Source organism: Flavobacterium sp. W22_SRS_FK3 (assembly GCF_052113665.1).
Classification (GTDB): Bacteria; Bacteroidota; Bacteroidia; order Flavobacteriales; family Flavobacteriaceae; genus Flavobacterium.
Genome location: NZ_JBGQOF010000005.1, coordinates 1 through 57,671, shown reverse-complemented (window position 1 = coordinate 57,671; position 57,671 = coordinate 1). Strand labels below are relative to the sequence as shown.

Genomic DNA, 57,671 nt, shown 5'->3' with positions numbered 1-57,671 from the left:
CAGTTTTTCCTGTAATTCTTCTGTGGTTTTCAGAATACTTAATTCTTCCTGAGCCGATTCGAATTCATTTCTAAGTGCTTCTATGTTAGCTTCCAGTACTTTTCGTTTTCTCTCAATTTCCCTGTCTTTTCGGTTAATTTCGTTCTGAAGCTTAATATCAGACATTGTTTTGCTGAATTTGTGTGATTGTCTTGCAGCACCAGTAAGGATTCCCTGAGGACCTAATTCTACATCCAGTAATTCAATTCCGTTTTTCGTAATGATGAATTCCCTTACCTGATTTGAATGTCCCATCCCTCTCGATTTTATAATAAAAATTCCGCGGTTTCTTTCACCAATTCCTTCCATATCACGAACCGTAATCCAGGTGTCCACCAATGAAGAAACAGATTCTTCGGCAAGATCAGGCCTGAAATTATCGTTTTGCTTATTTAAAGACGTAAAAAGAGCCGTAATATTGTGTGCTTTCACCATATCGATAAGCCTTACCAGCATAGAACGTACTTCATGTTCGTTTCCTACCGTTATCAAATTACTTATAGGGTCGATAATTATGGTAGTGGGCTCAAATTCCTTAATTAATTTTCTAAGCGTAAGCAAATGCAATTCCAGTCCGTTTAGCGTAGGGCGGGACGAATGAATTTGCAAAATTCCTTTTTTGATATGCTTTTCGAGATCAATACCAATCGACTTCATGTTGCGAACCAATTGTTGCGGCGATTCTTCGAATGCAAAATAAATGGTCTTTTCATTTTTTTTGCATTGTTGATTGGCAAAATAACAAGCCACGGTTGTTTTTGCAGTTCCGGCAGTTCCGGATACCAATATGTTACTGCCCCTATAAAAGCCGCCACCGTAAAACATATCGTTTAAGCCCGGAACTCCTGTCGAAACAACGTCAGAACTGACTTCATTATCCAGTTTTAAAGACGTAATTGGAAGTACCGAAATACCTTCTTCATCAATTAGAAATGGATATTCGTTTGTTCCATGTGTTGAGCCTCTGTATTTCACTATTCGGAGTCTTCTGGTAGAGACTTGTTCGATAACACGATGATCCAGCACAATAACACAGTCAGACACGTATTCTTCCAGACCTTGACGGGTAAGGGTTGCCTCACCGCGTTCTCCGGTAATGATGGCGGTTACCCCTTTTGTTTTAAGCCAATGAAACAAGCGTCTCAGTTCGGCACGAAGAATTGCCTGATTATCCAATCCTGCAAATAAGGATTCTATGGTGTCCAGAACAACACGGGTTGCTTTTACGGAATCAATAGCGTAACCTAATCTGATGAATAAACCATCAAGATCATATTCACCAGCTTCTTCGATTTCAGATCTTTCGACACGTACATGATCAACTACAAGTTTTTTGTCTGCTTTAAGTTTTTCAATGTCAAAACCTAATGATTTGACATTTAAAGTAAGGTCATCCGAAGGCTCTTCAAAAGACATGAAAACCCCGTTTTCTTTATAATCTGTAATTCCTCTAATCAGGAATTGCATGGACATTAATGTTTTTCCACATCCGGCACCGCCGCAGATTAATGTTGGACGCCCTTTCGGTAAACCTCCGTTCGTAATCTCATCCAGTCCGTCGACTCCTGTTGGAGTTTTGGGAAATATAAAACTATGTGATTTTGAATTTTTCTGCACTTTATTTAAATATACTGTTGACTCAAATATACGTTTTCTTACAGAATTGACAATAGATATTTATTAAAGATTTAACAGCTGTTGAAATTAATTATAAAGAATTCGGGTAAATTTCACACAATAGTAAGTGAATGTGTAAAAAAGCAATTAAAAATTACTAAATTTCGATTTTGCTAATACCTTGTTGTAATTATCAGGTTCAATGGACTGAGCCACTTTTTACAATTTAAGGAATTGTATTCACTTGTTCGAATGATTCTATACTTTAAAAAGATTGGGTTGAAAGAGGGTAACAGCATCTCATAAAAAGAACGAGATCATTTCTAAAAAGAAATAGTCCCGTTTTCATCAACTTAAAAAAATCAGAATATAAATTATCCGTGTGCTGCTACAGAAACGTCAGCCCATTCTTCCCACGTTGCTAATTTTTGGTCGTAGCTTTGTTTGACGAATGGCAGTGCTACTTTTCCTAAAAATAAGCGTAGGGGAGGGTTTTTAGCTTCAATCAATTTAATGATAGCCGGAACTGTAGCACTTGTTTTTCCGAAAGTATCAGGATCATGTCCTTCTGCAATAGCTTTTTTAATTCCGTTATAGGCGTCAATGCTTTCGCTGTTGAATCCACTACCCCAAATGTCGGTCGCATAGCCGTTTGGTTCTAACAAAGTCACGTTGATTCCGAATTGTTTTACCTCTGAAGCCAGTGTTTCAGTAAGGCCTTCAACGGCAAATTTTGAAGCGTTATATAAGCCAATCATTGGTAAAGTTGCGATTCCTAAAACAGATGAAACCTGAATAATATGACCGCTTTGTTGATTTCTCATAATTGGTAAAACGGCCTGAGTTAACCATAAAGTTCCGAAGAAATTGGTTTCGAATTGTGCTCTTGCTTCGCTTTCGCTGGCTTCTTCAACAGCGCCGTTTAAAGCATAACCTGCATTGTTGATTAAAATATCAATTTTTCCAAAATGCTGTTTTACTTTTTCTACTACAGCAAAAGAATATGCACGATTGTTTACGTCCAGTTTTAGAGGTAAAATTGCATCTCCGTATTGTGCTTTTAAGTTGGCTAAGGTGTCGGTATTTCTTGCTGTTGCAGCTACCTGATATCCTTTTGCTAAAAATGCTTCTGCCCAGGCTCTTCCGAATCCTTTTGATGCTCCAGAAATTAAAATTGTTTTTGACATGTGTTTAAATTATGAATTAATGTTTTACAAATTAAATTGATTTTCTTTTAAATATGACTGATCGGTCATTTTTTAAACAAAAAAAATTAAAGGCTGTTTTGCTCTATAGTGTTTTTAAGGTTTTTGACAATAATTTGCATCTTTTCATTATTGCCCGACATTCTTGAAATTAAGTGACCGCCCTCCATCATGGCGAAAATTATGGTTCCGAAATCTGCGGCGTTCCAATCGGGTTTAAATTCTCCATTGGCAATTCCCTTTTTTATAATGTTCCCTAATAACTGCTGATTGAATTTAATTCCCTGGTTTATTTTTTCTTTTACAACAGGGTTGGTGTCATCAGCCTCGGCTCCAAAATTTAATAACGGACAACCGCCTGTAAGGGGAGGGTTTGCAGCATTACTAAAAAAGTCGATATACGTAAACAATTCTTCTTTTGCTGTTTTGCTTTTGGTTAGTTTTGACATTAATTGGTCTCCCAATATTTTTATATTGTAATCTACGGCAGCGCAGGCTAAAACTTCTTTATTTTCAAAATGAACGTACATGCTTCCTTTCGACAACTTAGTGGCTTCCATAATATCACTCATAGCTGTTGCTGCAATCCCTTTTGTGTTAAAAATGGGTGCCGCTTTTTCTATAATGAATTGCCTGGTTTCTTCGCCTTTTGCCATTATAATTTTTTCTTTATTTTTTATATTCCGAAGAATTACAATGCAAATATATGACCAATCGGTCATATGTTTGCATTTTTTATGATTTTTTTATGATTGATATTATTTTAACTCAAATGAATATTTTTATTTAATGCTGTTTCTTCATGAGAAACGACAATTAGTGCTGATCATTGCGATTGTTATTATCAGAATCATTTTCTATCTGTCTGATCGTGGTACTTGGTTTTTTGCTGCCTGTCCGTAGAACCTAAACTATTTTCATGATGCTTAATTGCAGGATTTTTATCTTCCATGGTCTCCCACATATTCGCTGTTTTTCCGAATGAAAATTGCGATTATCCCCACCTAAATGTTCGTTGGTTTATTCTTTCATAGAATAAAATTTAAATTATTTTTTCATCAATACTGATTTTCGTGTTTCAATATTTGATTTCTCATTGGCTCGTGAAGAAGTTGGCCTGATACCCATTTTTTTCGAAGATGTTCTCGAACTTTCTTCAACATTCGTTTTATGATTTGAAATATTCATAGTCATTTTTAAAGTTTGATACTCACAAATCTAAAAATGATAATAAACAAAAACTTATATTTTTAGGATATTTAATTGTATAATTATCAGTTGTTTATGTGTTTAAAAATCTGTCTGTTAATACGTGAAAAAGTTTTTAAAATGCTTTTTAGAATCAAACCAAATAGCAACACTTATTCAGTCGTTTTTATTTTTTTTGTAAATTTAGAAAACTAAAATTAACCGCTTAAAAACGGTATGATTGTTAATTTTAAAAATCAGACTTTATTATGATACAACTAACTGTAAACGGCAAATCTGAAAACCTTGATGTAAGTCCGGACATGCCATTGCTTTGGGCAATTCGTGATACACTGGGACTTACAGGAACAAAATTTGGCTGTGGTGTTGCTCAATGTGGAGCCTGCGTGGTACATCTGGATGGTGAAGCAGTTCGCTCATGCGTTACCAAAATGAGTCGTGCCAAAGGTAAAAATGTAGTTACGATAGAAGGATTATCTGATAATAACGATCATCCGGCACAAAAAGCCTGGCAGGAAATCGATGTACCCCAATGTGGTTATTGCCATTCAGGGCAAATCATGTCTGCAGCGGTATTACTTAGAGAAAATTCAAATCCCAGTGATCAGGACATTGATGATGCCATGGCCGGAAATATCTGCAGATGTGGTACGTATCCCCGAATTCGTAAAGCGATACACCTTGCTTCACAAATGCAGCAGAAGAATAAAATCTGATAAGGAAGCCGTAAAAAAAAAACTATGTCAACAAAAATTAAATTTATAGGGATTACCATATTACTTGTCTCAGGTATTGGGCTGGCATTTACCGTTTCGAAACATCAGACAGTAGAAAAAGAATATACAACTATTATTCCCACAAAAAAAGACAGTGTCGCATCTGTTGCTGCATTTAAGCAAGTATATAAAGTGTTAATGAGTCCGCGTTGTGTAAATTGTCATCCCAAAGGTGATATTCCGCTTCAGGGAGATAACAGTTTAGTTCATAGTATGCAGCCTAAACGAGGTAAAGACGGAAAAGGTGTGTATGCAATGAAATGTGCCAATTGTCATCAGCCATCAAACAGTCCGGGACTGCATACACCACCGGGAAATCCTGAGTGGCATTTACCGCCTGCAGATATGAAAATGGTATTTGAAGGAAAAACACCTCACGAATTAGCCAAGCAATTAGTGAATCCGGAACTTAATGGGCATAAAGATCTGCAAAAACTTATAGCACATGCAGATGACGGTTTGGTAAAAGCAGGCTGGAACCCGGGAAAAGGAAGAATTTTACCGCCTTTAACGCATGCCCAGTTTAAAAAAGCCTGGATTACATGGCTGCAAACAGGAGCTTATGCTCCTGCAAAATAGTATTGCCTTAATTTTAATGCTCATCCGATGATAAAAAATAATAACATAGAAAATACAAGAAGAAACTTTCTAAAACTTACCGGATTGGGAGGTGCAGCGCTGTGTCTTGGTTTTTACTTTCCTGCAAATGGCATGCCTTTGCTTGTAAGGCCTTCGGAACTCAGTGAATCACAAATCGAATTGTGTCCCTGGGTCATTATCAATCCATCAGGAAAAGTAACTATTGTGAATCACAGGGCAGAGATGGGTCAAGGTTCGTATCAGTCGGTACCGCAAATTGTAGCTGAAGAATTGGAAGTGGATATGAACGATATCAATGTCATATTTGCAATTGGCAACGAAAAAAAATATGGCGGACAAATTACCGGAGGAAGCTCAACGATTCGTTCTTCATATAAAAAATTGCTCAAATTAAGTGCTGCAGCGCGTGAAATGCTAATTGCTGCAGCTGCGGAAAAATGGAATGTTTTGGTTTCTGAATGTTATGCAGCATCAGGACATGTTATTCATAAGCCTTCAGGAAAAAAAGCACATTATGGAGAACTTGCCGAAGCAGCGTCAAAACTGGAAGCCCCGAAAGAACCAAAACTTAAGAAAATATCAGAATATAAATTAATTAGAAAACCTCTAAAAAGAATTGATACCCCGTTTAAAACCAATGGAGAACTAATTTTTGGACTTGACAAAAGAATTCCGGGAATGTTATTTGCTTCTGTAGAGCGTGATCCTCGTTATTTTGGGAAAATCAAAAGTTTTGATGCGACTGCTGCATTAAAAGTCCCTGGAGTTAAGAAAGTATTTAAAGTCGAAATGGGCTATTACGAATACATCCGTGAAGGAGTTGCCGTAGTTGCCGATTCAACCTGGGCCGCTCTTGAGGGCCGAAAACAATTAAAAGTAGAATGGGATAGTAGTGGTTTTAAGCATTGGAGCACACCAGAAATATTTGAAACTCAAAACAAATTATTAAGTACTCAGGAAGGAATGTCACTTAAAACACAAGGCATTCCTACTGAAATATTATCTAAAGCGGCTAAAAAAATAGATGTAGTGTATCAAACACCATATCAATCGCACGTTGCTATGGAACCGATAAATTGCATTGCACATCATAAAGGAGACTCAATTGAAATTTGGGGACCAATTCAGGCACCTGGATGGGTTCAGGACTATGTAAGCAAAAAATTTGGAATTGAGAAAGAGAAAGTGATTGTTAATATGACTTTTCTTGGAGGTGGTTTTGGACGTAAAGCTATGAATGATTATCCGTATGAAGCAGTTGCGGTCTCAAAAGAGTTAGGCGGTCCCGTTCAGGTAATCTGGACACGTGAGGATGATGCCACTCTGGGACCATTTCGCCCGGGAATTTCATATCGTTGTGAAGGAGCTATTACAAACGGAAAAATTGACGCATTGAAGTTCAGGATGGCAGGTCAAAATAATGGTCACTGGAGTGGAGGATCAAAGACTAAACCGAATGGAAGTACAAGTGAAGGATTTTTAAAACCTTATTATGAAAGCATCAAAAATTTAAGCATTTCAGATGTATTATTTGAAACTACTATTCCCACGAGCTTTTGGCGATCTGTATATGCTTCTACAAACGGATTTGCCTATGAAAGTTTTATTGATGAAATGGCTCACGAAGCAGGAAAAGATCCTTTGGATTTTCGTCGGGAACATTTGCAGGAAGAACGTTGCCAAAAAGTTATTGATAAAATGGAAGAAGTTTCTGGCTGGAAAAAACGAAAAAAAAATGAGGGATATGGTCTAGCGATTACAGAATGTTTCAACTCAACAGTAGGGCAGGTTGTAAAGGTTTCCAAAAATCCTGACGGAGGTGTTACAATTGATAAAGTCTGGGCTGTTATGGATTGTGGCTGGTATGTAAATCCGGATATTATTGAAGCTCAGGTTGAAGGATCCATTGTCATGGGATTAGGTGCTGCAACTACTCATCAGATTACATTTAAAGATAATGTTGTCGAACAACATAATTTTTATGATTATCCTATGCCACGAATTAATGAAATTCCATCCATAGAGGTTCATATTATCGATAATCAAGAAGATGCTGGAGGAGTTGGTGAACCGGGACTTCCACCTTTTGCTCCGGCTTTAACCAATGCTATCTTTGATTTGACAGGCAAACGAATCAGAACTTTACCTTTTAGTCTTGGAACCGTTTAATCAATTAGTAAATTGTCATCTGTTGCAGGTATACTTATTTTAAAAAGGATTGAAATATGATGCACGAATTATTAAAATTAAAAGAATCGTACATTTTAGCCCAAAAAATGGGCCTTAAAAGCATTATGGCAACGGTTGTTGCTATTGAAGGTTCGTCATACAGAAGACCGGGTGTTCGTATGCTGATATTTGAAAATAATACAATGACGGGGGCGGTTAGCGGTGGCTGTGTTGAAAATGCAATTCTCAAACAATCTCAGTCTGTATTTTTGGATAATAAAGCAAAGATGATGGTTTATGACGGCAGATATCGATTAGGATGTGAAGGGATTTTGTATATTCTTTTGGAACCTTTTTGTCCTGATGATGCTGTTTGGCAGACTTTAGATACTATTGTACAGAAAAGGCAATCATTAGAAATAGAATCCTTTTACACAAAAACAGAGGAAAGTCAGCCAGGATTAGGATCTGAGTTTCATTTTGAAGATAAAAATTTTACCTTTTACAATGTCGAATTAGACAAATCTCTTTCAGGTTATACGCAAGTATTAAAACCACGTTTTCACCTAATTATCGTTGGATCTGAACATGATGCCGTGCAATTATGTCATTTCGCTTCTTTAATTGGTTGGGAAATCACTATTGTGGCATCCGTCAAAGATCCCAAAACAATAGGTAATTTTCCTGGTGCAGAATGTGTTGTTCATTTATTGCCTGAAGAAATAGGTTCTCTTTCCATAGATAATGAAACGGCTGTTATTTTGATGACACACAGTTATACCTCCGATTTAAAGTTTCTTCTCGAATTGAAAAATACACAACCTGCTTATCTTGGTCTTCTTGGTCCGTTCAAGAGACGAAATCAGTTATTAAACGATTTTTTTGAACACACTGATTCTTATAATGAAGGTTTACTAGATGTGGCTTATGGACCATCAGGAATTAGTATTGGAGCAGAAACGCCTCAGGAAATAGCAATCAGTATTATTGCTGAGATACTTTCAGTAATACGAAAAGAGGAGCCAATATCCTTAAAATATAAAAACAGCGCTATTCACTCCAAAATTATAATTGAATAGTAATGACTCAAGTTGCTATAGTAGTATTAGCTGCAGGAAGTGCTAAAAGAATGGGGCAGCCAAAGCAGTTGCTGCATTGGGGAAATTCTACTTTATTGGGTAGTGTAATTAAAAATACTTTGTCAACTGATGCCGATATTTTTTTTGTAGTTCTGGGTGCATACAGAAATGAAATTGAGCAACAAATAAATTTGTCAAAAAACATTGTGCTGATTAATGAAAACTGGCAGCATGGACTGGGTAGTTCTATAGCAGCGGCAACTACAGAAATAGAGAAAAAATATCCAAATATCCACGCTATACTGTTTGTATTGGCAGATCAGCCTTTTATTAGCAGTATTCACTTAAATACAATGATAAAACTTCATAATAAAGAAAAAGAAGCAATTATTATAACCAAAAAAGATGATTACAGGGGAGTACCTGTTTTATTTCCAAGAAATTTTTTCTCAGAACTGATTTTATTATCCAATGATGAAGGGGCGAAACAAATCATCAACAGAAATAAAAAACTAATTAAGGAAGTTGTAACAGATAACGACACAGTTGATATTGATACGTTCAAATCCTATATTGCATTGCATAAAACTGAATAATATAGCAATTAAAAAAAACTAAAATAATTCTAAATATATCGCAGTTTCTCTTCTTCAATGTCCAAATAATGCATCTGTCTTCTAATGATTGATTCGTCTAAAGTCTGATCCTCTTTATTTCTGTTTACCAGCCATTGTCTTTGAATATGTAATAAATCGAGATAAATGACTTTAAGATCGGTTCCAATGGATTCATTATCAACTCCGTTACTATGCTGTTCCCATTTGTGAATAAGATGCTGTAATGGAGCATGATTATCTACCTGATCGTTATAATTAGTTTTTAAATAATGTATGGTATATTGCGCTAATTCTTGTCTTAACAGATTATAAGCTTCATCACGTGGTATTGGATCATATATATCAGTAAGTTTAATTTTTTTAATAAAATAAGGTAATGTTAATCCCTGAATTAACAAAGTCAAAAGAATCACAATAAAGGTAATAAACAAGATTAGGTTTCGTTGTGGAAAACCATTTCCGTTATTCAAATATACAGGTATAGATAGTGCGGCTGCCAATGAGACAACACCTCTCATTCCGGTCCAGCCCAGTATAAAAGGTGTTTTCAGACCTGGATTTCTCCTATCAGCTACTGTGATAAAATTACGAGCAATTAAGGTTACAACAACAGCCCCATAAGAAGAAAGTATCCGACTGATGATCAAAACAAGTGTTATTACTACCCCATAACCAATTGCTGATGGAAGACTAACTTCTTCAAGTCCTTTGGTGATTTGCGGTAAATCTAATCCGATCAGCATAAAAACAAATCCGTTTAGTATAAAACAGAAGCTTTCCCAGACATTTCCACCACGAAGTCGGGATTTGCTGCTAAGAAAACGATGCCTGTTATTCGACAAAAGCAAACCTCCGGTTACTACTGCCAAAACCCCTGAACAATGGACTTCTTCAGCCGCCAAATAGATGATGTAAGGTGTAAGTAAAGATAAAACGATATCGACATTAGCATCTGTTGGCAAATATTTATGGGCTTTCATAAAAAGCCATCCGATTAATAGCCCAATTGACACTCCACCAACAATCATCCAGCCAAAAGTTGTGGCAGCTTTAGAAAAGATAAATTGTTCTGTTGCAACAGCAATCATTGCAAATCTGAAAATTATTAAGGAAGATGCATCATTCAATAAACTTTCGCCTTCTAAAATAGATGAAATGGTTTTTGGTACTTTAACAAATTTTAAAATAGCACCAGCGCTGACGGCGTCTGGGGGAGAAACAATTCCACCCAATACAAATCCTAATGCCAATGAAAATCCGGGTATAATATAATTGGCAACCAATGCGACCGAAAGTGCCGACAGAAAAACAACTACAAAAGCAAAACTTGTAATAATTCTTCTCCAGCGCCACATTTCTTTCCATGAAACAGCCCATGCGGCTTCATATAATAAGGGTGGCAAAAAAATAAAAAATATAAGTTCCGGTTCTATGTTTATGGCTGGTACACCCGGAACAAAACTAATCACCAAACCAGCGAGTACCAACAAGACAGGATAGGCTACTTTTATTTTATTTGCCAGCATAATCAGCAATAAAATAACGACTAATATGCCTAGATAAAAAGGGAAATTTTCAAGCATTTTTTTTAGTTTATGATGGCAAATTTATTGGATTCTTCATATAAGTCTTTTCCGAAAAATTTTGTAGCTAAATTAATCAATTTTGATAAAAGGTGTTATTTAGAAATTTGCTCTTTTCTTTTGATGAAATAATTTGAAGAAAGATATAACAAAAAGTATAATATTACTATAAGAAAAACTTCTTTCATAATTGGAGTCAGTAAATCAAAAGCAGGTTAAAATTTATTTGATTAAATTATTATAAATGCGTTAGGCAGTTTGTTTATGATTGCAACCGGTTTTTGTTTCTTGTATTTTAAATCTGGAGCACTTCTTCTAGTATTTTAAGGAATAGGGATATAGATTTACATTACCGTCGGCAATTATAATTCGTTTATGGTTATGTTTGTACTTAAATTTCATTTCTTTACGTATTTCAAAAAGAAATAGGATTTCTAAGATTCTGCTTCATTGCTGAATTTTTAAATTGTTTATAATAAAAAAACGATATTCTAAAATAAAGCGTTATAATAATCATAAAAAAATATGTTTGCAAAATTTGTAAATTCTATGATTGTATTTATAAGAACGATTGTTTAAATTTGTAGCTCTTATGAAAAAAGGATTCACTAAATTTTTGCTTTTACTTGTCATTCTGTTTAGCGGATATGGTAATTTTTATGGGCACTTTAATGACTTAAGTGACATGAAAATTAGTTCTGCAATTCTTATAAAAAGAAGCGCGTACGGAGAAAAATATTTAGATAAAAGACACTCATTTGAAACTTTTAAAAGAAAAGCTTGTTTTCTTGACAACGAAGACACAGAAGAGAATTTTTCTACTATTCAAAAGCAGCTTGTAAAAAACAATTATTTTTTAAATTTCTTATCTCATAATAAATTAGCAGTTTATTCAGTAGCCTTCACTAAAAAGGTAAATGACTGTAAAATTTTTAATTTACTTTCTAATAAAGTATATCTTCTCTTTCAGGTTTTTAGAATTTGATTTTTAATCAGTAGTATTTTCCAATTACTTATTATTTATTGTTTTTTATCCTTTGTTTTTCTATTAAAACAAATGGGTAAGGACTTCTATGGTCTTGCTTTAAGACTACTTTAAAATTAAAAAAATCATTTCGTTTAAACGTTTAAATTATTATGAAGAGAATCCTCATGCTCCTAAGCTTATGTATTTTACTATTGCATACCAGCTGCAACTCCAAAAAAGAAGAAGCAAAAGAAGAAAAAACCAAGTTTTTGGTTACCAATCCAATTGAAAAGGACACTACTATTACAAAAGAATATGTATCTCAAATACACTCTATTCAGCATATTGAATTACGGGCACAGGAACGTGGGTATCTGCAGAAAATCTATGTTGATGAAGGTCAGATGGTAAAAAAAGGACAATTATTGTTTAAAATAATGCCAACACTTTATGAAGCCGAATTAAAAAAATCTAAAGCAGAAGCCAGTTTCGCAGAAATAGAATATAAAAACACAAAAAAACTGGCTGATGGAAATGTGGTGGCTCCAGGAGAATTGGCAATGGCAAAAGCAAAATTAGAAAAAGCGAATGCAGAAATGTCTTTAAGTCAGGTTCATTTGCAGTTTACTGAAATTAGAGCGCCATTTGACGGAATTATTGACAAATTTCATGTTCGACAAGGAAGCTTGGTCGACGAAGGAGAGCTGCTTACAGAATTAGCAGATAATAGTTCAATGTGGGTATATTATAATGTTCCGGAATCAGAATATTTAGATTACCAGCAAAATGCAGATAAAGGAGGCAAAATAAAAGTGAATCTTTTAATGGCTAACAATCAGAGATTTGCTTATCCTGGAGTTGTAGAAACTATCGAAGCTGATTTTGATAATGAAACAGGTAATATTTCCTTTAGAGCGACTTTTCCAAATCCCAAGAGATTATTACGACACGGAGAAACCGGGAGTATTGAAATGCCAATTGAGTTGAAAAAAGCCATGCTTATTCCGCAAAAAGCCACTTTTGAGGTTTTGGATAAAAAGTACGTTTATGTAATTGATAAAGATAACGTTATAAAATCTAGAGAAGTTGTTATTGCTGCAGAAATGCCGCATTTATTTGCGATAAAAGAAGGTTTGTCAGTAAATGATAAGATTCTTTTAGAAGGGTTACGTCTTGTGAAAGAAAACGATAAAATTGACTACAAAGTCGTAAAACCTGAATCAGTACTGTCTCATTTAGAACTGTATGCAGAGTAACGAATCTTTAAAAAAATAAAAAATGTTTAATAAATTTATACATAGACCTGTTTTTGCAATTATAATTTCGATTGTAATTGTTTTTATAGGTACGCTTGCCATCAAGCAGCTTCCTATATCACAATTTCCTCAGATTGCACCAACAACAGTAAATATTTTCATTGCTTACCCCGGAGCGAGTGCCGATGTATTGGTAAAATCAACCTTGGTAACGTTAGAAAACTCTCTAAACGGAGTGCAGGGTGTTCGTTATATGGCAACTGATGCAACCAGTGCAGGAGAGGCAACACTTAGAATAATTTTTGAACCAGGAACCGATCCCAATCAGGCCGTTATTAGGGTCAAGACCAGGGTAGATCAGGTAATGCCATTATTACCTGAACTGGTTCAGCGTGAGGGGGTGGTAATTACACCAATTCAGCCGAGTATGTTGATGTATGTCAACCTTTATTCAAAGAGCAAAAGTATGGATGAAAAATTTCTATACAATTATGCTAATGTGAAAATGATTCCTGAAATCAGCAGGGTAAAAGGGGTTGCAAGATCACAAATATTAGGTAGCCGTAAATATGCTATGCGTGTTTGGTTAAATCCGGACAGAATGAGAGCATACAAAATTTCTGTTGAAGAAGTTATGGAAGCCTTGCAAGAACAAAGTATTATTGGCCGACCTGGTCGTTTAGGACAAAGTTCTGGTATTGCTGCTCAATCTTTAGAATATGTTTTAACGTATAAAGGAAGATACAACGAGCCAAAGCAATACGAAAATATCATTATCCGTGCCAATGGAGAAGGAGAAAGTATCCACTTAAAAGATATTGCGACAGTTGAATTAGGAAGTGAATTTTTCGATATCTACTCTAATTTAGATGGACATCCGTCTGCGGCTATCGTACTAAAACAAAACTACGGAAGTAATGCGAGTGATGTAATTAATGATGTGAAAGCCAAACTGGAAGAAATGAAAGCTAGTTTTCCTCCAGGAATGGATTATAAAATTAGTTATGATGTATCGAATTTCTTAGATGCCTCTATTGACCAAGTAATGCACACTTTACGTGATGCTTTCATATTAGTTGCTTTAGTAGTATTTGTGTTTTTAGGAGATTGGCGTTCGACTTTGATTCCTATCATTGCGGTACCAGTATCGTTAATTGGGGCATTTTTTGTGATTCAAATGCTGGGAATGTCGATTAACTTAATCACATTATTCTCTTTAGTATTGGCAATTGGTATTGTGGTCGATAATGCCATTGTCGTCGTCGAAGCAGTCCATGCCAAGTTTGAAGAATTTCCACATATTACTCCATACAAGGCAGTACAAATGGTACTTGGTGAAATTGGAGGAGCGGTTATTGCCATTACAGCGGTTATGGTTGCAGTATTTATTCCAATTGCTTTTATGACGGGACCTGTTGGTGTTTTCTACAGACAATTCTCGGTTACAATGTCGAGTTCTATTATAATTTCAGCAATTGTAGCTTTAACCTTAACACCAGTTCTTTGTGCAATTTTATTAAAAAATAATCACGGAAAAGAAAAGAAAGGAAATGTTTTAACCAAAGCGCTAGATGGTTTTAACAGATGGTTTGACCGATTAACAGGTAAGTATGTTGCTGTTTTAAAATCAATTGTGAGTAGAAGATGGCTGACGTTTTTCATCTTAATCGGATTTTGTGCCGCTATATTTATTGAAAACCAAGTATTGCCTTCAGGATTTATTCCAAGTGAAGACCAAGGAACTATTTACGGAATTATTCAAACACCTCCAGGATCAACTTTAGAAACTACAAATGAGGTTGCGCAACGTCTTCAAAAAATTTGTGAAGATGTAGAAGGAGTAGAATCAGTTTCATCTTTAGCAGGTTATGAAATTATGACAGAAGGTCGTGGTTCTAACGCAGGTACCTGTTTGATTAACCTAAAATCGTGGTCAGATAGAAAACATTCTGTTAAAGAGATAATGGAAGAGTTAGAAGAAAAATCAAGAAATCTTGGTGCCGTCGTTGAGTTTTTTGAACCGCCAGCAATTCCAGGTTTTGGATCTTCGGGAGGTTTCTCAATGCGTTTGTTAGACAAGACAACTAGTACCAATTACCAAGAGTTTGACAAAATCAACAAACAATTTTTAGCAGAATTAGCAAAACGCAAAGAATTGACTGGGTTATTTACTTTCTTCGCGGCCAACTATCCGCAATATGAATTAGAGTTTAATAATGACTTGGCAATGCAAAAAGGAGTTTCTATTGGAAAAGCGATGGAAAATCTGAATATTTTAATTGGTAGTACGTACGAACAAGGTTTCATTAAGTTTGGACGTTTCTTTAAAGTATATGTTCAATCTGATCCTAAATTTAGGAGACTTCCTTCCGACGTTTTAAATCTTTTTGTAAAAAATGATCATGGCGAAATGGTTCCGTATTCTGCTTTTATGAAACTTAAAAAGACGCAGGGGCCTAATGAGGTAACGCGTTATAATATGTATAATTCAGCGGCTATTCAAGGTCAACCGGCAAAAGGGTATACCACGGCTGATGCTATTAAAGCGATTAAAGAAGTATCGGCGAAAACTTTACCAAAAGGATACGATATTGCATGGGAAGGACTTTCGTATGATGAAGCGAGTAGAGGTAACGAGTCACTTTACATATTCTTAGTAGTATTGGCATTTGTTTACTTCGTATTAGCAGCGCAATATGAAAGTTTTATTATTCCGCTATCGGTAATTTTATCAATCCCAATTGGACTTTTAGGTTCTTTTGTAATACTTCAGTTGATGGGGTTGCAAAACGATATTTATGCCCAGATCGGACTTATTATGCTGGTCGGATTGCTCGGTAAAAATGCCGTATTAATTGTCGAGTTTGCAGTTCTCAAGCATCAGCAAGGGGCTACAATTCTTGAAGCGGCTATTGAAGGGGCAAAGGTTCGTTTCAGACCTATCTTAATGACTTCATTTGCGTTTATTGCCGGATTGATTCCTTTAATTTTTGCTTCTGGTGCAGGTGCCATTGGTAACCGTACCATTGGAGGTTCAGCCTTGGGGGGAATGCTTTTTGGAACCATCTTTGGTGTAATTGTAGTTCCGGGATTGTATTACATTTTTGGCTCATTGGCTCAAGGCCGAAAACTAATTAAAGGAGAAGAAGAGAGTTCATTATCAGATGATTTTATGCATCATGTGCATGATTTTTCAACAAACGATCAAACGCAAGAAAATGAAGAATAACAAAAAAATAAAATACGCAGGTTTGTCTTGTATCTTACTATGTTTTTTAGGATGCAAAGCGCCATCTGTAATAGAGAGAACAGAAAATAAAACAGTGCCGGAAGTCTATGCAAACGCTTCTCAGGATACAGTTAATTCTGCCAAGATACAATGGCAAAATTATTTTACAGATGAGAATTTAAAAAACCTGATTGAGATTGCCTTAAAGAATAATCAGGAACTAAACATTACATTACAGGAAATTGAAATTGCCCGTAGTGAAGTAAGAGCAAGAAAAGGAGAATATTTGCCTTTTCTTGGCTTTAATGCAGGAGCAAGCCTTGATAAATCTGGTCGATACACCAGTGCGGGTTCCGGTGAAGCTACTACAGAAATTATGCCCGGTAAAGAAACACCTGATCCTTTGCCAAATTATGGCTTTGGATTATCTGCATCATGGGAAATTGATATCTGGAATAAACTGCATAATGCTAAAAAAGCAGCTTTAAACAGGTATTTAGGTTCTGTTGAGGGCAAGAATTTTGTAGTTACCAATCTGATTGCCGAAGTAGCAAACTCGTATTATGAATTATTAGCTCTGGATAATCAATTGGCAATTGTAAAGCAAAATATAGACATTCAGTCTAATGCGCTAAAGGTTGTGAAAATTCAAAAAGAAGCAGCCAGAGTTAACGAGCTTGCTGTACGTCGTTTTGAAGCGCAAATACTCAATACGCAAAGTCTACAGTTTGATATTCAGCAGGAAATCTATCAAATGGAAAATAAAATTAATTTTTTATTAGGACGTTTTCCTCAGTCGATTGTCAGAAATGCGGATATTTTTAATACTATGATTCCGCCTTTGGTTCATGCCGGAGTTCCATCTCAGTTATTGGAAAATCGACCTGACATTAAGAAAGCAGAGATGGATTTGTTGGCCGCAAAATTGGATATAAAAGTAGCTAAGGCTAAATTTTATCCTTCCTTGGGAATTTCAGCAGGAATAGGATATGAAGCTTTCAACACTAAATATTTGTTGACTTCTCCGGAATCTCTATTTTATTCACTGGCAGGTGATCTGGTAGCACCATTAATTAATAGAAACGCGATTAAGGCAAGCTATATTTCGGCGAATGCCAAACAAATGCAGGCCATTTATAATTATGAAAAAACTTTAGTGAATGCTTACATTGAAGTAGCAAATCAATTATCAAAAATCAAAAACATTTCACAAAGTTATGACCTGAAATCAAAACAAGTTCAGGCACTTAATGAATCAATACAGATTTCGAATAACTTGTTTAGCTCAGCAAGAGCTGATTATATGGAAGTCTTGCTAACGCAAAAAGATGCATTGGAATCTAAATTTGAACTTATTGAAACCAAAAAACAACAAATAAATGCTTTTGTATCTGTATACAAAGCTTTAGGTGGTGGATGGAATTAATAAGTTTGTTTTAATTTTTTTATTTGTAGTGAGAAGAGGCTGTCCGAAAGGGCAGCCTCTTTTTACTTATAAATTTCCAAGACTCATTATGCACATATACAAGGTTTAAAATGATATTCTAATCAGGAGAATGAAAACACAGAAATTTTAAAACAAAGTATTGAAGAAATAAAATCACATGCGAATGACAATTCTATAAATCTTGTGAGGCATACAACTACTATGAGAACCCTTTTTAAACCGTAAATCTGGAAGAAGAGCAGTTAGGTTTTTATAAGTTTTATTAAAAATATGTACATCGAACATCTAGGTCAATTAACATAGAGGATGAAAAAAAAACATAATGAATTTAAATAAATATTACTTATTAATAATCAAAAAATATATAATTGGTTTCATAGAGAGAATAAAAAAACTATTCCTTTTTTCTTAAATAGTTTAGAAGGCTATATTAATGTTTCATATCACTTTTTACATTGACAAAAATCATTTTTTTTTGAATTTAATTACTTCAATTTTGCCTTTTGATATACTACTTATTATACTTTTAAAAATAAGGATATCAATGCTTAACAATGAAAAATCTAATCTAATGAAAAAAAGTAATGATGTTTTACGTAAAAGAAATTATAGAAGCGATAAAATGGGAGCCCATTTTACAATCTAACAAAATAGAGGTTGGTGTGGAGGATGGAATTGTTAGTCTTACAGGAACTGTATATAATTACAGTCAAAAAAAAGAAGCTGAAGATATTATTAAGGATATCTCAGGTGTCAAGACCTTTATAAATGATGTGAGGGTTGATCTATCTTTTTCAGCAATTAGAAATGATGAAGAGGTTGCCAGTTCAGTTATCAAAGCATTAGAAGAAAAATGGGTTATACCGAATCACCTACTAAAAGTTATAGTGAAGGACGGATGGGTAACGCTTGAAGGTATTTTGCATTGGAATTTCCAGAGGAAGACTGCAGAAAATAGCATCCGTTATCTGGAAGGTGTAAGGGGAGTTATAGACAAAATAGTTATTGAAGCTGAAATAAAAAATGATCTTGAGAAGGAGATTGTGGAGAAAGCATTGAGCCGCAGCTGGATTCTTGATATAGGTAATATTAAAGTCAGAGTTGATAGCAAAACGATATTCCTAAGTGGTATTGTAAGTTCGCTTTTTCAAAAAGATGAAGCAGAAAGGATTGCCTGGAATACAGCTGGAGTTTGGCAGGTAGAAAATGAAATTTTAGTAGAGTTTGACTAATAAGTACTGATGTTTACAAATCATTATGGCTAAAACCATACAATTTTGCAACCTGCTGTTTATTTTTAATTTATTGTTTAATCAATAATATATTACTTAATGTTTATTAAAGCGTACATTTGGAGTAAATGAGAGATAACTAATGAATAATAAGGAGAATATACGTATTTTACTCACTGATGACGATCAGGATGACAGAGACTTTTTTGCTGACGCAGTTGAGGATATGCATCTTAATTTTCCGGTTGAATTTTGTAAAAATGGATCGGAGCTTTTAAATCGTCTTTATAATAGAAATCTTGTTATTCCTGATATTATTTTTTTAGATCTTAATATGCCTGTAATGTCAGGTTTCGAAACATTGCAGCAAATTAGGGAAGATGATTTGTTTAAACATATTCCAATAATAGCAATATATTCCACCTCAGCATCCCAAGAGGGAGTAAAGAACACTTTTAGATTAGGAGCCAATGCCTATATTGTTAAACCTAATGATTTTAGCGATTTAAAGAAATTAATAAAAAAGATTATCGAAATGGATTGGAAAGAAAAGTCGGAACATTCAAAATTCGAATCTTTTATCATTGCGCTTTAGGGTGGAAATAATTCTTTAATCCTATTTCCTGCAGTTGAATAAACGCTCTATAAAAAATTAAATTACAAGTCATGCACTATAAAAAAAACATCGTGCCCAAAGCTACACGTCAGGATTTCCCTATTGTTGGCATTGGAGCTTCTGCAGGGGGGCTTGAGGCTTTTACCCAGTTTATTAATGCAATCCCCGCTGACTCTCAGATGGCTTATGTTATTGTCCAGCATTTGCACCCACTGCATAACAGCATACTTACAGAACTGCTATCTCGTGTAGCCAGAATACCAATTATTGAAATTACAGATGATATTCATTTGGCTCCGAACACTATTTATGTTATTCCAGAAAACAAAATACTTACCTCTTTTGATGGAGTCCTAAAACTAAGCCCACGTATTGATTCACCGAAAAATCAGGCTATTGATATCTTTTTTAATTCATTGGCAGAGGTTCATCTTAATCTGGCGTACGGGGTATTGCTCTCCGGAAACGGATCTGACGGAACAATTGGACTGCGATCTATTAAAGAACACGGAGGTATAACTTTTGCTCAGGACATAGCGGCTCTTTATAATGAGATGCCACAAAACGCAATTAATGCAGGAGTAGTTGATTACGTATTATCACCGTTGAAAATAGTATCAAAATTAATGGAGCTTTGTAAAGCAAAAGCAATTGCCGGAGAAGATAATAAACTTAATGATGAGGAAATATTTGACGAAATTATTAAAGTTCTGCGTGACCACAGCGGGGTTGATTTTGCATATTACAAACAAAGTACAATACGCCGACGTATTGCAAGAAGAATGGCCTTAAATAAAATTGTGACTTTAAGGGATTACCTTAAAGTTTTGCGAAGTGATAAATTAGCTTCTGAAGATTTATTTAATGACCTGCTGATACCGGTAACAGAGTTTTTCAGGGATGTTAAAATTTTTCAGATCATGAGGGAAAAAGTTTTTCCGTTATTAGTAGGAAGAGTACCTGAAGGTAATGCAATACGCATCTGGATTGCAGGATGTTCTACCGGCGAAGAAGCTTACACGCTGGCTATTGCGCTTCATGATTTTTTGGGAGAAAATCTTCAGGGAAAAGAAATCCAGATTTTTGCCTCCGATATTTCAGAAGTCGCTATTGCCAAGGCAAGATCCGGATTTTACAGAAAATCGCAAATGCGCAATGTTTCTGACGTTATGCTGTCTAAATATTTTACGTCCAATACCAATGGTTACACTATTAAAAGACAAATTAGGGATTTATGCGTTTTTGCTGTCCATAATTTTCTTGTCGATCCTCCCTTTGCCAGAATGGATCTGATCACCTGCAGGAATGTATTTATCTATATGGATACACTTTTGCAAAAAAAATCTTTGAGTACATTTCATTATGCTTTAAAGGAAAACGGTTTTTTACTTTTAGGAAAATCCGAAACGGCAGTTCCGGCTGGCGAACTTTTTCATCCATTTGATAAAGCCGGAAAAATATACACCAGGAAAGACGTTTCAGGAAGATCATCACATTCTCGCTGGGGATTGGGAGACAGTGATAAATTAAAAAGTTTTAAATCACAGCTCCCTAAAAAAGAAATCATAAAAGAGGATTTTATAAAAAGTGCAGAAACAATTCTCCTCTCCAATTACAGACCAGCGAGTATTATCGTAAATGAACAGGTAGATATTTTGCATATTATTGGTGATATTACTGAATTTGTTAAATTTTCACAAGGCAAGCCCACCTTTAATTTACTCAAAATGGTTCGAGAAGGATTGGCTTTTGAACTTCGTAGTGCCTTGCATAAAGCTAAAGAAACTGAATCTCTCGTAAAAAAAGAAGGAATACAGGTTAAAAATAAAGAGATTGTAACTGAAATTACAATTGAAGTACACCCGCTTCCTGATAATTCTGAACCCTGTTTTCTAATATTGTTTTACAAAGCCAGTACGCACCATCCACAAGTAGTATCAAATAATTTAACGGATGAAGAGAAGCGTAATGATGTCAATTTAAAAAGAATTGCTCAGCTTGAAAAAGAATTAGAAAAAATACACAATGATGTAAATGCTATTAGTGAAGAACAGGAAGCTTCAAATGAAGAACTCCAGAGTGCCAATGAAGAATTATTAAGTGGAAGCGAGGAATTGCAAAGTCTGAATGAAGAATTGGAAACGTCTAAAGAAGAATTACAATCCAGCAATGAAGAATTATTGCAGATTAATCAGGAGCTTTTAAAAAAGCAGCAGGAAATTAATATTGCAAAAAATTATACTGAGTCAATTGTAGCCACGCTTCGTGAACCAATAGTAGTTTTGGATAATGCACTTAGAATAAAAAACATTAACAATGCATTTTCTAAAAAATACAATATTACTAAAGAAGAGGCGGTAGACAAGCTCATATATGAAATTCAAAATCATCTTTTTGATGATATTCAAATGCGTGCCATGCTTGAAAAAGTCCTTCAGCAAAAAACACAGCTTAACGATTATCAGATATCGGTAAATCTTTTGCCTTATGGCGAAATTATATTGCTTCTAAATGCAAGACAAGTTACAAATGAAAACAGTAAAAAACAATTAATTCTGCTGGCTATTGAAGATATTACCGAACGCAGGAACATTGAAAAAAAATTACAGGCAATGACTGATGTTTTAGAAATAAAAGTTCAGGAACGAACTGTAGATCTGCTCACAGCCAATAAGGAATTGGAAAACTCTGTCAAAAATCTGCATACTGCCAATGGCCAATTACAGGAATATGCCTATGTAGCCAGTCACGATCTACAGGAACCACTACGTAAAATATTAATGTTTATCAGCAGGCTTTTAGGAATGGAAGAAAAAATTTCTGATCCGGCCCTTTTATTGCTTGAAAAAATCAGCCAATCATCTATAAAGATGAATACGCTTATTAAAGATTTACTGGCCTATTCTTACCTTGATAATACCGACAGGCAATACACAGCGACTGATCTGAATGCGGTAATTGAGAATATTTTAATTGATTTTGAACTACTGATTCAGGAACGTAAATTTAAAATTAAAATTGGTCATTTGCCTACTATCAATGCCATTCCGCTGCAAATGAATCAGCTTTTTTATAATTTAATCAGTAATGCCATTAAGTTTTATAAAAAAGACAATTCAATTTCTAAAATAGAGATAAGTTCGAAAAAGCTGACTTTAAAACAAGTTAAAAATTATTCCCAACTGGATTCAGGTTTAAACTATTGTGAGATTATCATTAAAGATAATGGAATAGGATTTAATCAGGAATATGAAAATAAAATTTTTACAATTTTTCAAAGGCTTCATGACAATGAGATGTATGTAGGTACAGGTATTGGACTATCAATTGGAAAAAAAATTGTCGAAAATCACAAGGGCATTATTTTCTCGAAAGCTAAGCAAAACATTGGTGCAGAATTTCATGTTATATTGCCCATTTAGGGTTATTATCAATGACACCTTGTCAATGAGTTTATAATAAAGCATGAAAGATTGAGGTTTTTCTTGGCTTCTTTTTTAATACCTCATAAATTTGCAGGTTTAATTACATAATATTTTTACAAGAAATTACTGATATAAAAAAGTCAGTTTCAGCAGAAGCGGTATGGAAATTGAAAGCAGGCAATTATAGTTGTGCAAAGTTAAATGTCATAACAGTAAAATACAACGAAAATTTTCTAAAAGGATATTATAATTTAAGAGTTATAAAATACCATAAACAATGTTCAAACATCAGGGAAACAAAAGAAATCAAAGTCATAATCTTAAAATTGCCTCGTTATTATCCTTTGTTACCGGAGTGGTTAATGTTGCTGGTTTTTTGGCAGTTCAAAAATTAACCACCAATGTTACAGGACATTTTGCGTTTTTTGTAGATGAAGTTTTCAAGCTTAATTTTAAACAAGGATTTGTTTATTTTTTATATATTTTGTTCTTTTTTTCTGGGGTCTTTTTTTTCAAGTCTTTTGGTAGAATTCTTATTACGAAAAAAGGAAAAATACACTTACGTAATTCCAACAGCAATTGAAAGTGCAATTTTATTCACAATCACAATTTTTGGAGAATATTTAGTTATAGATAGTCCTAATTTTTTGGTATATATATTATTGTTTGCAATGGGTTTACAGAATTCTTTGGTAACAAAAATCTCTAATGCTACTGTAAGAACAAACCACCTAACAGGACTTTTTACAGATTTCGGAATCGAATTGTCTCAGTTGTTTTTTTATCGTCAGGAACTCTGTAGAAAAAAACTCTTTGTTTCTATAAAATTACCATTGAGTATTATCAGCTTTTTTTTATAGGCGGAATTACAAGCGGTATTTTTTATTCTAAATTAGGATTATCTGTTTTATTAATCGGAGTGGTGGCACAGTCATTATTATAAAAATTAACGACAGGAAACTCAGTATGCAAAGGAAGATGGCAATACTTTGGGTATTTTTTTTGTTTCCATCCAATTGCAAAAAGGTAAAAATAGAGTAACCAAGATCCCGCTAATACATAATGGCATCAGCAGGTCTTTGGCAAGATATAGTCCTGTAAAAACTAAAAATAAAACAGGTAGTTTTTTTATAATTGCTCTAAGTGATAGTTTCATGCTTTAAATTCTTTAAAATTTCGTTTCCATAATTTCACTAATTCGTACCAGATGACAGAGAAGAAACCAACTAAAATTGCTACAGATAGCAGTAACATTGGCAGAGGCTCAAAAGAAAAGAATTTTGAAAATGTTGGTATAAAAAGTATCATGCCCGTTATGACAATCGTAATTCCTATAATAAGAGGAACTAAATTGTTTTTGTAGCGCAAAGTGGTAAAAATAGAATAGTAAAAAGAGCGGTTCATTAAAGTTAGAAAAATATTGGCTGATACCAAAACTACAAAAACCATTGTACGTGTGATTTGTTCGTTATGTCCTTGATAGATAGAATATTGATAAACAGATAATGATCCGATAGTGATTACCAATCCTTGTAAAATACTGGTCGAAAGTTCCTTCCAGTTAAAAAATGTCGAAGTGAAAGGTCGTGGTTCCTGTGCCATTGTATTTTTTTCCATTGGTTCATTTTCATACACAATAGAGCAGGTAGGACCCATCACTAATTCTAAAAAGATAATATGAATAGGGGAGAATATATTTGGATATCGCCAGCCAAGTGCCAGTGGAATAAAAACCGTAAATATAATAGGAATGTGGATCGAAATAATAAACTGAATTGATTTTTTGATGTTGGCATAAATCTTTCTGCCCATCGCTATGGCATGTACCATTTTTGAGAGATCATCATTGACTAAGATAAGTGACGCTGCCTGCTTGGCAATTTCAGTTCCTTTTTTTCCCATTGCAATTCCTATATGAGCGGCTTTTAGCGCTGGACCATCATTTACACCATCACCTGTCATGGCTACAATTTCCTTATTTGATTTCAGGGCACTAATAATTTTGAGCTTAGCCTCAGGAAACATTCGGGTAAATAAAGTACTATCTCTAACGCATTTTTTAAGTTCTTTTTTGTTAAGTTTCATCAGCTCCTCTCCTGAGATGCTTTTTTCGTATCCCTTAAAACCAATTTGTTTAGCGATGGATGAAGTAGTCAGGGCGTTATCACCCGTTATGATCTTTACATCTATTCCGGCTTTATAAAAATGCTGTAAAACGAGCTTGATATTCTTTTTTGGAGGATCATAAAAGGCTAACAATCCAATGAATTCGAACTTAAATTCCTGCTGCGTTTTGGGGTAATGCTCAGATGTCAGATGCGTTTCGCCCACTGCCAGAACACGGTAACCTTCCTTGGATAATTCCTGAATTGCTTGTAGAATTACTTTTTTTTGGTCTGCAGTAAGTGCAGATACTTCCATTAATGCTTCTGCACCTCCTTTAGCGGCAATGATCTTATTACGTGTTTTGTTTTCAAAAACGTGCGTCATCATTGGAGGCTTTCCCGACAAAGGATACTCATGTACCAGTTTGAAGTCAGGTCGCTCATCTTTTTCGATGATTTTTGTATAAGTTTCATGAAGAGCAATTTCCATTGGGTCAAACGCAATAGGTTCGCTTGCCCACATCGATAGGGTGATTAATTTTTTATCCTCATCAGATAATGAACCTTTCAAATCGCTTATTTTCTCTGATTTTAAAGAAAAAATCTTAGCCAGATTCATTTTGTTTTCGGTAATAGTGCCTGTTTTATCAATACAAATCACGGTGGCACTTCCTAATGTTTCGACGGTTTTCATTTGTTTCACAATAATTCCTTCTTTCATCATTCGCCAGGCGCCAATAGCCATAAAGGTTGTAAAAGCGATCGGGATTTCTTCGGGCAGGATGCTCATAGCGAGTGTTAGGGCTTTTAGTAAACTCCCGAATACCTTAAAGGAATGAAAATAGTTGATTGCCCAAACAATCAAAAAAACTATCGATCCGGCAATAGCCATTTTTTTTACGAAATTGCCAATCTGAAGTTCCAGAGGCGTTTTTTCTTCTTTTATTCCCTCAAGACTTTTACCTATTTTACCCAGTTTGGTTTCGCTTCCAATGGCAGTGACTCTCGCAATAGCTAATCCGCCTACAACAGTCGTTCCTTGATAAATTATATTGTCTTTGGTGGCTTTGTCTTTATTGACTGCCATGGATTCTCCGGTAAGGATCGATTCATTTACAGAAAAATCATTAGAATTAAAGATGATACCATCGGCAGCAATTAAAACGCCTTCTTCTACCAAAATGCTGTCTCCAATAACAATTTCTTCTGTTTTTATTTCTACAGAATCTCCATTTCTTATGACTTTGCATTTAGGTTTGGTAAAGTTTTTTAAAAGTTCCAAAGCATTTCGGCTTCGGGCATTCTGGTAAGATGAAATAGCTGCAATTAAAACAATTGCCGAGGCTAAAAAGATACCATCAGCCGTTTTTCCGCTAATAAAATAAATGCTTGATGCAACGAACAGCAGGATCATCATGGGTTCCTTGATCATTCGGATCATTGCAGCGGTATAACGGTTTGTTTTTTTATAAGAAGATACATTTTGACCGTATTTTTCTCTGGCTGCAAGTACTTGGGAGCTTGTTAAACCGGCTGTATTGAATTTGTTTGTAATCATGATTAAATTATTTTTTTATTTCCTGAAAACAAGAATGGGGGTATGGGTGTCAAAGCCTAATTCCCTGGTTTTACTCGAAAGAAATTGTCGTTCAAACCAGTCACGGTTTTGTTTGGTAAACATGACAATGATTGAGGGTCTTATCTCTCGGGTATCTACTTGCAAATGATCGAGTAAGGAATATTCGATATTTAATTTTTTAAATTTAAAAGAGACTTTATCTGATTGGTAGTTTTTGGCTATCGTATTAAAATCATGTTTAAAATCACCCTGATCCAATAAGGCATCGTAGTGATAAACAGCAACATCCGCAGCAAACAGAGCTGCGAATTTTTTAACAAAAGTGAGTTCGATACCTATTTTTGCAAGATCTGAGGCATATAATAAAAGATGTATTGCCTTCCTGCGATACGTATACGGAATGATCAAAAGCGGAATAGGGGAAGTCGTAATCAGTTTTGTGGCAGTAGTTCCTATCAATTGGTTAAATATTCCTGGACCGGACGTATTGATACAAATAAAATCGACATTGCATTTTTGCGCATATGCTATAATGGCCTTGTCTACATGAGTATGGTTTTCGGTTACAAATTCGGCTTTATCAACTTCTTTTTCGGTTGTTTTGTAAATAGATAATATGAATTTTTTAAGTTTATAATCCTGAGTGGTTTTTTTATAATAATTGTCGATACTATTCTCAAAGGTTTTGGTGTTTACACTATAGAATATGAGTTCACAGGGAGTCTGAACCGCAAATTGAATCGCAAATCGTATTCCTGCTCTTGAGATATTGGAGAAGTCAGTGGTAACAAGTAATTTTTTCATGGTATTTACTTTTAAAACTGAAATAGTTATTTGAAGGTTTATCTAAAATTATTTCAGTGCTTTTTGGATTATGCATTTCTATTTCAGTTTCATTTCATTGAGGTTCAGATTTAGTTTTGTCCATTTAGTTTTGTCCAAATGAAGGGTATCTATATCAGTTGTCCATTCCATAAAAGGCGCTAAATAGTAGATACCTACAACACGTTTTTTGTAGCCAAAAGCAAATCGGTCTCCCCTAAGCTGATAGTTAATTGTTTTAGCCGGATTGTCTATGTTTTTGTAAAGTATTATTTGTGTTTTCCAGTCTCCACCCCACGTAAAAAAAGCTTTAAGTCCGCATAAGATCAAAATAATAATAAAGGCAGAAATAATGGAACCGATCGTTTGTAGTTTTTTAAAAAATTGCCCGATAATGATTACCAGCGACGATGCTGCAAAAAATAAAAAAAAGAAATGTACGCGATAATCATTGATATGAAACAGGGTATAACTGTTGAGTAGAATGATACTTATCGAGATTACAAAAATGACAGCAATTGAGGGATTCAGTTTTTTCATCGTTAGTATGTGTTTGTTATTTTTGAATGTCTTTTACTTTACGAATAAAATCAGCTGTTGCAGGATCAGCTGCAGTTCCGTAAGCATCTATGAGAGTTCCTTTTTCATTCGTATTGGTTTCAATTGCGTACATAATCGAGCTGTCATCAGGACTTGATTCGCCTTCAAAACGATAGAAATGGGCAATTTTTATCTGACTTGGCGTGAATTGATCGTCTGTTTTGAGAGAAGCCATAATTTTTCCGTTAATCTCAAATTGGGATGTAAATCCAAGTCTTTCAATTTCAGCTAGTACAGTTATCAGGCTATCCATATTTACTTTTTTCATAATTTTATAATTTTTGTCAGGTAATGTTTAATTGCAATACATTTTAGGAGTTGTTTCAGCTTCTTTTTTTTTTATGATAACTCTTTATTGAATCTGTTGGAGTAACAATTTTATCCAAAGCAAAAAATCCAATTCTGCATCTGAAAACAAGGCCTCCAATGATGGTTTCTATAACTTTTCCTATTTCTTCATTAGCTAATTACTTTATTTAAGCAAAGCCGAATTTTGTTCAGGTTTTAAGAAATATTTTATTTTTCTAAATATTTAGATGCAAAAGTTTACTGTTTTATTGCTGTTTTATAGCTTTTTTTAAGTATGTTTTTCGCGATGACTGTTTCTAATTTCGGACATGATCAGGTAAACTGATAAGCTGATGACAGAAGCAAAGAAGCACCATACTGATACAAGATAATTTTCGTAAAAAATAGTTGTAACGACATACGATATTAAAACCAGAACGCCTAACCACCACATACGTCTGATGTGCGAGAAGAACGGGGGAAGAATTGTAGCAACAATATAAAGAAAGCCTCCCATTACTCTAAAGTTTTCCGGATAGGTTTGAATATATGCGATATGATAACAATCAATCACAGATCTGATATTAAAATGAAGTAAACAGTACGCTAGGTATAGGGAAACCAGTATCCCAACTGCTACGAGTATTCTTTGAGTTTTTTTTCTGGTTTTTTCTTTTTCCAATAGCAATATGGCAACCGGAATCCAAACGGGCCATATAATTTGTGCAATAATCAGATAAAAGTAAGTGATGCCAGTTTGTATGTAGGCCAATTTCTCATTTGGAATGGACAACCATAAAAGGCCTTCGGAAAACTGCTGTACAGCAAATATAAACGGTATTAACGCAAATATCATTTGGGAGGGATGCTGTACTTTTTTTATAGAGGCAGCTCCAATAGCAGTAAGAACAATACCGGCACTAAAACTTGCTGTAGCAGAAAAACACATATAAAATGATTTTTAAGTTTAGGATTTATTTTTGTTCTTTTTTGTTTTTAAACCTACAGTATCCATAAGCACTGTAGCTGTTATTGCTACTAAGACGATAATGGTGAATAGTATTCTCATGATTTTAGTTTTTAATAGATTTAATTGACTTGTAAATTTTTAAAATGATAATGTAAATTTGAGCAAATAGTACTACTTGCAAAATGATTCAAAACACTTTAAAAAGTGATCTTAGACACTTATTTATGCTCTTTTTTGAGTAGCTTTGATATTCATTTTAAAGAAAAAGAATGGCAGTATTAATCCTTGTCAGACACGGACAATCTCTTTACAATCTTGAAAACCGATTTACCGGGAATCTGGATATCGCACTCACTGATTTGGGAAGAGAACAGGCAAAACAAGCAGGAGACAAACTTGTCGATTATGTTTTTGATATTGCTTATACTTCTATGCTCATAAGAGCCCAGGAAAGCCTGCAGATTATCCTGAGTGAAATGAAAGTTACAATTCCGGTTGTAAAAGATAAAGCTCTCAATGAGAGAATGTATGGAAGTCTACAAGGTCTAAATAAAGAAGAAACAGCAAAAAAATACGGCTTGACCCAGGTTGATATATGGAGAAGAAGTTATGATGTTTGCCCGCCTGATGGAGAAAGCCTTTTAGATACACATAATAGGGTAATTCCGTATTATAAGTCTGAAATAGAACCGAAATTAAAAATACAGCAAAATATTTTAATTGTTGCACATGGCAATAGTCTGAGAGCACTAATGATGTATCTAGAAAACATCAGTCCGCTTGACATTGTTAAAGTAAATATCGCAACAGGAATACCAAAAGTTTATACTTTTGATAGGGATTTGCATCTATCTAGTGTAATTAATTTATAGTTGAAATAACGATAGAGGGTTTTACACTAACTAATTTGAACTAATGGCAATGTAAATTTAAAGACACTACCTTTTTCATGTTTGCTTTCTACCCAAATTTTACCTTGATGGATGTTAATAAATTCATTGCAAAGTAATAGTCCTAATCCGCTTCCGGCTTCGTTTTCTGTCCCTTTTTGGATTACTTTTCTATTAATTTTAAATAACTTTTCTTTTATATCATCAGGAATCCCAATGCCGTTATCAGTGATAGATATTTCTACTTTTTGATCCGTTTTTACCAGCTTTACTTTGACTTCGCCATTTTTGCCTGTAAATTTAACTGCATTACTCAGTAAATTGCGTAAAATGGTATCAATCATATTTTTATCAGCTTCAACTTCTATAAACTCTGCCGATTCAAATAAAAGATTTATATTTTTATTTAATGCTGCATGTATGTTCAATTCAATATTTTCATTAATCAATGTATTTAACATTATTTTCTTTGGACTGAAAGTAATCATTCCAGTTTGTACCCGTGACCATTCCAATAGATTTTCAAGTAATTTATAGACATTTTTGTTAGATCGATACAACGTTTCTGAAACTTCCCTGATTTCTTCACGGCTGTATTTCTCAATGTCTTCAACTAATAATTCTGAAAGCGAAACAGCTGATCCCAATGGCCCTCTCAAATCATGGGATATAATAGAAAAGAATTGATTCTTGTCGTCCAGAAGTTTCTGTATTTTATGGTCTTGTTTTTCTTTTACTAACAACAAAAATCCAATAATTCCAATAAGTGCCAACAGAAATAAACTAATACTGTACAAACTATCCAAAATATCATAAGAAAATAGATCATTTTGAGGATAAATATATCTGTAAATGGCCCGTATTACAATCAGAATTTCAAATACTATATAACAAAATACATAAAAGGTCCTGAAAACGTTTTGTCGCTTTTCATTAAAATAACTGATGGTTGGTGGTAAATATATAGCAAATATTCCAATAGATAGAAGTATAACACGAGTGTTTGTTGTACAATCTAATAAAGTTCCCAAATTAAAAATTAATATAGCAACAATAGTTATTCCTATTTGTAACCCATAATGTTTTTTTGCATTTTTTGTAAGCAATGATAACATAGCTATCGTTTCATAGCAACAGGCGCAAAAAATTATGGAATTGGCAGCATTTATTGAAAGAAAATCGTAAATTATATTTCTTAAAAGAATCAGTATCCATGCAATAGTAAGTAATAATTTCCCTAAGCTAAACCATTTTAATGTTCTCCTGTTATCAGTGGTAGCGTAGGAAAATGAATAACTGAAAATAAGTATACAGGTAAAAAAATTGCCCCAAAAATAAAGTAGAAAAATAGTTTTTGGATCTAAATGTAAAAGTTCGGGCATTATTTATTTTAGCTTATTAAAAATGGATTTGGCAAATATACAAATCTAGGATAATAATCAAATGTAATATTATATACTTACGTACTATAAAACGCCACTGTCGCTTGATTGAATCTAATACCAAAAGGTTAAATCAAATTATAATCAACACGTTTTGATATTGCAGTCTATTAATTTTTGTGATTACTTTTTAAATGATAGTAACTATTTTTTCAAATCGACCATGGTTACTAACTGACACATCCTTAATGCCATTTGATGTATCATTTAAATAAGGAATTCCATGTTGATCTTTAAAAACTCCTATGTTTTCAATTTCAATTACATTATTTAAATCATTAAAAGAGATAACTGCAATAGTATGTATGCTATCTGTTAGAATGGTAGTTTTGGTGTAATAAACATTCTTTTCACAAGTTACCTGACCTGTAATATAACTATTGCTATTTGATATAATTGTACAAATCAATTTTTTAGGAATGTATTCCCTATGTTTTGTTTGTCTGTTATAAATTTTATAAGCCGCTTCTTTCATGCTCCAAAACAGCCAGATCAAAATTTCAGGATTGGCATCTTTTTTTATAAGTACTTGTTCTTCAATGGTAAATAACTTTTCAACAAATCCTCTACGCCGCCAATTGCTTTCCTGACGTGATTGTAATAGGTCGACCACGTCATTACCAATCATTTTGCAGCAAGTTTAGTTTCTATAATTTCTACTGCAGTTTTAACATCGAGCATTCTTTCCATATCAGTATTATCAATAACAACATCAAAGTTTTCTTCAATATCCAGTATAATATCTACTAAATTAGCCGAATTGATTGCAAGATCATTAATAAAATCAGTATCTTGTGTAAGGTTGTCATAAGCATCCATATTTGCTGTATAAGGCTTAATGATGACTTTTAATTTTGTAATAAGTTCTTCTTTGTTCATACGAGAGATTAGTTAATTTTTAAATTTTTTAAATACTATACAGGCATTCACATCGCCAAAACCAAAACTTGCTTTTGCAATAATATTCACATCAGTATTAAAGGTTTTAAATGATACCTTTGAAAAATCAATTATTGCAGCAATTTCCGGATGAAGGTCTTCGCAATTAGTATTTCCAAACAAAAAGCCTTCGTGAAGCTGTAATACCGTGGCTACACTTTCAATACTTCCAGCTGCACTCAGGCAATGACCGGTCATACTTTTAAGGGAATTTATATACGGAAAATCATTTCCTTTTCGATTTAATGCTTTGGTCCAGTTTTCGATTTCAAGGCTGTCTTTTGTCGTAGCTGTAAGATGGCCGTTTATAGAATCAATATCTATAGAAGATATTCCAGAATTACGAATCGCATCCGTAATACAGCGCTGCACTGCTGTACTGTTTGGCGCGGTCATGCTTCCGTTTCCGCGTTGGCCACCGGAGTTTACATTTCCGCCTAAAATTTCGGCATAAATAGTGGCACCACGTTCTAAAGCAGTATCCAAATCTTCAATAACCAAAGCTCCGGCGCCACTACCTGGTACAAATCCAGCTGCAGTTGCACTCATAGGTCGGGAGCCAAGCTCAGGCTTTTCGTTATATCTGGAGCTGCATACCCTAAGTGCATCAAATCCTGCCCAAATATACGGACCGCTGTCTCCTGTACTTCCTGCCAAGATGCGGTTAGCTTGTCCGGATTTGATTCGGTCATACGCCATTATAATTGCTTCTGTGCCTGTTGAACAGGCAGATGAATTGGTAGTTACCTGATTTCCGAGACCAAGTTTACCACCAAGATAAGCACTTATACCGCTGTTCATAGTTTGCGCTACAACGGTACTTCCTAATTTACGCGTCTGGAATTCGTCAATTTTATAAATGCTTTCGCGAAATTTATCTATACCGGAGGTGCCTGATCCAAAAATAGTTCCGCTGTTCCAATCTGGCTCTGCGTTAATTTCTATTGGCAATCCTGCATTTTTCCAGGCTTCCATACCCGCAATAACACCGTATAAAATACCTGTACTATTGAATCCGCGGAGTTCTAGATCTGTAAAATATAGAGATTTAAGTTCATCGTTTATTTCAGGTTTGCCTGCTATCTGACAAGAAAATTGAAGCTTCTGTAATTGTGTATCATGTCTTATACCTGAAACTCCATTTTTTATGGCATTAGTAAACGCAGCAATTCCAACCCCATTTGGAGCTGCTACGCCTAATCCCGTTATTACAACACGTTTACTCATAATTTTGTTGTTATCATTCCGGATAAAACTCCTTTGCAAACTTCCTGTCCGGCTTCATTTTTCATTACCGCTTCACATTTTAATTTTCCAAACCTGAAAAATGTTTTTTGAGAAGTTACCGTCACTTTTTCATTAGGATATACCGGTTTTAAAAACTGCATATCTGCCGATGTAAAAGCTATAACGGTTTCTGTACTAAAGGCATCTCCCAATAAATAGATTCCTAAGCAAACCATACCTATTTGTGCCATAGTTTCGGTTAAAATTACTCCGGGAGTTACAGGATTATCTTTAAAATGACCTTTATAAAAATCCAGATCTTCCTTAAAAGTATAAGTTCCTGACACACTGTTTTCATCAACATCCAGCAATTTATCTACAAATAAAAAGGGTTCGGTATAAGGCAATTTTTCTACAATATCATTCAGTTTCATATGTTTTTGCTATCTAATAATTTACCATTGCAATAATACTCTCTGTGCCGAAAATCCCGGTCCAAAACTAAGCATCAATCCTTTTTCGCCAGGTTTTGGATTACTGTTGATAATTCTTTCTAAAACATAAAGAACAGTTGCACTGGACATATTTCCGTATTGTTTTAATACTTCTTTTGTGTCGTCAATATTTTTACCTAAACCTTCAAAAAGCGATTCAACTGTGGTAACTATTTTTTTGCCTCCGGGATGAAAAATCATATAATCAATATCTTTGATTTCTAAATTATTTTCTTTCAGAAATGGATGGATAATATTGCCAAAATTAGCAGCAATCGTATTTGGAACTTCAATATCCAATACCATTTGTAACCCACTGTTTGTAAGCTTAAATCCCATCATATGTTCAGCATCATAAAAATGATACATTTGTTCATTGAGTATTTCAGGTCCATTATCTTCGTCATGCGATGATAAAAGACAGCAGGCAGCACCATCGCCAAAAATAGCGGCACTCACAATATTGGGCATCGAAAAATCATCCAGCTGAAAAGTTGCCGTAGGTGATTCTACCGCTATTACCGCAGCACGTTTTCCCGGATTTGCCTTAAGAAAGTTTTTTGCATATATAATTCCTGAAATTCCTGCGGCACAGCCCATTTCTGTAACAGGTAAGCGAACAATATCCTGCCTGAGGTTCATTTTATTGATAAGATAAGCATCTAAAGAAGGGATCATAATTCCGGTACAGCTCACTGTAATAATATAGTCAATGCTTTGTGAATCCCAGTTTGCCTTAGCGAGGGCTTTTTCTAAAACCTTTTCGCCTAATACAATCATTTCACGGCTGTAAATATCATTTTTATCTTCAAAAGAAGTTGCTGTGAAAACCTCAAGCGGTTCCATGATTGAATAACGCTTGTCTACAGCAGCACCTTGAAATATTTTTTTTACCTTTTTTATAAAACGCTCGTCCTGACCTTTTAGCCAACCATCTAAAAGTGGAAGTATTTCTGCTGTTGTTCTTGAATATTTGGGCAGTTGCGTGGCAACAGTTATTATTTTGACAGTCATAATTTTGTAATTATCCATTGGTAACGGAAAGCCCATTTCCAATTTATGGCATAGTTTTTTAAATTCAGCTTTTTGGAGAAATCCTCCAGTTCATTTTTTTTAAATCCTCTTAAAATAGAAACAAGACCATCCTCCCGCGACATTTTGCTCAGATTGAATACCCAACAAATTATTTCAAAAAGCCTGTAAGCCAATTTACTTCGATGCAGATCATTGACAACAATACCTATATTAGCCTTATTATTAAAGATAGCAATTATATTTAATATTTCCTCATCAGAAAAATGGTGGAGGGTAAGAGTACATAAAACAATATCATAATTGACTGCTGCAAAATCTTCACTAAAAATATCCAAACATAAATATTCAATATTCGAATATTCGTTTGATAACGTTTTGGCATAATTTACAGTAAAAACATTTGCATCTATTCCGATTAATTTAAAATTGATATTGTTTTTCAATCCGTAATTAGCCAGCATACGGAGCATGTCTCCGTTTCCGCAGCCTACATCAGCGATTACTATTGTTTGGGATGTATTGATTTTCTTTACTAATTCTTTTATTCCATTAAGTGTTATTTTATTACCACCAAGTAATTGATTAATACGTGCAATTTGATCAAGCGCAGCACTAAGTTCACTTCCATGAAGCAAAAAATCATCCATTATTTCGGCTTCCTGAGTTCTGTATTTTGTAGTTATTGCCATTTAATCGACTGTTATAGGTTTTCCGTGCGTCTGTTTTATGATTTGGGATAATAATACGGGTATAGCTGCAACCAATGCAACCAATGCATTTGTAATTGTTTTGTTTGCTAAGATTCTGGCTAAAAGCCTGCCCATCATTAACCTTTTGCCGAAATGCTTTTTCCATTGTGCGGCATAATTTTTTTCTAATATTCTTCTTGATGTTATTTTTCCTGATTGATAATCCATTATTAATTCTGATGCTATTTTGGCACTGTGTATTGCCATTGCCATTCCGTTACCACAAAGTGGATGGATAAGACCTGCAGAATCACCAATCATTAATATATGATTTTCTACCGGCTGTTTTTTGTCAAAAGAAATCTGGCTGATAGTAAGTGGCTTATCAAATAATAGATTACTATTTTCAAAAACAGATTTAAGGTATTTGTTTTTATAAAGCACATTTTTTTGATATTCTTCTATATTTTTATATTTTTTGAAAGTAGCATAATCCGCCAGATAGCAGATGTTTATAATATTATTTTCTACTTTTGAAACACCACAATAACCTCCGTTAAAATTATGTATTGCTACCATATCATTAGTAATATTGCCCGAATAATGCCCCTTAATCGCCAACCAGGGTGATTTTTTAGTTATAAATTTTCGTGCTAAAAACTGATCAACATTAGAGCGTTTTCCAAAGCCGCCTAATACTAATTTTGAATATATTGTTTGATTTGGCGTTACAACTGAGAATTCATCGTTTGCAAAAGAAATAGCAGTAACGGTTTCTTTTAAAATAACACAGCCACTTGATAATGCTTTTTGATATAAGATGTTGTCCAGCAGATATCTGCTGATACCAAAGCCTCCCAAAGGAAGTTTTGTTTTTGCAGTTTTACCGTTTTGTATCGTAAATTCAAAAGTGGAAATTTTTTCCGGATTGAATTGTAAAACATCTATATCAAGCCAAAGAAGATAAGGGAGGATTTCATTGGAAATATATTCTCCACATACTTTGTGACGAGGATATTCGGATTTTTCAATTAAGGTTACTCGCAATCCTTTTTTTGAGAGATGTATTGCTCCTGTCAAACCAGCAAGACCGCCTCCAATAATTATGACATCCGGATTTATTTTCATATTCCTAATTTAGTAAAAAAAATCTTATAAAGGCTATTGATTTGAAGTTTAAAATCCTGTTGAATTACTCATTCACAACAATTAAAAAAAACGTCCCAAAATATTCCATTTGCGACGTTTTAAAGTTTTTATTTTTTTTCTTCGTTATTCAATTTATCATCAAAGTCTGGCTCTTTACCTTTGAATTTTTGAGTGTCAACATCATAATTTTTATCGTTTGTTAAAACTTCATCATGTTCTTTATATTGATGTTTTCTCATATCACTTCGATTATCAGAACCACTTTTTTTAGTGCTTTTCGGATTTTGATTATTTGTGTTCATATTTCTAATTTCTAAGTTTTAAAATTTTACTAAAATTACCTGAAATAATAATATGAATACTTATATAATAATTTCAAAAAGTTATAAAATCTCTTTGCAATTAATAGCTTTTATAATTGAGCATGTATTCTGGTTTTTAATTTTTGAATGGTTTCTAAATATCTGTTTTCAAAAATTGATTCCTCAATAGGTACAACAACTGATTGAAATAGTTTCATTAAATCATCTGAATGGTTTGCAGATTTTTTTGTCTGGATATTGTATGGAATAAACTTTATCCACAAAATAGCTTTTAGCTCTGTTTCATTTTCATTCCACATTTTCATTTCAACCTGAAGAAGATTTTCAGAATATTGAATCAATTGAGATTCAATTAGAACTGTTTCCATGGTAATGGCCGGTTTTATATAACTTATTTGATTGGAGGCTACAACCCAACTAAGTCCCGTTTCTTGCATGTACTTAAATACATCAAGATTATATTGTTCTGCAATTTGATCTTCGCGGGCATTAAGAAAGTATTCTAAATATTTTGAGTTGTTTAAATGATTAAAAGGATCACAGTCTTGAAATCTAATTTTTCTTTTTGTTTTTAATATTTTTTCCATTTTAAAATATATTACGCAAATACCAATCGGTATTTACAGGGTTAAATTTTTTTTATATCATGATGTATTTTATTAATATGCTGTCAATAAAGTCCATCGCATTCGTTATATAGGTCTGGTCATCATGAGTAAATGCGAGAAGCGAACTTCCTTCAATTAGTGATAAAATAACTTTGGCATATTTATACGGATCGGTATTTTCTTGAATTTCATTTTTAATAATGCCTTCCTTTATAATGCTAACTAATCCAGAAGTAAATTTTTGAGACAAATTTTGTGCTTCGGCAAATAATAACGGATTTATGAATTTTGTATCCACTCCAACACGTAACATAGGACATCCGCCTATATCTTTCACTAAATTATAATAATTACGCTGGTAATCTGTTATAACATGTAATTTATTTATGCTGCCTGGTGTGGTAGAAACAAGCCTGAATAATGGCTTTATTGCTAAACTTATATTTAGTTGAAAAGATTTTAATGCTAAATCTTCCTTATTAGAAAAATTGCAATAAATAGCACCTTTTGTAAGGCCCGTTGCTTTTGTTATATTCGTGAGGCTAGTTCCAACATAACCTTGTTTGTTAAAAATTGGAGCTACTTTATCTAATATAAATTCAGAAGTATTCATTAATTTCGGTATAAAATGAAATAGTCAAAAAACAAATGTAAGAATAAATACCGATCGGTATGTGAAGATGTCGGTTTTTTTTATCTGTTTTTTAAATTATCTATTTATAGAATTTTAGACCCTTTAGTATAAAAATTGAAAATTGTCATAAAAACAAAAACCTCCAAATTCTAAGATTTGGAGGTTTTAACGCATTTTTTTATAGATTTAAAAATTTTAAAAGCTGTCTTTTTACTTCTTTCTACTTCTAGCGGGAAAAACACTTTTCAAAAGAGCTAAAGTTAAGCTGTAAGCCATGTGTTTTTTGTACAATTTTAAGATTTGAAAAAAAACAGGAAGGGAAAAATCTTTTTAGTTCAATTTTATTTCTTTATCCATAATTATCGTTTGAGTAGGATAGGCAAAATCAATTCCCTCTTTCTCAAAAGCGGAAAATATTTCAAGATATACTTTTTGCTGATTATCCATATATAGATTATAATCAGCATCTAACACGAAATAAACGAATTCAAAATTCAGACTGAAATCTCCATATCCTGAAAAATGTCCTCTGTCAAATTGAAGCTGAGATTGAGAATCAATAATTCCTTTTACAATATTAGGTATTTCTGCTAACTGAGAGTGAGTTGTCTGATAGGTAACCCCCAAAGAAAACACAATACGTCTTTTTTCCATTCTTTTATAGTTTCTCAATCTGGAATTAGTAAGATCTGTATTGGAGCAGATAAGCTGTTCTCCGCTCAGAGTACGGATACGGGTGGTTTTAATACCAATATATTCTATTACTCCATTATCATCACCTAATACGACAAAATCACCAATTTCAAAAGGACGGTCAAAAAAGATCACAAAATAACTGAAGAGGTCTCCCAATACAGCTTGTGCAGCAAGAGCAATTGCGATACCACCGACACCTAATCCTGCAATCAGAGTGGTGACATTGTAACCCATATTGTCGATTAAAAATATGAGTCCGCAAATCCATATAATAATATTAACAATGGCAATAAGTCCTCCTGCCTGTTTTTGCTTACTTTCACTTTCTTCTGACCTTTGGATAAAGGAATAGACAAATTTTTTGAAGGCGGCACTGATAATTTTCAGAATAAAAAAAGTAAAAGAAAACATATAAGCAATATGTATGACTTTGTTAATATTATCTGGAAGCTTAAGTGTCAGCAATGCAAAATAAAAAGAACTGATATATAAAATAGGCAGTACAGATTTATCTACCACTTCGATGATAAAATTATCCCAGGTAGTTTTTGTATTCATAGCCCAGTTTTTCAATCTTTTTATTACTACAACTTTGACTGTTTTAATAATAATTATTGATGCTATTATCATTCCTGCCGCTATAAGCCAGCTTAAAAAAGTGTTGTCTAAAAAGGTTGTGTTTAAGATATCCATATATAAGTTTTTAATGTTTCATTTGAAAAATATTTAACTAATGGGACACCTGCAGATAAAAGCATAAAATAGACGCAAATTTTGCTTATCAAAGTTTGTAGTTGATAAAAGCTTAAGGAGTGCTGTCTAAAGACAGTAAAAGCTAGAGAATAATATAATAAATATTAGATCAACAGTTATTGATGCAAGCAGTAACGAATTATTTACACAGCTATATTTTTGCAATAGATGTACCGATAATTAGTGTTTCAAAGTTAGTCATATAAAAAGCCGATTCCAAGAAAAATAATGAATAGCTCTATTTTTTCTTTTTATTAGATTTATCGAATATTTGAATACACTGTCATTACACTTTTAGAACTTTTGTTGGGTAAAGTATTAATTTAGGCTTAACTTTGTTAGCAAGGTTAATAACTTTTATGATAAAAGTATAAATTCATTCCTGTTTATAATTACTGTTTAATTTCTATGAAAAATCACATTACTCAAAAACTGAATGAACTTCAGGCAACTGCCATCTGTGGTAACGACATTACTTCTTCCTGTCTTTATGTATCTGCCTTGACCATCGGATATGCCGGGCAATATGCCTGGATCTCTCTTTTAATAGTGGCGTTTGTTCTGCTCCTGTTTCGAAAAATTTATGGTGAAGTAGTGGGGGCACTCCCTCTTAATGGAGGAGCTTATAATGTGCTTCTTAATACATCGACAAAAAGAATAGCCTCATTTGCAGCAATCCTTACTGTACTGTCCTACATGACCACAGCAGTAATATCAGCTACTGAAGCTATGCATTATCTACATACTATATTTTCTGGAATCAATATCCTTCTTGCGGCAGCAATAGTGCTGGTATTGTTTACTTTACTTGCAATTATAGGAATAGGCGAGTCGGCTATTGTCGCAGTCTGTATATTTATAATTCATTTAGTTACATTAATATTACTTGTTGTGTTTTCAGGTTTTTTTATATTTTCAAATGGATTGGAAACTTTTCATCTTAACTGGGAACTCCCATTAAATTCCAAAGGAATTTTATATACACTGTTCTTGGGATTTTCGGCTGCAATGCTTGGTATTTCGGGCTTTGAAAGTTCTGCTAATTTTGTAGAAGAGCAAAAAGCCGGAGTATTTCCAAAAACCCTCAGAAATATGTGGGCTATTGTAAGCTTTTTTAATCCTGTAATCGCATTGCTGTTAATTGCTGTAATACCAATTGCCGAGCTTGGAGAACATAAAGAATCGCTTTTGTCGTATCTGGGTCATACTACAGGCGGCGAATGGCTTGCATGGCTAATTTCTATAGATGCTGTTCTTGTTTTGTGCGGTGCTGTTCTTACTTCTTTTGTTGGCGTCTCAGGACTTCTGAAAAGAATGACTCTCGATAGAATATTGCCTAATTATTTTCTGAAGGAAAACAATCGCGGATCTAACTACAGGATCATAATTACCTTTTTGATACTCTGTATATCAGTTATGCTTGTTACGAGAGGCAGACTTGAATCTTTAGCTGGCGTATATACTTTTTCTTTTCTTGCTGTTATGGCGCTTTTCGGAATCGGAAATCTGCTCCTCAAAATCAAACGAAGAAAGTTGCCCAGACCTGAAAAAGCAAAGGGAATTGCGGTAGTTGTTGCTATAGCATTTATAATACTTGGATTTGCTGGAAATATTATTCTTAATAGAGAGGCTTTTCAAACCTTTATTAATTATCTTATACCGGCAGTTTTATTCGTATTAATTATGCTCAATCGCTCACTTTTGATACAGACTATGGTTGATATTTTAGAATATTTTTATGAACCTATTCGCAAATTTGCTATTATAAGTAATCGCTATTTGAGAAAAGTGCAGAATAAAATTCATTCTCAGGAATTTGTCTTTTTCACAAAAGGTGATGATGTGGCCATACTAAACAAAGTAATGCAATATGTTCAAAACAACGAAACTACCAGGAAACTAAAAATTGTAAATGTTAGACTAATAGAAGAGTGTAATGAGTCTCTTAAGAAAGATCTAGAAGTACTGGACAGGGCTTACCCTGAAATTCATATTGAGTTTATTGAGATTGATGGTGTTTTCGGACCTGATCTTATTGATGAATTATCATTAGAATGGAAGATCCCCAAAAACTTCATGTTTATTGCTTCGCCTGGAGATAAATTTTCATACAGGGTTTCTGAATTGGGAGGTGTAAGGCTTATTATGTAAATAAATTAAGATATGATAAGAGACTGTCTGTAATGTGCATTCCGTTCAAATATTTTTTGATAGAATAATAAAAGCTTACTCTTCGGTTAAACCTTATTTTTTTACATCTTATCTAGGGATGATGATTGGTATTTACTTTTTAAATAATATCGAGTCATCTTCCAATTGAACCTGTTTTCTATTTAGTCTTGCAAAATTTATAGCCTATACAACATATTGATAACTAATATTATTTTAGCTGCGGCAGTGAGAAACAAAAAAATCCTGCTCGATATTATTTCGAGCAGGATAAATAATTTCTCTTTTGATTCTTGTTTTACAATGATGAATTACTAGTTTTAAAATTTTTAGTTTTAAACAACATAAAAAAATGTTTTAAAGTAAATTCACTAGTAAAAGTAATTACAAATTGAATTTATTACAATTTCAGCTTATAGGATATATACATAAAATCTATAAGCTGAAATTTTCAATATAATTTAATATAACACTAATAACTTGTTTTTTTTTATAAACTTTATCATAATAGACAATTCGAATATCATAAAATCATTTTAAAGAGATAATGTCATTTTATTTTAAGTACAATAAATTATCTATTATCACTTGAAGCGGTAATTTTTCCTAATTGTAATCTGAAATCTGGTCTTTTAGCATCGAATATATCAACAAATGTTTCCTTATTATCACTTTTCGAATAAACATTAAAAAACAAGCTATTCCCATACCAGTGTTCCAAATCTTCATTATTACTATTACCTTCAGACAGGATATTTCCTTTGCATAAATTGAAATACATTTCTTCAAATTTAATTTTCTTAAGATTAGCATCATTAATCTCCGTTTTACCGTCTAGTAAAACTGCAGGATTAAATCCAGAAACCACACTGCGTTTCATTTCAAGAGAAGCTTTATCAGCAATATAAACAGCTTCTTTCACCAAACCTGACTGGATATCGGCATTAATATTTTCACTGTCATTTAACAATGTGATATTAGCTACCGAAACAAAAGTATGTTTTTTAGTAAAATCTGTTTCACTTTTGTTTTCATATGATTTTATTTCTAAACATCGTGAACCATCTTTGTTACTTGATAAATAAGAAGATCTTACCGCTAACGAATTATATAAACGGCATTGAACTCCCTGAGTAAATTTATAATCATCGTTAATTGATTTATAAGACACGAATTTAGTAGCATTTACATCACCTCCATAAAAAGCAAATGAGTTACCTCCGCAATAGCTAACCATAATATTTTCTAAAATTGTCTGGCTGCCAACACCTGCGATTGTCAAACCATTGAAAGTATCTGCTCCTTTAATATTTTTTCCTGCAAATTCGATTCTTACAAATCTTAAAATTCCAGAATTTGATAAAGCATTCTCACCGCCATAAGTAGTTAAGGAAGGATCAAGATCTAAGTTATAAGAACCAATATTTCCAAATTTATTAATAGGGGCTTCGCCAAGGAGTACAATACCTCCCCAGTCTCCCGCTTTTTTCATACTGCGATTTGAAGTAAATACAATTGGGTCCGTCTCAAGACCATCTGCAACAAGCTGTGCACCTTTTGTGACTACCAATGTTCCTTTTGTTTGGAAATCACCAATAATTAAAGTTCCGGGTTCAATTGTTAAAACGGCATTGTTAGTTACATAAACGTTTCCCTGCAAAACATATATATTTCTTTTAAGCAGTTTGGTGTTAACAGAAATCTTTCCTGCTAGAATTTGGTTAGGCTCACCATAATCTACTTTATGGGGTTTAAATTCGGACCAATTACTTAACCAGTTCGAGTAGCCAATGATTCCTTTTTCTTGTTGTGCATTCATACTTGTAACTGTTAAAAGAACGCAGATTATTTGAGTAATTTTTTTCATGACAAGGTGTATTTTTATTAGTTTTAAATTCCTGGGAGTTGTTTGGGGTGTGTTAAATTTCTATTTGGAATTCAGCTCTTTCAATTAGTTTAGTATGATACTTTAATTTTTGTCAAGGATTTTCATCTCTATTTTAATTAATGTTAGAAAGAAGACTTTGTGCAATATTTTATAAAATGAGTTTTTATAAAAAGTATTATTTCTAGTGAAAATCATCAAAGAAAGTAACAGAAAAATCTGAATTTAAATAGTCAAAGTTCTAGAAAAGCTGATAAAGATGTAGATAAGTATAACGTTGAATATGGTAAATAGATGCAATACCATATATGAGACGATTTTTGAAAATCTTGAAATCGACTAATTTGATAAGGTAAGGCATTCTCAAATCACAACTTTGTGAAGTTGTAGCACGGTGTTTTACCTTCCTTTTGACAATGAAATGAAAATCATAGTCTTTAGCACACACTAAATCTGAGGTTGAAAAGGACCGGGTTTCAGAAGTTATAAATCTATTTTGCAATTTGAATTTTTCAAGTCCGGAAGTGTATTTACATTCTGCTTTGCTTATAAAAGCAAGCAGGAATAGTAAAATAACACTTATTAACTTAAATTGTTTCATGCAGATATTGGAGAATTATAAATACCTTCTAAACACAGGTATATTGATACTTTACAAATATAGTAATTTTAAAAAGTTAATCATTCTAAATTTTAAAAAAAATATTAATAAAGTATAAAAATCTCATCAGGGATCATATTTACAACTATATTTTTTAGGAATTAATTTTGAGGTTTTCACAGAAGAAGAAATCTAAATATACGCTACCTTCTAAAGCCTTGTCGAGAATAACGCAAGTATTTACATGTTTTTATTATTCGTTGAAAGAAAATAAAGGAAGATGTAGAATGAATTTTAACATATTATACGTTTTCAAATTTAAACTTGATAAGTAATGTTTCAGTATCATTAGGTGTAATTTTATCATTTTCAGCAGGCATTACTGAATTATTTAGGTTTTTAGCTATAAAAAACAAATATGATAGTATTTATTTCTCCAAAATTCTGTTTGCCTTTTCAGGTGATATTACATATTTTTGTAAAATGGCAAAACTCATTAATATTAAAATTTTCGCGCATTTTTTTCAATCTTCCTCATCTGGAGGTGTCTTACTTCTTGCATGTGTAATTGTGTCACTTTTAATTGCAAATACCAGCTTTGGTACAACTTTTAATGATTTTCTATCTTACCCTTTAGGATATGAAACTACTTCGATTCAACTTAAGTATCCGGTTTTGTTATGGATAAATGATGGATTAATGGCCGTTTTCTTTCTTCTGGTGGGTCTTGAAATAAAAAGGGAGGTTATTGAGGGTGAACTTTCTTCTATCCGCCAGGCTGCATTGCCGGTATTGGCTGCAATCGGAGGGGTATTGGTCCCGGCAGTGATTTATTTTATTTTTAATGGGCAAAGTACTGAAACCGCCAAAGGGTGGGGGATTCCAATGGCTACTGACATTGCTTTTGCCCTTGGTATTTTGTCACTTTTAGGAAATAAAGTGCCATCGGGTCTCAAAATTTTTCTTGCCGCTTTAGCCATTGTTGATGATCTTATTGCGATTTTGGTTATTGCTATTTTTTATTCTTCCGAAATCCATTTTCTGTATTTAGGCTATGCCGGTGCTATATTTTTGTTGCTTATAATTTTTAACCGCCTGGGTATTAAAAATTTATTTTTCTATTTGCTCCCTGGTGCTTTTATGTGGTATTTTATTCATCATTCAGGAATTCATGCCACTATAGCTGGAGTACTTGTTGCCGTAACACTGCCAACTAATGAAGACGATACTGATTCGCCATTAGAAAAACTCGAGCATGCTTTGACACGTCCGGTAAATTTTATCATTATGCCTATTTTTGCTTTGGCTAATACCAATATTGCTTTTGAAACAACAATGCTGCAGGGACTTACAGGAAATCTTTCGTTGGGGATAATATTGGGTCTTTTTCTCGGAAAGCCTATTGGTATTTTTTTAATGTCCTGGTTTTCGGTAAAGATCAAGGCAGCAGATTTACCCAATGAGACCAAATGGACTCATGTACTGGGGCTGGGCCTTTTAGGAGGAATCGGATTTACTATGTCGATATTTATCGCTTTGCTGTCTTTTCAGCAACAAACTTATCAGAATGAGGCTAAATTTGCCATATTAATTGCTTCTATAATTTCCGGAGTTTCAGGTTTTCTGCTTTTAAAACTCTATAATAAAAAGCAATAACTTTATTTACTGCTTTTTAAATAGTATTGCATCTTTGACAGACAGACGTTCATTGAGCCATTTTGTGAGTTTATCATTCTCGTCTTTAGTCAGGCTTTTAGGCCCATCGTAAATTACTGCAGTGATCGTTGTGGTGCTGTCTTTATAATTTATTAATGAGTTTTTTGCGATTGAAAGTGAATTGACATTAGGAAATAATGTTCGTATTTCTTTTAAAATTTGTCTATTGTCAAATTTGTTTTTTGCCAGCTCTTTTTCAAGCTGTATGATTTTTACATCTTTTATGTTCATTTCATTTTCACTGCTCTTAATCTGATTTAAAATATCACCTTTAAGATCATTGAAACGATCTGTACTGTCCTGCCTGATATGCAGGTTCGTTCCACTCAGGTATTTATTATGGCTCAGCTTGTTTTTTATATTCATTATTTCTGCGGGAGAAAAACGCTTAGATAAAAAAGCAAGTTCCAGTTTTTTATTGTGTCGATTAAAATCGGTCTTTTTATAAACAACCGTGTATCCCTTATTACTGAATTCATTTTCAATAAAAATATTTACATTTTTTTTAAATTGCTGTTCTCTGTATAATGAATACGCAAGATAACTACTGGGCGCTAACATTGCTGTGATTAAAAAGGCAATAGTATATTTTACACGCTTTTGATGTTTTTCATCAATTTGTTTGACCGCCGGATAATTAAGATATTTAATGATTAAAAAAGTTGCTATACCAATAAATACACAATTAATACAATACAGATAAAAAGCGCCGAGGAAAAAAGCCCACTGAGCAGTTGCCAGTCCATAACCAGCAGTGCAAAGTGGCGGCATTAAAGCCGTTGCAATAGCTACACCCGGAATAGGATTTCCTTTTTCTGATCTGGTAACAGCGATTACTCCTACAACACCGCCGAAAAATGCAATAAGGATATCATAAATATTCGGTGATGTTCTGGCCAGCAATTCTGATTGAACGTCCTTAAAAGGGCTCAGGTAAAAATATAATGTAGATACAATCAGACTCACAACAGTAGCATTGAGCAGGTTTCTAAGTGATTTTTTTAATAATGAAAAATCATATATACCAAGGGCAAAACCAGCACCTACGATAGGCCCCATGAGTGGTGATATTAACATTGCACCTATAATAACAGCAGTCGAATTTACATTTAATCCTATCGAAGCAACAATTATTGCACAAGCTAATATCCAAAGATTTGCACCCTTAAAAGAAATGTTTTTTTTAACGGTCTCCAATGTCTTTTCTCTGTCACCTTCTCCTTCTTTAAGATTTAGAATATCAGTAATCTGCTTCATTTTTTTTTGTATTAATTTTTGAATGTTTTGTCAGGTGCCAATTTTTTAAAGATAAAATTTATTTTATTAATATGGATATCTTTCAATAAAGTTTTATGTTTTCCTGATAAATTATTCTTAGTACTATGATTGCAAATCTTTCTGATTAGAATGTTTGGAGTCTGATTTTAATTTTCTTTTAAATTTTTGGCTGATTTAATTATTTTTGTGTATAATAAATTACCCCAAGCAGAGCTTCGAGGAATTCTTTGATTAAAATTAGCAATCTTACTTTTGTGAGCACGTTTTATTTATCCAATTACAAGCAATAGTTTCTCCCGCTATTAATTCAACATCTTTCAAAAATAGAGCATAAAGTTTAAATAGGTTGTCTTCTAAAATTTGAAACGCATTTGATGGCGTAAAATTCCTGAGGTATGTTTAATTCTTAAAAATACAAAAAAATCCTGTTTTCATAAACGTATTTCCCTTTTGCAATGAAACTAAAAATGATGCCAATTGATATAATGAACATCTTAAATTTCGGTGGCAAAAAAGAAGTTAACCTTAAAAGTTTAAACAAAAAAAAACAGTTCAACTGACCTCTATTATATATTTTTGTACAAGAAGTAATTTAGTTTTTTAACATCATAATATGAGTAATATATTTTCTAAAAACAGCCAAATTGGTGTCGTAACTACTTTCTCTGAGCTTGTGCAGACAAATTTCAAAGGAGAAATGAATGCACTATGCTGGTACAGAAATTTGGATGGTGATTTTAATGAGATTGTATCCAAATTACAAATAAAAGAAAATATAACCGAAGTTTATCCTGAAGATCTAATTGCTCTCCAACTATCAGAAAGGGGGAATATAGCAAGGGAAATAATCATAAATGATTTACAATTGTTAGCTGATTTTGGAGCTTCACCCTCTCTTAATTTACTTAAGTGTTATGAACGTGATGATGAATTTGATTTCATATCAACTGATGTGTATTCGTTTCATGTTGACCGTTCACCCATTGCGACAGATACTTTTTTGTGTACCTATCACGGGACTGCAAGTGATATTGTTTCTAATTTGCAGGCAGAGCAAAAAATTCTAATTCCAGAAATTAGAGCAAAACTAAAAGAGCTGCATGACGGGCCATCAGAAGAATTTGAAGACTTCTTGAAAGAAAATTATTTTGATTTGCATTATCAGGTACATGATGATGTAGAACCTGTTAATTTAAAGCTAGGGCATCTTTGGCGACTGGCGGTAGATCATCCAAAACAACAAGTGCTTCCTTGTATTCACAGGGCACCCATAGAAAATGAAGGGGAATATCGATTGTTGTTGATTTGTTAAGGAATTGTGGCGACAATTTAGGGGTTGAAAAATTCATAAAATGAAACATATATATTCATAAATTAAGCATATAAAGAAGCTAATTGGTTTAATTTATCCCGAAAATTTCACGATTAAACAAAAGAAAATAGAGTTAACAAAAAAATTTCAAGTTGACTAGTAATTAACTCAGGATTATTAATTTTCTGACATGCCGCAACTTTACAAATGAAGTAGAACCGTTGTGATGATTGTATTTTGTATTGCCAAACAAAAAAGTGTCCGATATGTTTTTTGATGTAACTTCAAAAACTTATCTATAACAGATACTTAAAAACGACAAACAACAATATCTTTTTAGAGTTAATTTTTAGTGAGTTGAAGATACTTTTTAAATCCATTGTGCAAAAAAACCATTCATCGACACTTTTCTTCCAATTGTCTATACTTTATGATATGTTGACGAAAAACGATTCTTACTTTAAGGTAATGAAATACATTTGAAGTTGGATAAATGTGCATCAAAATTTAAAAATAAAAAAAAATGGCAAAATCGTTAAATATACTATTAATAGAAGATGATGCAATTGAAGTAATGAAATTCAATAGAGTATTAAAAACTTTGGAACTTAACCATCGCATCATTGAAGCAAATAATGGTGAGGAAGCAGTTGATATATTAAAAATGAAAGAAATAATACCTGATATTATTATTTTAGACCTTAATATGCCTAAACTAAACGGAATTGAGTTTTTGACTATTTTAAAAACAGATGATGTATTAAAATACATACCAGCAATTATCTTGACCACTTCCAATAATCACAGAGATCTTATGGAATCCTATAAGATAGGCATAGCGGGCTACATTTTAAAACCTTTGAAATATGAGGATTATGTAGATAGAATAAAAAAGTTATTAGATTATTGGAGCATTAATGAATTAATTTCACAATAATAAAATATAACAGTTATTTTTTAAGTCTAGTGCCAGAGAAGGAAATATAGTATTTGAATCATTTTTTCTTTTTTTAACAGTCTAAAGAAATTTATAACCATTAAATATTTAAAACATTTGTTGTTTAAGAAAAAAAGCAGTAATTTACCTTACAATTCTGAAAGATTTTAGCTGAAATTCAGATGTATTCTTGGCTCTTTTTGTATTAAAATCATTATTAATGATATAGTGAGCATATCCTGTATACATAAATTTTTAAAATTAAGGAGGTAACAACATGAAAAATTCTCAATTTCATTTTGATAGTGAAACATTCAATAGGATTTTCCCTTTTTATGTTTTGTTAGATTGCAACCTACTTATTAAGGGTAGAGGTAAGAGTTTTATCAAATTGCTTCCTGACTTAAAAAATAATATATATTTCCTAGATTCATTTACCATTGCTAAACCATTTATTGAAGAATTGAATAGTGGCAATTTTAATAAAGTCACAAATCAATTAGTCATAATTAAATCACTTCAAGATAAAGTTTCGTTTCGGGGTCAATTCGAAAAATATGAAGAAGGATATTTATTTTTAGGTAGCCTTTGGCTTACTTCGGTTCATAATTTTAAAGAAAAAAAAATATCTCTTTTTGATTTTGCTCACCACGATCCATCATTCGATTTACTTGATTTAATGCACAATCGTGACAAATCTGATGCAGCATTACAAAAATCTTTGACTACAATACATCAACAAGAAAACGACTTAAAAGATGCGACTAAGGAAATTCGCGATATAGCACTATTTCCTACTCAAAACCCGGATCCATTGATTAGAATTGATTTTGAGGGAAATTTGTTAAAAATGAATCCAGCGGCCCACGATTTAAAAAATCTTACATCTCAGGGGACCGATTATGAAATTTATGATTTTTTAAAATTCATTGTACACCAGATAGATAAAACAAAAGAAAGGTGGGTTTTTGAAGCTGATAGCAATGGTAAGTATTACTCTTTTGTTTGTAAAAGTCTACAGGAACAGCAGTATGTTAACATATATGGACGCGATATTACAGAACAAAAAAGAAATCAAGAAGAACTAAATAAGCTCTCTTTGGTAGCAAAAACCAATAAAAACGGCATTGTATTTACACATCCGGATGGAAAGATATTTTGGTGTAATGCTGCTTATCTGAAATTGACGGGATATAAGAACGAAGAGATTATCGGGAAAACACCAGTTGAATTAGGTTCAAATCCTTTATCTAATAAAGAAGAAATAAGAAGCATGATTAGTGCTTTTTACGAAGGAGATACTTTTGAAGTAGAAATTCTGCATGCTAAAAAAAACGGTGGTACTTTTTGGTCTAAGACAGTGGGACAGCCCATTCTGGATTCCTCCAAAAAAGTGATTCAGTATTTTGCAATGATCGAGGACATTACCGAAGATAAACAAAAAGAAGAACAACTTTTATTACTTTCTTCAATAGCAGATAAAAATATTAGCGCAGTTGTTATTTGTGACAAAAAAGGTAAAATAGAGTGGGTTAATAGTAGTTTTACTAAAATGACTGGCTTCACCAAGGAAGAATTGATTGGTCATAGACCTGGTCGTTTATTGCAAGGTGAAGCAACCAATCCGGAAACGATTGCCTATTTAAGGAATCAAATAAAAGAGGGTCTGCCTTTTAATTGTGAAATCTTAAATTACACAAAATTTAAAGAAAAATATTGGGTTAGAGTGCAAGGGCAGGCATTGTATAATAAGCAAGGAGAAGTGATTAAATTTTTCGCCATTGAGGAAAATATAAGTCAGGAAAAAGAATTCAATCAACAACTAATAGATTCTGAAAATCGTTTGACTTCGTTAATAACCAATCTTCAATCGGGTATTTTATTAGAAGATGAGGATAGAAAGGTGTTAATTGCCAATAAACGATTTTGTGATTTATTCGATTTTAAAGGAAAACCAGAAGAGATGATAGGTTTTGACTCTAAAATGGCCACAGAAGAAAATAAGCACTTTTTTAAAAAACCAGATGAGTTTATAGAAAGAGTAGAAGAAATTTTACGAAACAAAAAAAACGTCTTTTCTGAAGAGATTGAATTGGCGGATGGACGCGTCTACGAAAGGAGCTTTATTCCGATAGCAAAAGGCAATAAAAATGACGGTCATTTGTGGAGTTTTGAAGACATCACCATCAAGAAAAAATATAAAGAAAGCTTAGAAGGAGAAAAAGAAAAATATAGAAATATTATTGCCAATATGAATATGGGCTTATTGGAGGTAGATCAGGACGACATAATACAATTGGCTAATCAGTCATTTTGTGATATGAGTGGTTTTTCTTTGATTGATTTGTTAGGTAACAAAGCATCTGAAATTTTATTGCATCCTGAAGATAAAAAATTAGTTAATTTTAAAAATAAAGAACGGGTTAAAGGCAAGTCAGATTCGTATGAAGTAACTTCTATTAATAAAAAAGGAGAAACGAGGTATTGGTTAATTAGCGGTGCTCCAAATTATAATGTCAATGGAGAAGTAATTGGTTCAATAGGAATACATTTAGACATAACTCGACAAAAGAGCCTGGAATTACAAAAAGAGGAACTGCTTAAAAAATTAGAAAAACAGAATGAGCAGCTCAATGATTATGCTCAAATTGTGTCGCATGATTTAAAATCACCGTTACAAAGCATACATTCTCTAGTTACCTGGATCAAAGAGGACAATGATAAAGAGTTTAATGCGCAAACGCTTCAGTATCTTGATATGATAGAAGACAAAGTAGAGAAAATGGATCATTTGATTGAAGGAATTCTAACTTATTCGAAAGTAGATGATATTGAGATGATCACTGAAAATATTAATTTGAATGTTGAAATCAACAAAATAATTGATATTATTCATATACCAAAAAACATTCAAGTTGTAATAAAAAATGAACTGCCAACAATCAAAGCTGAACGATTTAGAATGCAACAATTGTTTATGAATATCATTAGCAATGCGGTAAATTACATTGATAAGCCTCTGGGATTCATTGAAATAAGTTTTGAAGAAGAAAAAAAGCATTATGTTTTTGCTATTAAAGACAATGGGCCAGGAATTGCTGCAGAGAATCAGGAAAAAATATTTAAAATATTTCAATCTTTTACTTCTAATAAGAGATCAACAGGTATTGGGTTGTCAATTGTGAAAAAAATAGTCGAAAATTACAAGGGAAAAATTTGGATAGACAGTGAACTGACTAAAGGTACTACCTTCTTTATTAAACTACCAAAATAGAAACTATGAAAATAATTCAAGCTTATAAAAAAAAGAATGAAAATTGGGAATACCTAATAAAAGAGGATGCATTAAAAAATCCGCTTGTACTTGTTTTCGGAAATAGAATGCAATTAGAGCGCCCGGAAGTCATTGATGCTGTCAGAAAGGAGTTTCCTTATGAACATCTGGTTTTTGGCTCAACGTCGGGCGAAATTATCGATGCAAATGTATTTGATGATTCGGTTGTAGTTACTGCAATAGAATTTGAAAAAAGTACTTTTGAAATTAGGACGGATAATATTTTTAATCATAATAAAGATGCGAATGCTTTAGGCCAATCTCTTTACCAACAAATACCTAAAGAAAATTTGAAGCATTTATTTGTACTCTCTGAAGGAAGTTTCGTAAATGGAAGCTCCCTTATTGAAGGCCTTGAAAATGGCATTCAAAATAAAGTACCAATTTCAGGAGGTATGTGTGGAGACGATGCTAAATTTGAGAAAACATTAGCTTCTTATAAAGAAAATCCAAAAGAGGGAGAAGTCGTTTTAATTGGATTTTATGGCGAAACTTTAGAAATATCTTTTTCTAGTTTTGGAGGATGGAGCTCTTTTGGTCCCGAAAGAATTATTACCCGATCAGAAGCCAATGTATTGTATGAAATCGATGGGCAGCCAGCTTTGGATTTATATAAAAAATACTTAGGCAACAAAGCCGATCAGTTGCCGCAAGCTTCTTTGTTATATCCTTTAAATGTTACGCCCGAAGGAAAATCGCAAGCTGTTGTTCGTACTATTTTAAACATTAATAACGAAGATCAGTCGATGATTTTAGCTGGCGATGCGCCCGAAAATGCCAAAGTACAGCTTATGATGGCTTCTGTAGATGCTATTGCCGAGGGAGCCTCACAAGCGGCTATGTTGGCAATGAAAAACAGAAAAAATCACCCACAACTCGCTTTATTAGTGAGTTGTGTAGGTAGAAAATTAGTAATGAATCAACGTGTTGAAGAGGAAATAGAGCACGTTCAGGAAATAATTGGAAATGAAGTAGCGATAACCGGGTTTTACTCTTATGGCGAAATGGCTCCATTTAGCGAGAATACATTTTGCGAATTACATAACCAAACCATGACTTTAACCCTAATCAGCGAATAATGAATACGTTGTTAAAAAGGCAAATTGCCAAATTTATTAACCCAGACCATTTAAAAGATTTAAAGCAATTTTTGCAGGCAGTTAATGAATCTTATGAAAATCACCAGGATCAGATGAGCATGTTGCAACATGCTATGAAAATTAGTTCTGACGAACTTTTCGAAGCCAATAAAAAACTGCGAGAGGAAGCCAATAGTTTAAAAGAAATAAATTCAAATTTGACAGAGATTTTAAATTCTATGAATTTGGATGCTGAAAAATTGGGTAATGCAAAAGATTTTAATCAGTCTGATTTCTTAAAAAAGCAATCTATAGAAATTGTCACAATGAACAAGCAAAGAGAAGAATTGCTTCAAAGTTTAGAAAATCAAAACAGAGAACTTAACGAATATGCTCATGTAGTTTCTCATGATTTAAAAGCACCACTCAGAAATATTGACACTTTGATTAATTGGGTTCTGGAGGATAATAATGATGTAATGGGAGAAAGTGGCTTAGGTTTACTTAATCAGGTATTGTTTAATGTCGAAAAAATGGATTTGCTCATCAAAGGAATTTTAGATTATTCTACTGTGGATAAGTTAGAATCTGAAGAAAGATTAATCGACTTCAATCTGTTGATTGACGAAATTAAAAGAGGGATTCATATTCCCAAGAACATTAAAATTTCTATAATTAATGATTTACCAAAAATAAAAGGAAATACATGGCGGTTCAAGCAATTGATGCAAAATTTAATTGAAAATAGCATTCATTATAATGATAAGGTACAAGGTCAAATTGAAATTGGCTGTAAAGAAAAAGAGCAAGATTTTGAATTTTACATCAAAGACAATGGTATCGGAATTGCTGAAAAATACCACAATAAAATTTTTAAAATATTCACAAAATTAGAAAGCAACAATCAAAATTCAGGAGTGGGGCTTTCTATAGTTAACAAAATTATTGAATATTATAAAGGCTCTATCTGGCTTGAAAGTAAAGAAAACATTGGAACAACATTTTATTTTACCTTACCCAAAAACTATGGAACAGCCTAATTTAAATTATATAGACCAACTCTCTGGAGATGACGATGTATTTAAGCAAAAAATGATTGCTATTATTAAAAAAGAACTTCCTCTTGAAATAGATTCATATCATAAAAGCATGCAAGAACATCATTACAAACTTGCTGCAGAGTGTGTTCATAAATTAAAACATAAAATATCTATTTTAGGTCTTGAAAAGAGTTATTATATTACTAATGAATATGAAAATCTATTATTGAATGAAAAACCTGAGTCTGTCGACAAATTTGAAAGTATTTTACAGGTAATGCAAAGTTTTATAAACGACTTATAAAAACTTTATTAATTTTACTAATATTCTTGTTATAAAATATATTCTTTAATTATTTATATACGATTTTAAATTGCTCTTACCTATAATGGAGTGCAATTTGACCAATTTGACCAATAATTTTTATGGAATCTTTAAATGACAATTTAGAACCATCCATGTGAATCCACCTGTTTAAAGGCTTTTCTAAAATTAATTCCTGAGTTTTTGCAGAACCATATATTTTTTTCATTCGCATAAAAATCTCTACATCAAAAACCCATTTTGTTATAAATTTTTCATTAAAAGTTTTTTCTATAATTTCTTTTGTCATTATTTTAGCGCCACATTGTGTATCATTTATTTCCATTCCAAGAATTTTTCTAATAATATAATTTATGGTCTTACTAATGATCGCTCTTGCAGATTGTTTAGTAATGTCAGCTCCCATTCTTGAAATTCTGGAACCAAAAACCAATTTATATTTAGAGTTATAAATAGTATCTGCCAAATCTTGAAAATCATCAAAGTTGGTGGATAAATCGGCGTCTAAAAAACCGATGTAATCAAATTGATTTTGCTTGGCCAAGTGTAACATTCCTAAGCGGACAGCTTCAGCTTTTCCACCATTTTTTTCGCAATCATACACGCTAATATATTCTTCTTTTCCTTTTGTTAATTCATACAAGACGGCTAATGTATTATCTTTACTGCCATCGTTGACAAAACAAAGATGGTATCCTAAATTTTTATGCACAAAAGACTTAAATTCAGCACTGGATAAACGGGTTTCCTCGTTATAACACGGAATAACAACTCCAATACATTTGTTTTGGATATATCGTTCCTTAGAATTGGGTTTTTCTGAAGGAATTTTTTCAATAGTAGATCCTATTAATCTTTTTACTCTTGCGCTAATTTCGCTTAAGCTTACAGGCTTTTTCATGTAGTCATCAATACCTAAATCAAAACCTTTTATAATGACTTCTTCATCAGTATTACCAGATAAAACCATTATAGGTGTATTGCCTTTTTTGATTTGTTTAATATATTTGACTACTTCCAAGCCAGATCCATTTTCGTTTGTAGATTCTGCATTAGAAAGGTTAGACATATTAATGTCGACAATAACTAAATTTGGTTTTTCAATGTCATATTTAGCAATGGCGTCTATTATGTTGTCTGTACTTATAACTTCATATCCTAAACCACTCAATAATTTTTCTAAAGACAACAAAACCAATTGCTGATCATCTACTATTAGTATTTTCATAAGATTCAATTTAATTTTATTGTATTGATTTAAAGCATTCTATATACATCATTATAATTTTGTCCATTGAAAGGGCACTTGCTGCTTGAAAATTGGTAATTGCTAATTCTTTTCGATAGTCATCATTTGAGATGATTTTATCAATTGCTGTTGCTAAAGAATTAGCACTTTCCGGATTAAAAAATTCTCCTTTATACCCTTCATCTTCAATCAACAAAGCCAAATCGCCCAAATCTGGCATGATAACTGCTTTCCCATAACTACCAGCTTGGTGTAGCACTCCAGAACTACCAGTAGTAGATGTATAAGGGAATACTACAATTGTACTATCAGTAAAAATTCTTTCTACATCATTTTCTTCAACATATCCGGTAAAAATAATTCCCTCAACGTTTTTGTATTTTTCTTGTACAGCATATAAATATCCAGGTGTGTTTGGACTATCAGTTCCTGCAATT

General features: G+C 33.1%; 49 protein-coding genes (1 of these 49 running past the window's edge). 23 read left to right on the top strand and 26 right to left on the bottom strand.

From position 1 onward, the window contains the following. From kaiC to ACEN2I_RS06225, 4 genes are all read right to left on the bottom strand, one after another. On the bottom strand, window positions 1-1,656 hold the 5' portion of the coding sequence (gene kaiC / locus ACEN2I_RS06240; RefSeq protein ID WP_441765236.1) for a circadian clock protein KaiC. The gene continues 18 nt to the left of window position 1, outside the view; only the first 1,656 of its 1,674 coding nucleotides appear in the window; its start codon is at window positions 1,654-1,656; the stop codon falls past the left edge of the window. A gap of 374 nt (window positions 1,657-2,030) precedes the next feature. Further along, a complete protein-coding gene (locus tag ACEN2I_RS06235; protein WP_441765235.1) occupies window positions 2,031-2,843 on the bottom strand; it encodes an SDR family NAD(P)-dependent oxidoreductase in 813 nt (270 codons plus the stop codon). 86 nt (window positions 2,844-2,929) lie between these two features. Continuing rightward, window positions 2,930-3,583, bottom strand: coding sequence for a TetR/AcrR family transcriptional regulator (locus ACEN2I_RS06230; RefSeq protein WP_441765234.1), 654 nt, complete (start codon window positions 3,581-3,583; stop codon window positions 2,930-2,932). A gap of 325 nt (window positions 3,584-3,908) precedes the next feature. Next, window positions 3,909-4,049, bottom strand: coding sequence for a hypothetical protein (locus ACEN2I_RS06225; RefSeq protein ID WP_441765233.1), 141 nt, complete (start codon window positions 4,047-4,049; stop codon window positions 3,909-3,911). A gap of 269 nt (window positions 4,050-4,318) precedes the next feature. On the opposite strand from ACEN2I_RS06225, the gene ACEN2I_RS06220 reads away from it, so the two are divergent. From ACEN2I_RS06220 to ACEN2I_RS06200, 5 genes are read left to right on the top strand one after another with little or no spacing between them, the layout of a single operon-like run. Next, window positions 4,319-4,786: a (2Fe-2S)-binding protein gene (locus ACEN2I_RS06220; protein WP_441765232.1), complete on the top strand. Its 468-nt coding sequence runs from the start codon at window positions 4,319-4,321 to the stop codon at window positions 4,784-4,786. Window positions 4,787-4,810: 24 nt separating this feature from the next. Beyond that, complete coding sequence (locus tag ACEN2I_RS06215; RefSeq protein ID WP_441765231.1) at window positions 4,811-5,425, top strand: hypothetical protein; 615 nt, start codon at window positions 4,811-4,813, stop codon at window positions 5,423-5,425. Window positions 5,426-5,452: 27 nt separating this feature from the next. Continuing rightward, on the top strand, window positions 5,453-7,615 hold the full coding sequence (locus ACEN2I_RS06210; RefSeq protein WP_441765230.1) for a molybdopterin cofactor-binding domain-containing protein: 2,163 nt from the start codon (window positions 5,453-5,455) through the stop codon (window positions 7,613-7,615). Window positions 7,616-7,671: 56 nt separating this feature from the next. Next, a complete protein-coding gene (locus tag ACEN2I_RS06205; RefSeq protein WP_441765229.1) occupies window positions 7,672-8,694 on the top strand; it encodes an XdhC family protein in 1,023 nt (340 codons plus the stop codon). A 2-nt stretch (window positions 8,695-8,696) separates the two neighbouring features. Continuing rightward, a complete protein-coding gene (locus ACEN2I_RS06200; RefSeq protein ID WP_441765228.1) occupies window positions 8,697-9,290 on the top strand; it encodes a nucleotidyltransferase family protein in 594 nt (197 codons plus the stop codon). Between the two features lie 29 nt (window positions 9,291-9,319). On the opposite strand, the gene ACEN2I_RS06195 is transcribed toward ACEN2I_RS06200, so the two are convergent. After that, window positions 9,320-10,894 (bottom strand): Na+/H+ antiporter, encoded by a 1,575-nt coding sequence (locus ACEN2I_RS06195; RefSeq protein ID WP_441765227.1) that lies wholly within the window; start codon window positions 10,892-10,894, stop codon window positions 9,320-9,322. A 592-nt stretch (window positions 10,895-11,486) separates the two neighbouring features. On the opposite strand from ACEN2I_RS06195, the gene ACEN2I_RS06190 reads away from it, so the two are divergent. From ACEN2I_RS06190 to ACEN2I_RS06150, 9 genes are all read left to right on the top strand, one after another. Then, window positions 11,487-11,879, top strand: coding sequence for a hypothetical protein (locus ACEN2I_RS06190; protein WP_441765226.1), 393 nt, complete (start codon window positions 11,487-11,489; stop codon window positions 11,877-11,879). Window positions 11,880-12,031: 152 nt separating this feature from the next. Continuing rightward, window positions 12,032-13,117 carry an efflux RND transporter periplasmic adaptor subunit gene (locus tag ACEN2I_RS06185; protein WP_441765225.1) on the top strand — a complete coding sequence of 362 codons (1,086 nt, stop codon included), beginning with the start codon at window positions 12,032-12,034 and terminating at the stop codon, window positions 13,115-13,117. 22 nt (window positions 13,118-13,139) lie between these two features. Continuing rightward, window positions 13,140-16,346: an efflux RND transporter permease subunit gene (locus ACEN2I_RS06180; protein WP_441765224.1), complete on the top strand. Its 3,207-nt coding sequence runs from the start codon at window positions 13,140-13,142 to the stop codon at window positions 16,344-16,346. Continuing rightward, on the top strand, window positions 16,336-17,772 hold the full coding sequence (locus ACEN2I_RS06175) for a TolC family protein (protein ID WP_441765223.1): 1,437 nt from the start codon (window positions 16,336-16,338) through the stop codon (window positions 17,770-17,772). The genes ACEN2I_RS06180 and ACEN2I_RS06175 overlap by 11 nt, the downstream gene beginning before the upstream one ends. Window positions 17,773-18,377: 605 nt before the next feature. Then, a complete protein-coding gene (locus tag ACEN2I_RS06170) occupies window positions 18,378-19,025 on the top strand; it encodes a BON domain-containing protein (RefSeq protein ID WP_441765222.1) in 648 nt (215 codons plus the stop codon). Window positions 19,026-19,167: 142 nt separating this feature from the next. Further along, entirely contained in the window at window positions 19,168-19,620 is a 453-nt protein-coding gene (locus ACEN2I_RS06165; RefSeq protein WP_441765221.1) for a response regulator, read from the top strand. A 71-nt stretch (window positions 19,621-19,691) separates the two neighbouring features. After that, the gene (locus ACEN2I_RS06160; RefSeq protein ID WP_441765220.1) at window positions 19,692-23,063 is read left to right on the top strand and encodes a CheR family methyltransferase; all 3,372 of its coding nucleotides are present in this window, start codon (window positions 19,692-19,694) and stop codon (window positions 23,061-23,063) included. A gap of 280 nt (window positions 23,064-23,343) precedes the next feature. Further along, window positions 23,344-23,649, top strand: a complete 306-nt coding sequence (locus ACEN2I_RS06155) for a DUF1275 family protein (RefSeq protein ID WP_441765219.1) — start codon at window positions 23,344-23,346, stop codon at window positions 23,647-23,649. Continuing rightward, window positions 23,531-23,926: a YoaK family protein gene (locus ACEN2I_RS06150; RefSeq protein WP_441765218.1), complete on the top strand. Its 396-nt coding sequence runs from the start codon at window positions 23,531-23,533 to the stop codon at window positions 23,924-23,926. The genes ACEN2I_RS06155 and ACEN2I_RS06150 overlap by 119 nt, the downstream gene beginning before the upstream one ends. Before the next feature lie 292 nt (window positions 23,927-24,218). Here the strand turns inward: ACEN2I_RS06150 and ACEN2I_RS06145 are convergent, their stop codons facing one another. The 5 genes from ACEN2I_RS06145 to ACEN2I_RS06125 form a co-directional block, all read right to left on the bottom strand. Further along, window positions 24,219-26,729, bottom strand: coding sequence for a cation-translocating P-type ATPase (locus ACEN2I_RS06145; protein ID WP_441765217.1), 2,511 nt, complete (start codon window positions 26,727-26,729; stop codon window positions 24,219-24,221). A gap of 15 nt (window positions 26,730-26,744) precedes the next feature. Further along, window positions 26,745-27,554, bottom strand: a complete 810-nt coding sequence (locus ACEN2I_RS06140; RefSeq protein WP_441765216.1) for a universal stress protein — start codon at window positions 27,552-27,554, stop codon at window positions 26,745-26,747. Between the two features lie 78 nt (window positions 27,555-27,632). Continuing rightward, window positions 27,633-28,112, bottom strand: a complete 480-nt coding sequence (locus tag ACEN2I_RS06135) for a hypothetical protein (protein WP_441765215.1) — start codon at window positions 28,110-28,112, stop codon at window positions 27,633-27,635. 16 nt (window positions 28,113-28,128) lie between these two features. Beyond that, entirely contained in the window at window positions 28,129-28,440 is a 312-nt protein-coding gene (locus ACEN2I_RS06130; protein WP_441765214.1) for a hypothetical protein, read from the bottom strand. A gap of 309 nt (window positions 28,441-28,749) precedes the next feature. Next, window positions 28,750-29,409: a DUF6629 family protein gene (locus ACEN2I_RS06125; RefSeq protein WP_441765213.1), complete on the bottom strand. Its 660-nt coding sequence runs from the start codon at window positions 29,407-29,409 to the stop codon at window positions 28,750-28,752. A 290-nt stretch (window positions 29,410-29,699) separates the two neighbouring features. Here ACEN2I_RS06125 and ACEN2I_RS06120 point away from each other — a divergent pair, with 290 nt between their 5' ends. Next, window positions 29,700-30,302 carry a 2,3-bisphosphoglycerate-dependent phosphoglycerate mutase gene (locus ACEN2I_RS06120; protein WP_441765212.1) on the top strand — a complete coding sequence of 201 codons (603 nt, stop codon included), beginning with the start codon at window positions 29,700-29,702 and terminating at the stop codon, window positions 30,300-30,302. Window positions 30,303-30,328: 26 nt separating this feature from the next. Here ACEN2I_RS06120 and ACEN2I_RS06115 read toward each other — a convergent pair whose 3' ends face one another. From ACEN2I_RS06115 to ACEN2I_RS06060, 12 genes are all read right to left on the bottom strand, one after another. Further along, window positions 30,329-31,435, bottom strand: coding sequence for a sensor histidine kinase (locus tag ACEN2I_RS06115; protein WP_441765211.1), 1,107 nt, complete (start codon window positions 31,433-31,435; stop codon window positions 30,329-30,331). A gap of 457 nt (window positions 31,436-31,892) precedes the next feature. Beyond that, window positions 31,893-32,390, bottom strand: a complete 498-nt coding sequence (locus ACEN2I_RS06110; RefSeq protein ID WP_441765210.1) for a 4'-phosphopantetheinyl transferase family protein — start codon at window positions 32,388-32,390, stop codon at window positions 31,893-31,895. After that, window positions 32,387-32,641 (bottom strand): acyl carrier protein, encoded by a 255-nt coding sequence (locus ACEN2I_RS06105; RefSeq protein WP_441765209.1) that lies wholly within the window; start codon window positions 32,639-32,641, stop codon window positions 32,387-32,389. Before ACEN2I_RS06105 ends, ACEN2I_RS06110 begins: the two co-directional genes overlap by 4 nt. Before the next feature lie 12 nt (window positions 32,642-32,653). Then, the gene (locus ACEN2I_RS06100; RefSeq protein ID WP_441765208.1) at window positions 32,654-33,928 is read right to left on the bottom strand and encodes a beta-ketoacyl-[acyl-carrier-protein] synthase family protein; all 1,275 of its coding nucleotides are present in this window, start codon (window positions 33,926-33,928) and stop codon (window positions 32,654-32,656) included. Further along, window positions 33,925-34,362 (bottom strand): 3-hydroxyacyl-ACP dehydratase FabZ family protein, encoded by a 438-nt coding sequence (locus ACEN2I_RS06095; protein ID WP_441765207.1) that lies wholly within the window; start codon window positions 34,360-34,362, stop codon window positions 33,925-33,927. The genes ACEN2I_RS06100 and ACEN2I_RS06095 overlap by 4 nt, the downstream gene beginning before the upstream one ends. 21 nt (window positions 34,363-34,383) lie before the next feature. Continuing rightward, window positions 34,384-35,436, bottom strand: coding sequence for a type III polyketide synthase (locus tag ACEN2I_RS06090; RefSeq protein WP_441765206.1), 1,053 nt, complete (start codon window positions 35,434-35,436; stop codon window positions 34,384-34,386). Then, complete coding sequence (locus tag ACEN2I_RS06085) at window positions 35,433-36,146, bottom strand: methyltransferase domain-containing protein (protein ID WP_441765205.1); 714 nt, start codon at window positions 36,144-36,146, stop codon at window positions 35,433-35,435. The genes ACEN2I_RS06090 and ACEN2I_RS06085 overlap by 4 nt, the downstream gene beginning before the upstream one ends. Continuing rightward, on the bottom strand, window positions 36,147-37,274 hold the full coding sequence (locus ACEN2I_RS06080) for an NAD(P)/FAD-dependent oxidoreductase (protein WP_441765204.1): 1,128 nt from the start codon (window positions 37,272-37,274) through the stop codon (window positions 36,147-36,149). A gap of 128 nt (window positions 37,275-37,402) precedes the next feature. After that, the gene (locus ACEN2I_RS06075; RefSeq protein ID WP_441765203.1) at window positions 37,403-37,597 is read right to left on the bottom strand and encodes a hypothetical protein; all 195 of its coding nucleotides are present in this window, start codon (window positions 37,595-37,597) and stop codon (window positions 37,403-37,405) included. A gap of 110 nt (window positions 37,598-37,707) precedes the next feature. Further along, on the bottom strand, window positions 37,708-38,205 hold the full coding sequence (locus ACEN2I_RS06070; protein WP_441765202.1) for an acyl-CoA thioesterase: 498 nt from the start codon (window positions 38,203-38,205) through the stop codon (window positions 37,708-37,710). Window positions 38,206-38,257: 52 nt separating this feature from the next. Then, window positions 38,258-38,839: a TetR family transcriptional regulator C-terminal domain-containing protein gene (locus ACEN2I_RS06065; protein WP_441765201.1), complete on the bottom strand. Its 582-nt coding sequence runs from the start codon at window positions 38,837-38,839 to the stop codon at window positions 38,258-38,260. A 351-nt stretch (window positions 38,840-39,190) separates the two neighbouring features. After that, window positions 39,191-40,249, bottom strand: coding sequence for a mechanosensitive ion channel family protein (locus ACEN2I_RS06060; RefSeq protein ID WP_441765200.1), 1,059 nt, complete (start codon window positions 40,247-40,249; stop codon window positions 39,191-39,193). Window positions 40,250-40,717: 468 nt separating this feature from the next. On the opposite strand from ACEN2I_RS06060, the gene ACEN2I_RS06055 reads away from it, so the two are divergent. Then, window positions 40,718-42,460, top strand: coding sequence for an APC family permease (locus tag ACEN2I_RS06055; protein WP_441765199.1), 1,743 nt, complete (start codon window positions 40,718-40,720; stop codon window positions 42,458-42,460). A gap of 592 nt (window positions 42,461-43,052) precedes the next feature. On the opposite strand, the gene ACEN2I_RS06050 is transcribed toward ACEN2I_RS06055, so the two are convergent. Then, window positions 43,053-44,345, bottom strand: a complete 1,293-nt coding sequence (locus tag ACEN2I_RS06050) for a hypothetical protein (protein WP_441765198.1) — start codon at window positions 44,343-44,345, stop codon at window positions 43,053-43,055. 1,102 nt (window positions 44,346-45,447) lie between these two features. Here ACEN2I_RS06050 and nhaA point away from each other — a divergent pair. Beyond that, window positions 45,448-46,620, top strand: coding sequence for a Na+/H+ antiporter NhaA (nhaA, locus tag ACEN2I_RS06045; RefSeq protein WP_441765197.1), 1,173 nt, complete (start codon window positions 45,448-45,450; stop codon window positions 46,618-46,620). Between the two features lie 6 nt (window positions 46,621-46,626). Here nhaA and ACEN2I_RS06040 read toward each other — a convergent pair whose 3' ends face one another. Beyond that, window positions 46,627-47,937: a DUF389 domain-containing protein gene (locus ACEN2I_RS06040; protein WP_441765196.1), complete on the bottom strand. Its 1,311-nt coding sequence runs from the start codon at window positions 47,935-47,937 to the stop codon at window positions 46,627-46,629. Between the two features lie 634 nt (window positions 47,938-48,571). Between ACEN2I_RS06040 and ACEN2I_RS06035 the strand changes: the two genes are divergently transcribed. The 6 genes from ACEN2I_RS06035 (at window position 48,572) to ACEN2I_RS06010 (ending at window position 55,964) form a co-directional block, all read left to right on the top strand. After that, window positions 48,572-49,270 (top strand): DUF1826 domain-containing protein, encoded by a 699-nt coding sequence (locus ACEN2I_RS06035; protein ID WP_441765195.1) that lies wholly within the window; start codon window positions 48,572-48,574, stop codon window positions 49,268-49,270. A gap of 523 nt (window positions 49,271-49,793) precedes the next feature. After that, window positions 49,794-50,207, top strand: a complete 414-nt coding sequence (locus tag ACEN2I_RS06030; RefSeq protein WP_441765194.1) for a response regulator — start codon at window positions 49,794-49,796, stop codon at window positions 50,205-50,207. Between the two features lie 277 nt (window positions 50,208-50,484). Continuing rightward, entirely contained in the window at window positions 50,485-53,481 is a 2,997-nt protein-coding gene (locus ACEN2I_RS06025; RefSeq protein WP_441765193.1) for a PAS domain S-box protein, read from the top strand. A 5-nt stretch (window positions 53,482-53,486) separates the two neighbouring features. Further along, the gene (locus ACEN2I_RS06020) at window positions 53,487-54,620 is read left to right on the top strand and encodes an FIST signal transduction protein (protein WP_441765192.1); all 1,134 of its coding nucleotides are present in this window, start codon (window positions 53,487-53,489) and stop codon (window positions 54,618-54,620) included. After that, window positions 54,620-55,660 (top strand): sensor histidine kinase, encoded by a 1,041-nt coding sequence (locus tag ACEN2I_RS06015; RefSeq protein WP_441765191.1) that lies wholly within the window; start codon window positions 54,620-54,622, stop codon window positions 55,658-55,660. The genes ACEN2I_RS06020 and ACEN2I_RS06015 overlap by 1 nt, the downstream gene beginning before the upstream one ends. Continuing rightward, window positions 55,647-55,964, top strand: a complete 318-nt coding sequence (locus ACEN2I_RS06010; RefSeq protein WP_441765190.1) for an Hpt domain-containing protein — start codon at window positions 55,647-55,649, stop codon at window positions 55,962-55,964. The genes ACEN2I_RS06015 and ACEN2I_RS06010 overlap by 14 nt, the downstream gene beginning before the upstream one ends. Window positions 55,965-56,040: 76 nt before the next feature. Here the strand turns inward: ACEN2I_RS06010 and ACEN2I_RS06005 are convergent, their stop codons facing one another. Both ACEN2I_RS06005 and ACEN2I_RS06000 read right to left on the bottom strand, forming a co-directional pair. Beyond that, the gene (locus tag ACEN2I_RS06005; RefSeq protein ID WP_441765189.1) at window positions 56,041-57,213 is read right to left on the bottom strand and encodes a glycosyltransferase; all 1,173 of its coding nucleotides are present in this window, start codon (window positions 57,211-57,213) and stop codon (window positions 56,041-56,043) included. Between the two features lie 16 nt (window positions 57,214-57,229). After that, window positions 57,230-57,671, bottom strand: a 442-nt coding sequence (locus ACEN2I_RS06000) for a glycosyltransferase (RefSeq protein WP_441765188.1), incomplete at its 5' end; no start/stop codon positions are given.

Bases quoted from the DNA above. Each gene is read 5' to 3' on its own strand.
- ACEN2I_RS06005 (WP_441765189.1), bottom strand. From the start codon at position 57,213: ATGAAAATACTAATAGTAGATGATCAGCAATTGGTTTTGTTGTCTTTA.
- ACEN2I_RS06110 (WP_441765210.1), bottom strand. From the start codon at position 32,390: ATGATTGGTAATGACGTGGTCGACCTATTACAATCACGTCAGGAAAGC.
- ACEN2I_RS06050 (WP_441765198.1), bottom strand. From the start codon at position 44,345: ATGAAAAAAATTACTCAAATAATCTGCGTTCTTTTAACAGTTACAAGT.
- ACEN2I_RS06055 (WP_441765199.1), top strand. From the start codon at position 40,718: ATGAAAAATCACATTACTCAAAAACTGAATGAACTTCAGGCAACTGCC.
- ACEN2I_RS06065 (WP_441765201.1), bottom strand. From the start codon at position 38,839: ATGAATACTTCTGAATTTATATTAGATAAAGTAGCTCCAATTTTTAAC.
- ACEN2I_RS06085 (WP_441765205.1), bottom strand. From the start codon at position 36,146: ATGGCAATAACTACAAAATACAGAACTCAGGAAGCCGAAATAATGGAT.
- ACEN2I_RS06010 (WP_441765190.1), top strand. From the start codon at position 55,647: ATGGAACAGCCTAATTTAAATTATATAGACCAACTCTCTGGAGATGAC.
- ACEN2I_RS06020 (WP_441765192.1), top strand. From the start codon at position 53,487: ATGAAAATAATTCAAGCTTATAAAAAAAAGAATGAAAATTGGGAATAC.
- ACEN2I_RS06185 (WP_441765225.1), top strand. From the start codon at position 12,032: ATGAAGAGAATCCTCATGCTCCTAAGCTTATGTATTTTACTATTGCAT.
- ACEN2I_RS06180 (WP_441765224.1), top strand. From the start codon at position 13,140: ATGTTTAATAAATTTATACATAGACCTGTTTTTGCAATTATAATTTCG.
- ACEN2I_RS06190 (WP_441765226.1), top strand. From the start codon at position 11,487: ATGAAAAAAGGATTCACTAAATTTTTGCTTTTACTTGTCATTCTGTTT.
- ACEN2I_RS06130 (WP_441765214.1), bottom strand. From the start codon at position 28,440: ATGAAAAAAGTAAATATGGATAGCCTGATAACTGTACTAGCTGAAATT.
- ACEN2I_RS06205 (WP_441765229.1), top strand. From the start codon at position 7,672: ATGATGCACGAATTATTAAAATTAAAAGAATCGTACATTTTAGCCCAA.
- ACEN2I_RS06030 (WP_441765194.1), top strand. From the start codon at position 49,794: ATGGCAAAATCGTTAAATATACTATTAATAGAAGATGATGCAATTGAA.
- nhaA (WP_441765197.1), top strand. From the start codon at position 45,448: ATGGCAAAACTCATTAATATTAAAATTTTCGCGCATTTTTTTCAATCT.
- ACEN2I_RS06115 (WP_441765211.1), bottom strand. From the start codon at position 31,435: ATGTTATCATTGCTTACAAAAAATGCAAAAAAACATTATGGGTTACAA.
- ACEN2I_RS06060 (WP_441765200.1), bottom strand. From the start codon at position 40,249: ATGGATATCTTAAACACAACCTTTTTAGACAACACTTTTTTAAGCTGG.
- ACEN2I_RS06095 (WP_441765207.1), bottom strand. From the start codon at position 34,362: ATGAAACTGAATGATATTGTAGAAAAATTGCCTTATACCGAACCCTTT.
- ACEN2I_RS06090 (WP_441765206.1), bottom strand. From the start codon at position 35,436: ATGACTGTCAAAATAATAACTGTTGCCACGCAACTGCCCAAATATTCA.
- ACEN2I_RS06035 (WP_441765195.1), top strand. From the start codon at position 48,572: ATGAGTAATATATTTTCTAAAAACAGCCAAATTGGTGTCGTAACTACT.
- ACEN2I_RS06195 (WP_441765227.1), bottom strand. From the start codon at position 10,894: ATGCTTGAAAATTTCCCTTTTTATCTAGGCATATTAGTCGTTATTTTA.
- ACEN2I_RS06080 (WP_441765204.1), bottom strand. From the start codon at position 37,274: ATGAAAATAAATCCGGATGTCATAATTATTGGAGGCGGTCTTGCTGGT.
- ACEN2I_RS06155 (WP_441765219.1), top strand. From the start codon at position 23,344: ATGTTCAAACATCAGGGAAACAAAAGAAATCAAAGTCATAATCTTAAA.
- ACEN2I_RS06040 (WP_441765196.1), bottom strand. From the start codon at position 47,937: ATGAAGCAGATTACTGATATTCTAAATCTTAAAGAAGGAGAAGGTGAC.
- ACEN2I_RS06125 (WP_441765213.1), bottom strand. From the start codon at position 29,409: ATGTGTTTTTCTGCTACAGCAAGTTTTAGTGCCGGTATTGTTCTTACT.
- ACEN2I_RS06230 (WP_441765234.1), bottom strand. From the start codon at position 3,583: ATGACCGATTGGTCATATATTTGCATTGTAATTCTTCGGAATATAAAA.
- ACEN2I_RS06220 (WP_441765232.1), top strand. From the start codon at position 4,319: ATGATACAACTAACTGTAAACGGCAAATCTGAAAACCTTGATGTAAGT.
- ACEN2I_RS06105 (WP_441765209.1), bottom strand. From the start codon at position 32,641: ATGAACAAAGAAGAACTTATTACAAAATTAAAAGTCATCATTAAGCCT.
- ACEN2I_RS06210 (WP_441765230.1), top strand. From the start codon at position 5,453: ATGATAAAAAATAATAACATAGAAAATACAAGAAGAAACTTTCTAAAA.
- ACEN2I_RS06225 (WP_441765233.1), bottom strand. From the start codon at position 4,049: ATGAATATTTCAAATCATAAAACGAATGTTGAAGAAAGTTCGAGAACA.
- ACEN2I_RS06075 (WP_441765203.1), bottom strand. From the start codon at position 37,597: ATGAACACAAATAATCAAAATCCGAAAAGCACTAAAAAAAGTGGTTCT.
- ACEN2I_RS06175 (WP_441765223.1), top strand. From the start codon at position 16,336: ATGAAGAATAACAAAAAAATAAAATACGCAGGTTTGTCTTGTATCTTA.
- ACEN2I_RS06235 (WP_441765235.1), bottom strand. From the start codon at position 2,843: ATGTCAAAAACAATTTTAATTTCTGGAGCATCAAAAGGATTCGGAAGA.
- ACEN2I_RS06215 (WP_441765231.1), top strand. From the start codon at position 4,811: ATGTCAACAAAAATTAAATTTATAGGGATTACCATATTACTTGTCTCA.
- ACEN2I_RS06025 (WP_441765193.1), top strand. From the start codon at position 50,485: ATGAAAAATTCTCAATTTCATTTTGATAGTGAAACATTCAATAGGATT.
- ACEN2I_RS06200 (WP_441765228.1), top strand. From the start codon at position 8,697: ATGACTCAAGTTGCTATAGTAGTATTAGCTGCAGGAAGTGCTAAAAGA.
- ACEN2I_RS06100 (WP_441765208.1), bottom strand. From the start codon at position 33,928: ATGAGTAAACGTGTTGTAATAACGGGATTAGGCGTAGCAGCTCCAAAT.
- ACEN2I_RS06165 (WP_441765221.1), top strand. From the start codon at position 19,168: ATGAATAATAAGGAGAATATACGTATTTTACTCACTGATGACGATCAG.
- ACEN2I_RS06070 (WP_441765202.1), bottom strand. From the start codon at position 38,205: ATGGAAAAAATATTAAAAACAAAAAGAAAAATTAGATTTCAAGACTGT.
- ACEN2I_RS06170 (WP_441765222.1), top strand. From the start codon at position 18,378: ATGATGTTTTACGTAAAAGAAATTATAGAAGCGATAAAATGGGAGCCC.
- ACEN2I_RS06140 (WP_441765216.1), bottom strand. From the start codon at position 27,554: ATGAAAAAATTACTTGTTACCACTGACTTCTCCAATATCTCAAGAGCA.
- ACEN2I_RS06120 (WP_441765212.1), top strand. From the start codon at position 29,700: ATGGCAGTATTAATCCTTGTCAGACACGGACAATCTCTTTACAATCTT.
- ACEN2I_RS06135 (WP_441765215.1), bottom strand. From the start codon at position 28,112: ATGAAAAAACTGAATCCCTCAATTGCTGTCATTTTTGTAATCTCGATA.
- ACEN2I_RS06145 (WP_441765217.1), bottom strand. From the start codon at position 26,729: ATGATTACAAACAAATTCAATACAGCCGGTTTAACAAGCTCCCAAGTA.
- ACEN2I_RS06015 (WP_441765191.1), top strand. From the start codon at position 54,620: ATGAATACGTTGTTAAAAAGGCAAATTGCCAAATTTATTAACCCAGAC.
- ACEN2I_RS06160 (WP_441765220.1), top strand. From the start codon at position 19,692: ATGCACTATAAAAAAAACATCGTGCCCAAAGCTACACGTCAGGATTTC.